Below are 48667 nucleotides of genomic sequence, written 5' to 3' on the forward strand. Positions count from 1 at the left end.
TGATTTTTGGCACGCTGTTGAGTTCTCAAGGAACGGTCGCTTCCTTCGTACTCACCCTCTCGGGCTTTCCTCCGGGCGCTTCCCTTCGGTGTTTCAAACTCTACCAGGGTTTTTCCGTCTCTCTGACCACCGCTCTGCGGACATGCCGAAGCGGATCCAGAGATAGGATCTGACGAGTTTGGGTTCTGCTGAGCGGGGCGCTTTCGCGGCCTCCGTCCCAAGCAGGAGTACGACTGTACACGGAGCCGTGAAGGCGTTGCAAATCCACGGGGTTGGTGGTCTAGACCACTACCTGGTAGCTTCCATACGGAACCGCCACTTCATATGACATACGCTGCTGCCAGAGCCGTCCGGGACAGTCAGTGACGGCCCGTAAGCAGCTCCACTCCTTGGGAGGCTTCCCATGACCACCGTGACGTCCCCGCTCGCTGGACGGGCCATCGGACTGGCCGAAGTTCCGGATCCGGTCTTCTCCGGGGCCATGGTCGGCCCGGGCACCGCCATCGACCCCGTCCGTGAGCCTTCCGAGGCCGTTGCGCCCGTGGACGGAGTCATCGTCTCCCTGCACCCGCACGCCTTCGTCGTGGTGGACGAGAGTGGGCACGGGGTGCTCACCCACCTCGGCATCGACACCGTGCAGCTCAACGGCGAGGGTTTCGAGCTGCTCGTCAACAAGGGCGACACCGTGACGCGCGGCCAGGCCATCGTGCGCTGGAACCCCTCCGCGGTCGAGGCCGCCGGCAAGTCCCCGGTCTGCCCCGTCGTCGCTCTCGAAGCCACGGCCGAGTCCCTCTCCGACCTCCGTGACAGCGGAGACGTGAAGGCCGGCGACAGCCTCTTCGCCTGGAACTGAGGGCAGTGCCGTCAGCGGACGGCGATCAGGACAACCACCGCGGCGGCGGGACCCGCCGCACTATCGGAGACGGGTGAGATGGAGACAACGCTGCGAGGCGTCGGTGTAAGCCACGGCGTGGCCATAGGCGAGGTCCGGCACATGGGTACGGCGGTGCTGGAGCCGCCCGCCAAGCAGATCCCCGCGGAGGAGGCCGAGCGTGAGCAGGGGCGCGCTCGCCAGGCCGTGGACGCCGTGGCCGCCGATCTGATGGCGCGCGGCAATCTGGCCGGGGGCGAGGCCCAGGCCGTGCTCGAGGCGCAGGCCATGATGGCCCAGGACCTCGAGCTGATGGCGGACGTGGACCGGCGGATCGCCGTCGGCAGCACGGCCGAGCGTGCGGTGTACGACGCGTTCGCGGCGTACCGGGAGCTGCTGGCCGGTGCGGGTGAGTACCTCGCCGGTCGGGTGGCCGACCTCGATGACGTGCGCAATCGCATCGTCGCCCGGCTGCTGGGCGTTCCGATGCCGGGTGTCCCGGACAGTGACCAGCCCTATGTGCTCGTGGCGCGGGACCTGGCTCCCGCCGACACCGCGCTGCTGGATCCCTCGCTGGTGCTCGGTTTCGTGACCGAGGAGGGCGGGCCGACCAGTCACAGCGCGATTCTGGCGCGGGCGCTGGGTGTGCCGGCGGTCGTGGCGCTGCCGGGGGCCGGCGAGCTGGCCGAGGGCACGGTGATCGCCGTGGACGGCAGCACCGGTGACATCTTCGTGAATCCGAGCGAGGAGAAGAAGGCGCAGCTGGAGGCCGCGGCCGCCGAGCGCAAGGCCGCGCTGGCCGCCTCGACCGGGCCGGGTGCGACGGCGGACGGTCACAAGGTGCCGCTGCTGGCCAACGTGGGCGGGCCGGCGGATGTACCGGCCGCCGTGGAGGCCGGGGCCGAGGGTGTGGGTCTGTTCCGTACCGAGTTCCTGTTCCTGGACGACAGCAAGAACGCTCCTTCCGAGGCGAAGCAGGTGGAGGCCTACCGGCAGGTGCTGGAGGCGTTCCCCGAGGGTCGTGTGGTCGTGCGGGTGCTCGACGCCGGGGCGGACAAGCCGCTGGACTTCCTCACTCCGGCCGACGAGCCGAACCCGGCGCTGGGCGTGCGGGGTCTGCGGACGCTGCTTGACCATCCCGAGATCCTGGGCACGCAGCTGACCGCGCTGGCGAAGGCCGCCGAGGGGCTGCCGGTCTACCTCGAGGTCATGGCGCCCATGGTGGCGGACCGCGCGGATGCGAAGGCGTTCGCGGACGCCTGCCGTGCCGCGGGGCTGCAGGTGAAGTTCGGCGCGATGGTGGAGATCCCGTCGGCCGCGCTGCGGGCGCGTTCGATCCTGCAGGAGGTGGAGTTCCTGTCGCTGGGGACCAACGACCTCGCGCAGTACACGTTCGCGGCCGACCGGCAGGTGGGCGCGGTGTCCCGGCTTCAGGACCCGTGGCAGCCGGCGCTGCTGGACCTGGTGGCGCTGTCCGCGGAGGCGGCCAAGGCCGAGGGCAAGAGCTGTGGTGTGTGCGGTGAGGCCGCGTCCGACCCGCTGCTGGCCTGTGTGCTGACCGGTCTGGGTGTCACCTCCCTGTCCATGGGTGCGGCGTCGATTCCTTATGTCCGGGCGACGCTGGCGAAGTACACGCTGGCGCAGTGCGAGCGGGCCGCGGCGGCCGCGCGTGCCGCGGACAGCGCCGAGGAGGCGCGCGGCGCGGCTCAGGCGGTGCTGTCCGGCGAGTAGCCGTACCGGTGGCGCGTTGCGTGTGCCGGGTGCAGGGGCGCCCCGCCTTCGGGTGGGGCGCCCCTGGTGTGTTCGTCCCTGGTGCGTTCGCCGAGTGCCGGCCGCGTCCGTGCCTTCGGCTCGTCGTGGGTCAGTGCCGGTGTCGGGGTGTCGTGCTCTCGTCCCCGAGGTCGGGGGGCTCGCTGTAGTCGACGCCGGATTCCGGGGGGATGAGGTCGCCGGATTCGACGTCGGTGCAGTAGGCGTCGAACACTTCGGAGGCGGTGAGGGGTTCGAGGCCGCCGGAGCGCAGTCGCCAGCCGTAGACGCGGTCGGCGGTGTCCGGGGCGCTGGTGCGCAGGACGAGTCCGCCGGGGCTTCGGGTCGCGAGGCCGAGGGCGAGGACGCTGGTGAGTTCCAGGACCTCGGCCTCGTCGAGGCGGAGGCCGCCGTCGCCGTCCTGGTCCCCGTGCAGGACCGCGACGAGGGTGTCCGGTGCCCCGGAGACGCTGCAGACGAGGTGCCGGTCGCCGGACGGTGCGGTGTCGAGGATGCGGACCAGGAGCTCGGAGGCACGGGTGAAGGCCGCCCTGCCGATGTCCTCGCCGCAGGTGGGGCAGGGGCCGAGGCGGGACAGCAGGGTGGTGGCGTACTCCCATGTCGCCTGGCGTACGGCTTCGTCCACGAGGGCGGGTACGAGTGTGGCGAGAGGCCGGCCGTCGTAGGGGATGGTGGGGCCCGTGGCCGCCAGTTCCGCGGTGAAGCGGGTCCGGCTGGTCGGGGTTTCCGGGTCGAGGCCGGCTTGCGCGCAGTAGGCGGCGTAGTCCTCGGGGTCGAACAGGGCGAGGGTGGTGTGGGTGCCCTGGGCGGCGCGGGCTTTGAGGACGGCCTCGACCTGCTTCAGGTAGGTCGCGTGGTCGTCGAAGGTGAAGCTGCGGTAGCGCCGCATGGCGCGGAAGTCGTGTTCGTCGGTGAGCAGGCCGATGGTGCCGGCGATCTCACGGCGCAGGACGCGTCGCATGGTCTGGTGGTCGGTGTGCGCCATGTTTCCCCCATAGTGCGCGGTCGATCAATGCTCACTCACCGTAACCGGCGGCACTGACAACGGGCTTCGCCGGAGGCGGTCGCGGACCAGCCGGTGCTGGAGTGCGCAGGTCGCGGCGATGGTGGCGCCGAAGACGGTCCAGCCGAGGGGACCGATGGCGATGGCGGCGGTGACGGCGAGTGGGCCGAGGCTGCGCTGGCCGGACTGGGCGAGTCCGTGTACGCCGAGGTAGGCGCCCTGTGCGGTGTCCGGTGCGAGGGCGAGAGAGAGTTCCCAGGACACGACGGCGTGCAGCATCTCGGCCAGGGTGAAGAGGGCGGCGGACGCGGTGAGCAGGCAGATCGCCTGGGTGGTGCCGCCGGTGGCGGACAGGGCGAGGGTGATGCCGCCGGCGGCGGAGGCGGCGGACAGCGGGAGGAGCAGGGTGCGGGCTGCCGCGGTGGTGGTGCCGTGGCGGGCGAGCGGCACCTGGAGGGCGACCACCATCAGGTTGTTGAGGACGAGCAGCAGGGGGGCGAGGCCGTGGGGCACTCCTTCGGTGTGCGCGATCCACAGAGGCAGGCCGATCTGGAAGACGGAGTCGTCGAGGAAGAGGACCGCATCGGTCGCCACGTACGCGAGGTAGGTGCGGTCGCGCCAGGGGTTTGCCGGCCGGGCGGTGCGGGGTGTGGTGCCGGAGGCGGCGACGCGGCTGCTGGACGGGGGTTCCACGCAGGTCAGGGTGAGGAGCGCGATCGTCACGAAGGAGAGTGCGTCGCCGGTGAGGAGCCAGCGGTAGGCGGTGGTGGTGCCGAGGGTGAGGGCGGCCGCGGCGGCGAGGCCGCCCAGGGCCCAGCCTGCGTTGGAGGCGGTGCGGTTGACGGCCTGGTAGCGGACGCGGTCGGGGCCGGCGATGCGGGCGGCGTAGAGCTTGGTGAGGATGCTGGAGGCGCGGTCGCCGAGGCTGCCGACCGCCGAGATCGCGAGCAGCGGGAGGTAGTGGTCGGTGGTGAGCAGCCCGAAGGACGCGAGCGCGCGCAGGAGTTGGAGTGGGATCAGGATCCGGGTGAGGGGGAAGCGGTCGGCGATGCGTCCGCCGAGGGGTGCGCCCGCGATGCCGACGGCGCCGGAGACGGCGGCGAGGGTGCCGATCTGGGCGACGGAGAGGCCGGAGACGTAGGTGAAGTACAGGACGGAGACGGATGCCCACAGGCCGCTTCCGATGCGGTCGACGAAGGTGATGAGGAGCATCCGGCGTCCGTCGCGGCCTCCTGGTATGCGCGAGGGCCGGATGGCGGCCTCGGGCTTGGCGTCCACTGTTTCCCCCATGGAGCTGTTCGCTTGTCACGAGTTATGTATTGATACATAATTTTCAACGTGGCAACACAATATGAGATCACTGGTACGACGGCCAAGGGAATTGCCGCATCCGTCGAACGGGGCGTGGTGGACGGAGCGTTGGCACCGGAGGTCCCACTGCCGCCCGTGCGGCGGCTCGCGGACGAGCTGGGGGTGAGTCCGGGCACGGTTGCCACGGCCTACAAGGAGTTGCGGCGGCGGGGCATCGTCGTCACGCGCGGGCGTGGCGGCACGGTGGTCGCGCCGGCTCCCGCGGTCGGGTCGCGGCGGCCGCCCAAGGTGCCCGAGGGGCTGCGCGACCTGGCGGGCGGGCACCCGGATCCGGCGCTGCTGCCCGCCCTGGTGCCGCCCTCGCGCCTTTCCCCGGGCGCCCGCTCCCATCGGTCCACGCCCCGGCTGGCGCGGCTCGAGGACGTGGTGCGCGAGTGGCTGGGCGCGGACGGCGTCCCCGCGGAGCACGTGACGTTCGCGCACGGCGCACTGGACCTGATCGACCGGGTGCTGTCGGTCGAGTTGCGTCCCGGGGACGGCGTGGCGATGGAGGACCCGGGGTATCACCATCTGCTGGATCTGGTCGCGGCGCTGGGGCTGCGTACCGTCCCGGTCGCCGTGGACGACGAGGGAGTGCGCCCGGAGGCCCTGCGCGGGGCGCTCGGGGCCGGGGTACGGGCCGTGGTGTTCAGTCCGCGGGCGCAGAATCCGTACGGCGGGTGTTTCTCCGCCGCCCGTCGGGATGCGCTGGCCGAGGTGCTGCGTGACGCGCCCGATGTGCTGGTGGTGGAGAACGACCACGCCTCCGAGGTGGCCGATGCCCCGCTGCACACGGTGACGGGTGCCGGGCCGGCGCGCTGGGCGCATGTGCGGACCGTGAGCAAGTTCCTGGGGACGGATCTGCGCTGGGCGGCAGCGGCCTGCGACGCGGTCACCCTCGCCCGGCACGACGGTCGGCTGCAGCTCACCTCGGGATGGGTCAGTCACCTGCTGCAGGAGACCGTGCACGGGCTGATGACGGACGAGGGCACGCGCGCGTTGGTGGCACGCGCGCGTGGGACGTACGCGCTGCGGCGCACCGCGCTGGCCGGCGAGCTGGCCGCACGGGGCATCGCCTCGCACGCCGCGAGCGGGATGAACGTGTGGGTGCCCGTGCGCGACGAGTCGGCGGTGGTGAACGGTCTGCGGTCGTACGGCTGGTGGGTCGCGGCCGGGGCGCGGTTCCGCCTGGCTTCCGGGCCGGGGGTGCGGATCACGGCCGCCGGCCTTGAGCCCGCCGACGCCGAGCGGCTGGCCTCGGACTTCGCCGCCGTGCTGGGCGAGTCCGAGGCCACCTATGGCGGGTGACCCCTGGGGGTCAGGCGCGCTTGCGGGCGAGTTCCTCGTAGAAGCCGAGCAGGGAGAGGTTGTCGATGGAGCCGGGGTTGACCGCCTTCTCCAGGGGCGTGCCCTGCAGCAGGCGCTTGACGGGGACCTCGATGCGCTTGCCGGTGAGGGTGTGCGGGACGCCGGGCACTTCGATGATCTCGTCCGGTACGTGGCGCGGCGAGAGCTGTTCGCGGATGGTCTGCTTGATGCGGTTCAGGAGTGTCTCGTCGAGGACGGCGCCCGGCGCGAGGTGCACGAACAGCGGCATCCAGTAGCCGCCGTCGGGCTGTTCGATGCCGATGACGAGGGATTCCCTGATCTCGGGCAGCCGCTCGACGACCTCGTAGATGTCGGCCGAGCCCATGCGTACGCCCTGCCGGTTGAGGGTGGAGTCGGAACGGCCGTGGATGATCACGGTGCCGCGTGAGGTGACGGTGATCCAGTCGCCGTGCCGCCAGACGCCGGGGTAGGTGTCGAAGTAGCTGTCGTGGTAGCGGCTGCCGTCGGGGTCGTTCCAGAAGCGGATCGGCATGGAGGGCATGGGGTTGGTGACGACCAGTTCGCCGACCTCGTCGACGACCGGCTTGCCGCTCGGGTCCCAGGCCTGCAGGTCGGTGCCGAGACCGGGCGCCTGGAGTTCGCCGGTGTGGACCGGGAGGGTCGGTACGCCGCCGGCGAAGCAGGAGCAGACGTCGGTGCCGCCGCTGACGGAGGCGATCCACAGGTCGGCCCCGCTCTCTGCGAACTCGTCGTGCAGCCAGCGGAAGCCGTCGGGCGGCAGCGGCGAGCCAGTGGTGGCGACACACTTCACGGCGGACAGGTCGTGGTCGCGCGCGGGGTGGACGCCGGCCTTGCGGCAGGCCATGACGTAGGCGGCGGAGGTGCCGTAGAGGGTGGCTCCGGTGCGTTCGGCGACCCGCCACTGGGCGCCCGTGTCCGGGTAGCCGGGGCTGCCGTCGTAGAGGACGATCGTGGTGCCCGTGAGCAGGCCGGAGACGAGGAAGTTCCACATCATCCAGCCGGTCGAGGTGTACCAGAAGAAACGATCCCCGGGGCCCAGGTCGCAGTGCAGCCCGAGCTGCTTGAGGTGCTCGACCAGGATGCCGCCCTGGGACTGCACGATGGCCTTGGGCAGGCCGGTGGTGCCGGAGGAGTACAGCACCCACAGCGGGTGGTCGAACGGGACCTGCTCGAAGACGGGCTCGGTGTCCCCCGCCGTCAGCGCCGACCACTCCAGGGCTCCCTCGGGTGCCTGGGTGCCGAGCAGCGGGATGTGGACGACGGCACGCACCGTGGGCAGCTCGCGGCGCAGTTCGGCGACGATCTCGCGGCGGTCGTGCTCCTTGCCGCCGTAGCGGTAGCCGTCGACGGTGAACAGCACGACGGGCTCGACCTGCTGGAAGCGGTCGAGGACGCTGCGGGCGCCGAAGTCGGGCGCGCAGGAGGTCCAGACGGCGCCGACGGCGGCCGTGGCGAGCAGGGCGACGACGGCCTGCGGGATGTTCGGCAGATAGCCGCTGACGCGGTCGCCGGGACGGACCCCGAGAGCGCGCAGTTCGGCGGCGAGGGAGCCGACCTGGCGGCGCAGTTCGGACCAGGTCACCGGGCGCGGTTCGTGGGTCTCGTCGACGTACAGGAGGGCGGGTTCGTCCGCGCGGTCGGCCGCGGCCCGCAGAGCGTGCTCGGCGTAGTTGAGGGTGGCGCCGGGGAACCACTGGGCGCCGGGCATGGCACGGTCGCCGAGCACGCGCGCGTAGGGCGTCGAGAAGCGGACGTCGAACCACTCCGTGACGGCTTTCCAGAAGGTGTCCAGGTGGTCGACGGACCACCGGTGCAGGGCGGGGTAGCCGCCTTCGGCCGGGGCGCCGTGGTGCTCGGCGGCCCATGCCTGGAACTGGGTGATGCGTGCCTGGGCGATCCGCTCGGGGTCGGGCTGCCAGAGCGGCTGGGGGTTCGCGGTCGTCATGGGGCGGCTCCCGGGCTGTGCGCGTCGTGTGCGTCGGTCCGCGCACGGGCTGGGGTGTGCGCGTGACGCGGCTGACAGGGACGATGCCATGTGATCGACTTCTGCACCAGGGTGTGCCCCACATAGTCCGTGTCGTGAAGATGTGGTCCCGGCACGGGTGAACGGCAGTTGAACGACACGCGCGCGTGGGGCGCTCGGTGGCAGGGTGAGCAGCATGGACGGTCGTGACCTGGTGCGTTCGGTGAGTGTGGTCGGTTCGGGGAGGGCGGCTCGGGGGTTGCGTACCGTGCGGGCCGCGTGGCGCAGGAGGCGGATCGACGCGGTCGGTCTGCCGCGGCGGGGGGCCGAGCGGGCGCGGGTCCCGGGGCAGGTGACGAGCGTGGCGCCGGGGCCGGGGGGCGGTGTCATCCGGTTCAGCCGGTCCGAGCTGCGGATCACGGTGGCGGTGAACGGGGCCGTGTTCTGGGGGTGGGACGGGGCCGGTCCGGAGCCGTCGTACGCGCTCGCGGGTGGCCGTCCGGAGCCGGATCCTCGCGCGGTGCTGGAGCCGGACAAGGACGGTGGCTGGCGGGTGGTCGCCGAGCGGGCGACGGTCACGGTCTCGCGGCACGGCGCGGTGGAGGTGTGCACTCCGGGCGGCGTGACCCTGCGCCGGGATCTGCCGCCGCGCTGGTGGGAACCGGTCGGCGGGGGCACCGCGCGCTGGATGCAGCGGTCGGAGGTGGCGGCCGACGCGCGCTTCTTCGGTCTGGGCGGCCGGGCGTCCGGGCCCCGGCTGCGGGACGGCGCGTACCGGCTGTGGAACACCGATCCCGGCCGGGCGTTCGGCCCCGGTGACGATCCGCTGTACGTGACCATGCCGGTGCAGATCGTGGTGGCCGACGCGGGCACGCATCTGGTGTTCCACGACACCACGTGGGACGGCACGGTGGTGCTGCGCGAGGGCGAGGAGGGCGCCGGGTCCGGGCACGACCGGGCCGGGCGCTGCGAGCTGCGGATGGACGGCGGCCCGCTGCGCTGCTGGGTGATGGTGGGCACCCCCGCGCGCGTGCTGCACACCTGGGCCTCGCTGACCGGTGCGCCCGCGCTGCCGCCGGCGTGGGCGCTCGGCCACCAGCACGCGCGGTGGGGATTCGGCAGCGAGCAGGAGGTGCGCCGGATCGTCGCCGGTTACCAGGAGCGCCGGCTGCCGCTGGACGCCGTGCACCTGGACATCGACCACTACGACGACCACCAGGTGTTCACCGTCGACCAGGAGCGGTTCCCGAAGCTGCCGCAGCTCGCCGAGGAGCTGCGCCGGGACGGGATCCGGCTGGTGTCGATCGTCGACCCGGCCGTGAAGGCGGCGCCGGGCAGCGCGGTGTACGACAGCGGTTCGGCCGTGGACGCGTTCGTGCGGGACGCCTCCGGGCGGACGGTGCGCGGTGTGGTGTGGGCCGGGGAGTCGGTCTTCCCGGACTTCACGCACGCGCGCGTGCGCACGTGGTGGGGCGCTCTCTACGAGGAGCGCCTCGGGCAGGGCTTCGCGGGCTTCTGGCACGACATGAACGAGCCGACGTCGTTCAACGCCTTCGGGGAGCTCACCCTGCCGCGGTCGGCCCGGCACGCCCTGGAGGGGCGCGGGGGCGACCACCGGGAGGCGCACAACGTGTACGCGCTCTGCATGGCCCGGGCGGGCTACGAGGGGTTGCGTGAGCTGTCGCCCGGGGAGCGGCCCTTCCTGTTCTCCCGGTCGGGGTGGGCGGGCATGCAGCGCTACGGGGGCACCTGGTCCGGGGACGTGGCGACCGGCTGGCCCGGGCTGCGGGCGTCGCTGTCGCTCGTGCTGGGCCTCGGTCTGTGCGGGGTGCCGTACTCGGGCCCGGACGTGGGCGGTTTCGACGGCAGTCCGTCGCCGGAGCTGTATCTCAGATGGTTCCAGCTCGGCGCGTATCTGCCGCTGTTCCGGACCCACGCGAGTCTGCGGGCGGGGCGCCGGGAGCCCTGGGAGTTCGGTGCCGAGGTGCTGGAGCACGCGCGCGTGGCACTGCTCGAACGGCGGCGGCTGCTGCCGTACTTCATGACGCTGGCCCATCTGGCCCGGCGTACCGGCGCGCCCTATGTGCGGCCGCTGTGGTGGGGAGCGCCGGAGGACCGGGCGCTGCGCGACTGCGAGGACACGTTTCTGCTCGGGGACGCCCTGCTGGTGGCTCCGGTGCTGGCCCCCGGTGCCGACCGGCGGGCGGTGCAGCTGCCGCGGGGCCGCTGGTACGACACCGTGACGGAGCAGGCGTACGAGGGGCCGGGGCAGGTTCTTGTCGACGCGCCGCTGTCACGGATACCGGTGTTCGCGCGTGCCGGCGCGGTCATCCCCGTGCGCGGCGCCGACGGCGGCCTGGGGCTGGAGGTGTGGGCACCGGCGCGTGGCCGCACGGGCGGCGGTCTGGTCGTGCCGGACGCGGGCGCCGCGTGGGAGGAGCCGGAGATCGAACGCTACGTCGCCCGTCGGCAGGGCCCCCGGGTGGTGGTCACCCGGGAGCGGGAGGACGGCTCCGCCGAGCCCCGCTTCCCGGTCCGGGTGCGGGGGCTCGGCTGAGCCTCGCCGCTCAGACGTACCGGCCCTCGAACCAGGCCCGTACGGCCACGGTGTGCAGCGGGAAGGCGAGTTCCTCGGGCCTGCGCAGCAGCCGCCAGCCCTCGGTCTCGTCCGTGGGGTCGGCCGGCGGCAGCCCTTCCACCGGGCGCTCCGGGAGGAGTCCGAACAGCAGCAGGTGACCGTCGGGCGAGCTCATGGCGTCCACGAGCCGCACGTCCCGCGCGGCCGCGTCGATGCCGGTCTCCTCCTTGAGCTCGCGTACGACGGCCTGCTTCCAGTCCTCCCGGTCGTCGATGTAGCCGCCGGGCAGTGCCGTGCCCCCGCGCGCGGGGGCGACGGTCCGGGTGATGACGACCAGGGCCGTGCCCTTGGTGTCGTACACGGGCTGGAGCGCGATGGCCACCGGCAGCGGATTGCGGTAGGCGACGGTCCCGCAGGACGGGCAGGTGCGCGGCCAGCCGGAAACGCCCTCTCCATAGGGCACTCCGCAACTCGAACAGTGCGAGTCCGGTGCGAAGTTGTCAGTTGAGTGCTGAGTTTCGGACACGCGCGGACTGTATCCGATCAGAGGAGGGACATCTTCCGGAGGTTGCTCAGTGGTCGCCGCTGAGCGACTTCGAGGACACGGGGAAGTCGAAATAGGTGTCCGGGTAGGGCTCGGGCTTGTAGGTGTAGTGCCACCACTCCTCGGCGAGGTTCACGAATCCGAGGCTCTCGAGGGTGTTCTTGAGCAGCAGGCGGTTGGCGCGCTGTTCGCCCTGGATGCGCGGGTCGCGCGTGTGCGCGAGGGTGTCGAAGCAGTCGAATCCGGTGCCCATGTCGACGGAGTTGTCGGGGAAACGCTCATCCTTGGGCGCGAAGCATGGCACCAGCGGCTGCCCGGGGTGGTAGGGACGGGTCGGCCGCGCGGGGAGCCTCACGATGGTGAGGTCCATGGTCGAGCCACGGCTGTGGCCGGATTTCTCGGCGATGTAGCCGTCCGCGAACAGCCGGGTCTTGTCGACGTTCGGGTAGAACTCGCCCTTCATCGACTGGTCGTCGAGGTCCTTGGCCCAGCGGACGAAGTGGTTCACGGCCCGCTGCGGCCGGTAGCAGTCGTAGACCTTGAGGGTGTAGCCCTTGCGCAGCAGGGTGAGCTGGGCCTTGTGGAGGGCTTCGGCGGCGGGGCGGGTGAGGATGCACATCGGCTGCTCGTAGCCGTCGATGCGCTCGCCGACGAAGTTGTGCGGGGTGAAGTAGCGCATCTCCTGGAGGATCGTCGGATCCACGGTTCTCAGGGCCACGAAGTCCTTCGGTGCCTTGGGTTCCGTCGTCGCCCCTGCGGTCGCGGGGGCGGCGGTCACGGCCAGCAGGGCGGCGAGAGCGCTGACCAGCCCGCGTACTGCACTGGTGAGTCGTGTCATGTCTCCTGCACTGCCCAATTCCGGATCCCCGTGACACACTTCTGACGTTCCGTCAGATAACTCGACAGGGAGGGCCGATGTCCCCCACGCGCACGCCTGTGGTCGACGGATGGTTCGCCGGCACGGGTGACGAATTCAGACTTCTCGGCACTCGTTGCGCGGCTTGCGCCTCCGTGTTCTTTCCCCGCGAGGACACCCACTGCCGAAATCCCGGGTGTACCGGAGGAGATCTCGAGGAGGTGCCGCTGTCGCGACGGGGGCGCGTCTGGTCGTACACGGACAGCCGGTACCGACCGCCGTCACCCTATGTGAGCAACCAGGAACTTCCGTGGGAGCCGTACGCGTTGATCGCTGTGGAGTTGGAGGCCGAGCGGATCGTGGTGCTGGGACAGGCGGCTCCCGGGGTCACCGTCGCCGATCTGACGGTGGGCATGGAGGTGGAGGTCGTCCCCGGAGTGCTTCACGAGGACGCGGAGACGACCTGGACGACCTGGCACTGGCGGCCGACGGGGGTGAGGGCGTGACGACGGACGTGGCGGTGCTCGGGGCGGGCATGCACCCATGGGGCAAGTGGGGCCGCTCCTTCGTGGAGTACGGCACTGCGGCGGCCCGCGCGGCACTGGCGGACGCCGGCCTGGACTGGCGCGAGGTCGGCTCGGTGGTGGGCGCCGACACCGTGCGGGGCGGGTATCCCGGGTATGTGGCGGGAGCGACCTTCGCCAAGGCGCTGGGCTGGCAGGGAGCCAGGGTCGCCAGCGTGTACGCGGCGTGCGCCTCCGGAGCCCAGGCGATCGCCACGGCGCGGGCACAGATACTCGCCGGGCTCGCGGACGTGGTCCTCGTGGTGGGGGCGGACGCGGCACCCAAGGGGTTCTTCCGGCCCGCGGGCGGCGACCGGCCGGACGATCCGGACTGGCTGCGCTTCCGCGTCCTGGGAGCGACCAATCCGGTGTACTTCGGTCTGTACGCGCGGCGGCGGATGGCGGTGCACGGCGACACACCGGAGGACTTCGCCCTGGTCAAGGTGAAGAACGCCGCCATGGGCGCGCTCAACCCGTACGCCCGCTACCGCAAGCGGGTCACCGCCGAGGAGGTCGCCGCGTCCACGGTCGTGGCCGATCCGCTGCGGCTGCTCGACATCTGCGCCACCTCCGACGGCGGGGCGGCCCTGGTGCTCTCCAGCATGGAGTTCGCGCACCGGCACGGGACGACCCGGCCGGTGCGGATCCGGGCGGTGTCGACGGTGACCCCGCGCTTCCCGAACACGGTGCTGGACCTGCCGGACATCGCCACGGACTCCACCGTGGCGGTGGGCGCCCCCGAGGAGACCTTCCGGGCCTCCATAGCCCGGGCCGCCTACGAGGAGGCCGGTATCGGCCCCGGCGACCTGTCCCTGGCGGAGGTGTACGACCTGTCCACCGCGCTGGAGCTGCAGTGGTACGAGGACCTGGGACTGTGCGGCGAGGGCGAGGGGGCGAAGCTGCTGCGGGAGGGCGCGACGGGCCCGGGCGGCCGCATACCCGTCAACGCCAGTGGCGGCCTCGCCTCGTTCGGGGAGGCGGTGCCGGCCCAGGCGATCGCCCAGGTCTGCGAGCTGACCTGGCAGTTGAGAGGCACGGCCGGCGAGCGGCAGATCGCCGGGGCGCGCGTGGGGATCTCCGCCAACCAGGGGCTCTTCGGGCATGGATCGTCAGTGGTCGCGGTGCGGTGACGACGCCGGAGGAGAGCGGAGTGTGACACCAGAGGCCACAGAGGTTTTCCACGCTGTGTGACCACCCCGGAATCCTGCGTGAACGTCTCATGAACTGCGCCTGGGCGCACGCGGGCAGCGAAATCATGCTCCCGTGCACTCCTGGACGGACACTCTCCGCTTCGCCTTCCAGCCGGTGGTCAACCTGAGGACGGGCGCGGTCACCGCACTGGAGACACTCGCCCGCCCGGAGACCGGTGACATCCTGGCCGAAGCCCGCCGAGACCCCGAACTCGACGGCAGGCTCACGGTGTTGGCTCTCCGCGCCGCGACGCACAAGGAAACCCTGCTGCCGCTGCATCTGAACGTGTTCGCGGCCACCCTCGCCGACCTCGGCGGCCTGGCCCTGCTGCACGACGCCGTGCGCGCGGCCGGGCGCCTGCCCTGGGAGGTGACGCTGGACGTGGTCCCGCCCTACACGCACGTGCCGCAACGGGCCCTGCTGGAGGCCGTGGCCTCGCTGCGCGAACAGGGCTTCCGGATCAGCGCGGACGGCATCGGGGACGGCGACATACCCCTCCGGCTGCTCACCGACCTCTCCCCCGACCTGGTGAAACTCGATGCCTCGCTGCTGTCCCGGCCGGCCGCGGTGCGGGCGATGCGGACCCTGTGCGAGGAGCTGGGCGCGCTGGTCGCGGTGGAGGGCGTGGAGACCGAGCTGCAGTACGCGGCGGCGCTGTCGGCCGGGGCGCAGCTGGGCCAGGGCGAGTTGTTCGCGCCGCCGGCCCGGATCCCCGCCGTGGACGTATACGTTCCGCCCCGCTCCCCCGGCACCGTGGGTGTGCCCCGGTCCGGGCCGTCGGTGCGAGAGTTCGTGCGTCCGGCCGCCGTACTGCCGGTGACCGTCTCGGCGGGGCAGGTGCGGGCGCTGCTGACCGGGTCGCCGGACGTGTCCGGTGTGCTGCTGGTGGACCAGGCCGGCAGGCCCGTGCGCTCGGTGCACCGCTCGCGGTTCCTGCTGTCGATGTCCGGCCGCTACGGGCACGCCCTGTACGCCGACCGGCCGGCGTTCAAGCTGGGGGACGCACCCCGCACGGTCGGCGTCGACGCCACCGCCTGGGAGGTGCTGGACGTCGTCGCGGTCGGCGGCCGGGACCGGACCTCCGACGATGTCGCGGTGGTCGACCGGTACGGCCGCTGCGTGGGGGTCGTACGGCTCGCGGACCTGGTGCGGGCCCTGGCCGAGAGCCGGGTCGAGGAGGCCGCCGGGCTCAATCCGCTGACCCGGCTGCCCGGTTCGGACGCGATCACCGGCGAGGTGGACCGGTGGATCGCCGACGGCCGGACGTTCGCGCTCAGCTGGCTGGACATCGACCACTTCAAGCAGGTCAACGACGGTGCCGGATTCGCCATGGGTGACGAGCTGATCCGGTCGGTGGGGCGAGCACTGCAGCATGCGGTGTCGGGTAACGCGCGCGTGGGGCACATCGGCGGGGACGACTTCCTGGTGCTGGCCGAGGAGGAGGCGCTCGACCCACTGGTCGCGGCGGTGCTCGACGCACCCTGGTCGGCGGGAGACCGGCCGGTCACGCTCTCGCTCGCGACGGTGGTGTGCACGCCGGGAAGCGTGGGCGACCACCGGCAGGCCGCCGCCGAGCTCGCTCCGCTGAAGCAGGCGGCCAAGGCGCTGCGGGGCGCGAGCTGGGTGCTCGGACGGGCCGGGCTGCCCGGCCACGAGGTCCGGCGCGGCACCGGTGCGGCACCGGCGCAGGCCGGATACGCGACCGTCGAGCCGGGACGGTGAACATCCTTCCCGGACCATTCCGTTGGGGTCCGGCGCGGTGACCTGGGCGTCGGGAGGGTCGCCGGCGCCGTGGCCACCGGGCCGCGGGAAGAGTCGCCGTCACCGTCGCCGTCAGCAACCTTGACGCCCCCGGAACGCCGGTGAACACTTCCCGGTGTCAGCCGACATCGCCGTACATTCTCGGCGTTATCAGGCACTGCGCCACGGGTCTGTCCTGCTCCACAACTCGTCCCTCCCCGGCGATACGGCTGCGACGGCACGCTCGTCACGGACGCCGGGCGGGGCGCGGGGCTCCCTGCCTACGGCTGAACACGCCAATGGAACGTTCCTGCACGGAGGGCCGGGGCTGAACGCCCCCACCGGCGCCAAGGGAGCCGCCATGAGCAACGGACACATCTTCGTCGGCGAAGTGATCGGCACCGCGATCCTGATTCTCTTCGGTGCCGGTGTCTGTGCCGCCGTCACGCTCAGATACTCCAAGGCACGGGCCTCGGGCTGGGTCGTCATCGCCTTCGGCTGGGGCTTCGGCGTCCTCGCGGGCGCGTACACGGCCGCTCCGCTGTCCGGTGGCCAGCTGAACCCCGCGGTCACCCTCGGCATCGCCATCGACACCGGCAAGTGGGGCAAGGTCTGGGTGTATCTGCTGGGCCAGCTCGTCGGCGCGATGCTCGGGGCCGTACTGGCCTATCTGGTCTACCTCGCCCAGTTCCAGGCCAACGTCCGCAAGGAGGGCACGACGGAGGGCACGGCCGACGAACCGGTGCCGACGCTCGGCATCTTCTCGACCATCCCGGAGATCCGGAACCCGGTCGCCAACCTCATCACCGAGATCATCGCGACCGTCGCGCTCGTGCTGCCGATCCTCGCCTTCGGACTGACCAAGGGACTCGGCGAGTCCGGTACGACCGTACTGATCGTGTCCCTGCTCGTGGTCGGCATCGGGCTCTCCCTCGGCGGGCCCACCGGCTATGCCATCAACCCGGCCCGCGACCTCGGGCCGCGGATCGTGCACACCTTCCTGCCGATCCCCAACAAGGGCACGTCCGACTGGGGTTACGCCTGGATCCCGGTTGCCGGGCCCCTGATCGGCGGGGCACTCGCCGGCGCCATCTACCACGCGGCCTTCTGATTCCCCGTACGTCACCTCCGACCCCGTACACCGTCACCTTCGACCCCGTACACCCCGTAGGCCTCTGCGCCCCCGTATGCCTGCTCCCGGCCCGTACGCCGCCCTCCCGCCGCACACGCGCCCCTCTGACCAGCGACCCGACCCAGCGACCCAGGGACTGCCATGACGGACACCGCCGACACCTACGTCGCCGCCATCGACCAGGGCACCACGTCCAGCCGCTGCATCGTCTTCGACCACGGCGGCGCCATCGTCGCCGTCGACCAGCGCGAGCACCGCCAGATCTTCCCGAAGCCGGGCTGGGTGGAGCACGACGCGACCGAGATCTGGTCCAAGGTGCAGGCCGTGGTGGCCGGGGCGCTCGCCAAGGCGGGGCTGCGCGCCGACCAGCTGAGCGCGCTCGGCATCACCAACCAGCGGGAGACGACCGTCCTGTGGGACCGCGCCACCGGCAAGCCGGTGCACAACGCGATCGTCTGGCAGGACACCCGTACCGCCGCCCTGTGCAACGAACTGGGCGGCAGGGACGGCCAGGACCGCTTCCGTGAACAGACCGGACTGCCGCTGGCCAGCTACTTCTCCGGGCCCAAGGCGGCCTGGCTGCTGGACCACGTGCCCGGTCTGAGGGAGCGGGCCGAACGCGGCGAGATCGCCTTCGGGACGATCGACTCCTGGCTGATCTGGAACCTCACCGGTGGCACCGAGGGCGGCCGGCACGTCACCGACGTGACGAACGCCGGCCGCACCATGCTGATGAACCTGGAGACGCTCCAGTGGGATCCCGCCATCCTGTCCGCCATGAACGTGCCCGAGGCGGTGCTGCCCGAGATCAGGTCCTCCGCCGAGGTGTACGGCACGGCGGTCGGGCAGCTCGCCGGGGTGCCCGTCGCCTCGGCGCTGGGCGACCAGCAGGCCGCCGTCTTCGGGCAGGCCTGCTACGACGTGGGCACCGCGAAGAACACCTACGGCACCGGCAGCTTCCTGCTGCTGAACACCGGCAACCGGCCGGTGCCGTCCAAGAGCGGGCTGCTGACGACGATGGGCTACAAGATCGGCGGAGAGGCGCCGGTGTACTGCCTCGAGGGGTCCATAGCGATAACGGGCGCGCTGGTCCAGTGGTTCCGCGACCAGCTCGGGATCATCCGCACCGCCGACGAGATCGAGACACTGGCGGCGAGCGTCGAGGACAACGGCGGCGCCTACATCATGCCCGCGTTCTCCGGCCTGTTCGCGCCCTACTGGCGTTCCGACGCGCGCGGTGTCGTCACCGGCCTCACCCGGTACGTCACCAAGGCCCATCTCGCGCGCGCGGTGCTGGAGGCGACGAGCTGGCAGACCCGGGAGGTCGTGGACGCCATGTACCAGGACTCCGGCGTGCGGATCACCACCCTGAAGGTCGACGGCGGCATGACGAAGAACAACCTGCTCATGCAGCACCAGGCGGACGTCCTCGGCGTCCCGGTCATCCGGCCACGCGTGTCGGAGACCACCTGCCTGGGCGCCGCCTACGCGGCCGGCCTGGCGACGGGCGTGTGGAACGACCTGGACGAGCTGAAGTCGCACTGGCAGCGGGACGCGGAGTGGACACCGGCGATGGAGCCGTCGGTGCGCAACCGCGAGTACCGCAACTGGCGCAAGGCCGTGGAGAAGAGCTTCGGCTGGCTGGAGGACGCGGAGGAGGACGGCGCGTAACGGTGCGCGGCACGCGCGTGAGGGCTCCTTCCGTGGCACGCGCGCGTGAGGGCTCTTCACCGGACCACGGCCCGTACCCCGGTCGGCGGGGGTACGGGCCGTGCCCGTGAAGCAGCGAGGGCGCCTGACGGCGTGGGTCAGCCGAGGGCGGCCCGGCGGCGGTCCGTGGCGTACTCCATCGCATGCCGGACGACTCCGATGAGCACCTCCTTGACCGATTCCCGCTCCCGCGCGTCGCAGAGCAGGACGGGTACGCCGTCGTCCAGGTCGAGGGCCTGCCGAACGGACTCGGCCGGGTAACGGGCCGCTTCCTCGAAGCAGTTGACGCCGACGAGGAAGGGGATGCCACGCCGCTCGAAGTAGTCGACGGCGGCGAAGCAGTCCTCGAGGCGCCGTGTGTCGGCGAGGACGACGGCGCCGAGCGCGCCCTCGGACAGCTCGTCCCACATGAACCAGAACCGTTCCTGCCCGGGCGTGCCGAAGAGGTACAGCACCAGGTCCTCGCGCAGGGTGATACGGCCGAAGTCCATGGCCACGGTGGTGGTGTGCTTGCCCTCCACACCGCTGGTGTCGTCGACGGGGCGGCCGACCTCGGTGAGCAGTTCCTCGGTGCGCAGCGGCCTGATCTCGCTGACCGCGCCGACGAGGGTCGTCTTGCCCACGCCGAAGCCGCCGGCCACCAGGATCTTGAGCGTGACGGGCTCGACCGGGGGCTTGCCGCGCTCAGAACGCCCGAGGATCATCGGTCTCTTCTCCTGCTCGGGAGGCTTTCGGATGGGGGTCACAGCGCGCGGAGGCCGTTGATCACGTCGCGCAGAATGCTCTCGTCCGGCAGCTCGGCCGGTGGCACCGGGCGGGTGACATGGACGAGGTCCGCGTGCACCAGGTCGCCGATGAGCACCCGCACCACGCCGATCGGCAGGTCGAGTCCGGCGGCGAGTTCGGCGACCGACTGCGGTTCGCCGCGGCAGAGCCCGACGATCTCCACGTGCTCGGGCGACAGCGCCGGATCCGTTTCGGGGTCGCCCGCGCCGGATTCCGTGACGACCACCGCGATCAGATCGAGCCGGTGCTGGGCCGGACTCGTGGTACGGCCGCGTGTCATGGCGTACGGACGGACGACCGGTCCGGCCTCGTCGTCGAACCAGTGGTTTCTCACCTGACCGTCTGTGCTCATGCCATCCCACTACCCGCCTGTGGGCAGATCGGTGCGCGGGGCGGCGCCCAGATGTGCGCCGACCCGCTTGACCAGGAGCGTCATCTCATAGGCGACCTGTCCGACGTCGGAGTCGGCGTCGGACAGAACGGCGAGGCAGCTGCCGTCCCCGGCGGCGGTGATGAACAGGAAGGCGTCGTCCAGCTCGACCACCGTCTGCCGGACGCCGCCCGCGTCGAAGTGGCGGCCCACGCCCTTGGCGAGGCTGTGGAAGCCGGATGCGACGGCGGCCAGATGCTCGCTGTCCTCCCGGGTCAGGTCCTTGGACGCCCCCGTCGGGAGCCCGTCGCCGGACAGGACGACGGCCTTGCGGATACTGGCGACGCGGTCCACCAGGTCGTCCAGCAGCCAGTTCAGCTGCCCCTTGTCGGTCGCCGTGTGGCCGGTCGCCTTCGGTGCGGTCATCGACCGTCCCCCTTAGTCGTTCCTTGTGCTGTGCCGTCGTGGTCTGCGTCGCCGCCGGCGTTCTCCTCCCGGCCGCGCTGCCAGCCTCGCTGCAGCGAGGCCATCCGGCTGCGGACCTCATCGGCGTCGCGGTCGGCGGTCCCCGCCGCGCGCTCGGCGCGCCGTACGGTGTCCTGCTTGAGCTGGGGGGCCAGGCTGGCCTGACGTATGCGCCGGGGCAGAGGCCCGGTGGCCGGCCCGTCACCCGACGCGCCGGGCGGCTGTGTGGCCGTGGGTCCGCCGGTGCCTCCGGTGTCTCCCGTGTCTCCGGGGCGGGGCTCCACGCCGGGGCGCTCGACCGGGCCGGTGCCGGACCCGCCTGTGGTGTCCGGGCCGTCGCCGGCGAGGGGCGCGGGCGGCCGGGTGCGCCGGGGCAGGGCGGGGACGTCCGGCGTCGTGCCGGTGCCGCCGGCGGGGGCCGGGTCGCGTTGCTGGAAGGGGTCGGTGAGTTCTGCGGGCGCCCCGCCACGTTCCTGGGCTCGGTCGGTGCGCTCGGCAGCGGCCGCGTCGCGTTGCTCGGCTCGGTCGGTGGGTTCGGCAGATCGGCGGGAGCCGGCAGTGCGGCGCCGGGAGGGGAGCGGGGCCAGTCCGCCCGCGTCGGGACGGCCGGAGGCGGCGGGGGGCTGCTGGTCCGGTTCGTCGCGGCGGGGGCGCTGGTCGGTGACGGGCCTGCCGTGCGAGCTGACCAGTTTGGGGGTCTGCCGGCGCGGCAGAGGTATGGGCCCGCGGTCGTCCGCCTCGTCGCGTGACGCGCGGTCGGCGGACGGGGGCGGCCCCTGGTCTTCGGTGCGGGTGCGGGAGCGGCGGGGCCGGAACAGTCCGCCGCGCTCGCTGTCCTCGCCCCCCAATACGCCGGGGAAGTCGTCGATGGCGTCGAGATCCACCGGCGCCTCCAGCTCGACCGGGCCGTCCAGCAGCGAGGTCGGCAGGCCGGGCAGCTGCGCGGGCGCCGGGGACCGGCCGATGCCCCGGCCCGCCTGCCCGACCTCCTTCGCCGGGCGGTTCCGGTCGAGGCGGAAGCCGAGGCCGTTGGTGTCCGGTACGTCGTCGCTGAGCAGCGCGTCGGGGATGAAGACGACGGCGGTGGTGCCGCCGTAGGGCGACGGCTGGAGCGAGACCCGGACGTTCTGGCGCTGGGCGAGGCGGCTGACCACGAACAGGCCGAGCCGGTCGGTGTCGGACAGTTCGAACTCGGGTGTCTCGGCGAGGCGCAGGTTGGCGTCCAGCAGCGCCTCGGCCGTCATGCCCAGACCCCGGTCGTGGATCTCCAGTGTGAAGCCGTTGGCCACCCGCTCGCCGAGCACCTGGACGGCGGTGTGCGGGGGCGAGAAGACCGTGGCATTCTCCAGGAGTTCGGCCGCGAGGTGGGTGAGGTCGGCGACCGCCGGGCCGGTGACGGCGACTCGGGGCAGCCGCCGTACCTCGATGCGTTCGTAGTCCTCGACCTCGGCGACGGCGGCGCGTACGACGTCCATCAGCTGCACCGGGCGGCGCCACTGCCGCGACGGTGCGGCGCCGGAGAGGATCACCAGGCCCTCGGCGTGCCGGCGCATACGGGTGGTGAGGTGGTCCAGCCGGAAGAGGTCGGCGAGTTCGTCGGTGTCCTCGGTCCGCCGTTCCATGGTGTCGAGCAGCGTGAGCTGTTTGTGCAGCAGCACCTGGCTGCGGCGGGCGAGGTTGACGAAGACCTCGGAGACGCCGGAGCGCAGTTCGGCCTGTTTGACGGCGGCCTCGACGGCGGCCCGCTGGAGGGTGTTGAGGGCCTGGCCGACCTCGCCCATCTCGTTCTTGTCGTAGTCGAGGCGCGGCACCTCGGTCTCGACGTCGATGTGCTCCCCCGCGGACAGGCGGCGCATCACGCTGGGCAGCCGGACACCGGACGCCTCGTGCGCCTCCAGCCGCAGCTGGCGCAGGTCGCGGATGAGGCCGCGGCCGATCCGGACCGACAGGAAGACGGAGAACACGAGCGCGACCAGGCCGAGCAGGCCCGCGACGGCCGCCTGCAGGATGACGCCCATGGCCACCGGGTGGGTACGGCTCTGGAGGCGGTCGCCGACCTGGTCGTCGAGGGTGCCGAGTTCGTTCAGGACGCCGGCGGCCGCGGAGTCCCAGCTCTGCGCCGTGACGCCGCGGGGCGTGCCGGAGTCCGTGTCGACGACGGTCTGTTCGGCCGTGCGCAGCGGGGCGGTGGTGGCGTCCTTCCAGAAGCGTTCGTAGCGTTCGCGGTCGGCGGCCGGCAGCAGGGGCAGGCTGACGTCGTACAGGACCCTGCGCTGGGCGGCGAGGTCGGAGATGTCATGGGTCTCGGCGCGGGTGAGCCGGCCGACGACGAGGGAGGAGCCGAGCAGGGCGTCCTCGCGGGAGAGCAGTTCACGGGCGCGGCTGACATTGACCAGCGCGCGCTCCTGCGCGTCCAGCTCGACGTCGTCGATGCCTTCGAGGGTGGCGAACAGCGTGAAGCACGGGCCGACCAGGCGGTTGTAGAGGTCGAAGGCCTGAGCGCGGGTGACCGTGCGCTGCTCGACGTCACGGCGCAGGGAGCCGAGGCCGTCGAAGGCGTCGAGGACGGTGGTGAGGCGTGCGCTGTCGTCCGCGTCGATGTTGTCGGCGACGTCGTGGTCGCCGGCGTTCTTGCGGATCGTGGCGATCGCCCGGTCGGTGGCGGCGCGGGTGCGCTGCAGCGCGGAGAGGCTGTCGGCGGCTCTCGGGTCGGCGAGGTAGACGAGGGTCTGGCGGCGCTCCTGCTGCAGTTCGCGGACGGTGTCCTCGGCGGGATAGCCGATGTCCTGCCTGACGTCCGACACCTGGAACAGCCGGGCGACCTCGCGCCCGGTGAGTACCGTTGCGAAGCCCCAGATGGCGGTCAGGGACACCAGCGGCACGAGAAGCAGCGCCACGATCTTCCGGCGGATCGACTTCCCGCGAAAGCGCATGGCCTCCCCCAGCTCGACCCCCGGCCGGCCGGGGGTACACATGTCCGTCAACAAACGGCGCGAGCCTACTACCGCCTCACAGTTAACTCGAAGACATGTCCGGAGGGCGAACTTCCGCTCCGGCGGCGAGAGATGCCGAGTTGTCCGGGCATTGCGGGAGATTGCCACCGCGATCCGGCGGCCGCGCCCGGCCGGACGGTGCCGCCGCGACCGGGCGGTTGGCTGGAATTTTTCCCCGGCCGGGAATCATCGGCCGGTCTCGTTCGTCCTTCTCCACGGGAAATGGGGGCGGAATGGGCCACAGGTGCCGCATCCCGCACCCCGGCGGCGTAAAACAGCGCAAGCCGGGCAGCCACTGGGGAGTCGGGGTCTTGTGACACCGGGGCGAGCGGTCTGTCGGCGTTGGGGAGGTACGCGATGATGGGCACGGCGGAGTGGCGCGATGCGCCCGAGGAGAGCGTGGCGGTGCGCTCGGCGGCGCGGCGGGACACGGAGGCACCGGATCGCGACATTCGGGCGCGTGGCCGCGCCCGGGAGTCCGCCGGCGAACGGCAGCAGTACTACAGGCCGTTGTGGGTCGAGGAGCCCGCCCGACGGCACCCGCTGCCGGATCCGGTGCGTACGGCGGCGGTGCGGGCCCTCCTGATCATCGCGGTGACGCTGATCCAGGCGATGGTGGCGTTCCTGTGCACGCTGGCCGGGTCCTGGCTGGCCTTCCCGATGGTGATCAGCAGCGTGGCGAGCACGGTGGTGGCCACCTGGGCCGTGGTCGACGTGTGGGTGACCCGCCAGGTGTGGAACCAGCGGTACGGCGTGGTCTCCGAGCCGAGCAGCACGGCCCGGGCACTCCGGCGTGAGCGGCGCGCCCGCCGGCGCGAGGAGCGCGCGGCCCTGCGCGAGCAGGACCGCATACGCCGCCGGGGTGGTACCGGGCAGCTGTCCCACCCCTGAGTTCCCACGGCTCGCCGCTACGGCGTGTTCGGCACCGGCTTCCTGAACATCCGCGTCGCCGTGATCTCGCTGTGCACCGCCTCTCCGGCCTGGGGCTGCTGGGGCAGCCCGGGCCGAAGGTGCTCCTCGACGCTGATGTACTTCAGGCCCGCCCTGAGGTCGGCGTCGTTGCGCAGGCGGATGACCAGCGGGAACTCGGCCAGAGCGGTCGTGTCGAACAGACCGGTGGTGTAGAGCAGCTGCACGCCGAGCGCGTCGGACACGGCCCGCTGCAGCTCCAGCAGGTACGTGGCGTTGGCACGGCCGATCGGGTTGTCCAGGAACAGCGTGCCGGCGTGCCGGTGCTTGTCCCGGCCCCGGTCGTTCGAGCGGAGGGCGGCCATCGTGCAGTACAGGGCGATCGCGGCGGTGAGCAGCTGGCCGCCGGAGAAGACATCGCCCATCTGGCCCACGGGGACGCGCTCGGCGCGCAGCACGGCGTCGGGCTTGAGGATCTCGACGGCCACGCCCTTCGGCTGCAGCGCTGCTGCGACTCCGCGCAGCAGCAGCGACATGCCGTCCCGGCGCAGATCGGAGTTCTTCTTCACGGCCGCTCGTGTGGCGTCGTCGATGACTTCGCCGAGCCGTTCGGTGAGGGTGGCCTGGTCGGGCTCCTCGAAACGGATGCGCAGGAACTCCTGGCCGGACCACTCGCCGAGCCCCTCGGGCAGCCGGGACAGCCGCTGGGCCGACCTCAGCGTGGCGAGAGCCGACTCCACCAGGCCCCTGAGGCGGTCCACGATCGAGTCGCGGTTGCGCTCGAGCTGGGCCAGCTCGTCGGTCAGGACGCGCAGTCGGGGCGCGAACGCGTCCGCCCACTTCTGCGCGTGCTCCGGCAGCGCGGATGCGGGCAGTTCGCGGATCTGCTGCCGGGCGGGGGTGCGGACCTGCTCGTAGCGCGTGGAGTTGGCGTGCCGGACGAGGACATCGCTCGCCTCGCGCACGGCCGCTTCGGCGGCGGACAGATCGGCGGCACAGCCGCGCAGCGAGCGGCGGGCCTCGGCGGCGGAGTGCCGGGCCTCCTCCAGGCTGCCGGGGTACGGCTCCGGCTCCTCCTGCTCCTCCTCGGGGACATGCTCGCGCAGCAGGTCACGGAGCATCGCGGCGATCTCGTCGAAGCCGCCGGCCGCGTCCTCGGCGGCCCGGTGGGTCTCCAGCAGCTCCGCGTGTGCCTCGCGAGCCTCGGCCAGCGCCTCGGCGCGGGCGGCGAGCTCGCCCGTCGCGGTGCGCAGCAGGGCCTGGGCGTGCTCGGCGTCGCGCGGGACGAGCTCCTCGGGCAGCTCGGTGTGCGCCTCGCCGTCCTCGGGGGCGTGCCGTTCGGCCTCGCCGCGCAGCCGGCCGAGCTGCTCGCTCGCGCTGGACATGCGTGTCTCCAGGAGTTGCACGAGCTCCTCGGCACGGGCGGCGGCGGCCTGCCGGGAGGGCCCGTCGGAGCCGTCGGGCGACTGCAGCAGCTGCTCGGCTCGGGTGCGGACCTTGTTGCTGAGCCGGTCGAGTTCGGCGCGGGCGGCGCTCTCGTCGCTCTCCGCGCGGGCCTGCTCGGCACGCAGGTCGGCGCCGACGCCGACCTTCTCGTACACCTGGGAGGCGGCCCGGTAGGCCTCGCGCAGGGCGGGCAGGGACGCCTTGGGGGCGTCCGCGTCCTCGACCGGTACGTCGTCGGGGGCGCCGGCGATCTCGGAGCGCTCGGCGCGCAGGGCTCGTGCGGTGCGGCGGGCGTCGTCGGCGGCGCGCTGGGCGGCGCGGCGGTCCTCGTCGGCGGCGCGGGCGCGCTCCAGGCAGGCCTGGGCCCGGGCCTCGGACTCGGCGGCCTCGTCGGCGAGTTCGCGCAATTTCACCTGCCATCCGGCGCGTTCGCGCAGCCGGTAGGCGAGCCCGGCGAGGGCGTCGGCGGCGCGGCGGGCCTTCTGCGCGGCCTCCTGCCGTTCGTCGCGGACGTGTACGGCCTCGGCGGCGGCTTCGTCGGCCTCCGCGCGCAGGGTGCGGGCCTCGGCCAGCTCGGCCTCGGCCTCCTCGGCGAAGGCGCCGGCGTCCTGGGCGGCCCGGGCCAGTTCGGTGAGGCGTCCGGCCGGGCAGCCGGTGCGCCAGGAGGCGAGCCGGGCGGCCAGTTCGCGGTCCTTGCCGAGGCGGGCGGCGAGCGTGCGGATCTCCTCGTCGCGCTCGGTCGCCCGCGCGCGCAGTGCCTGTCGTTCCTCGTCGGCGGCGTGCTCGTCGTGCATCGCCGGGTTCGGCGGCACGAGGAAGACGTCCCCGGAGGCGGCGCTGTCGGCGGGGGGCGGCGCGAGCAGAGCGGCGGCCGTGCCCACGGCGACGGCGGAGCGGGGCAGCAGGGCGGCGTCGCCGAGCACCTCGCGGGCACGCGCGTGCGTGTCGGGGTCGGTGATGATCACGCCGTCGACCAGTTCCGGACGGGCGGCGAGCACGCGCGCGTGGTCGGCGGGGTCGACGGCCTGGGCGAGATAGCGCCAGCCGGGCAGTGCCGGGATGCCGTGCTCGCCGAGGAACTCCACCGTGGCCAGGACGTCCGGACCCGGCGGCAGGAGTCCGCCGTCACCGAGCGCACCCAGGATCCGGGAGTCGTCGGCGGCGGCGGTGCGCAGCTCGAACAGGTGCCGTTCGGCGGTCGAGACGGCGTCGTCGAGGAGTTCGCGCAACTCGTCGGCGAAGCGGTCGAGTTCCTCGGGGGCGAACGGGCCGCCCTCGGCGGGGACGGCGGAGTCGGCCGTGGATCCCCCGCGTGTGTCGTCGTCCGCCTCCGTCCTCTGGGCGGGCACCCGCGCCCGGCCCTGCGCTCCCGGCAGGCTGAGCAGTTCGGCCAGCCGCTCCTCGGCGGCCAGGGACTCGGCAAGGCGCCGCTCGGCCTCGTAGGAGCGCCCGGCCGCCGTCGCGGCGTCCGCCGCGCGGGCGGCGGTCAGTTCGGCGCGGGACTCGGCGGCGGCCGCCTCGCGCGCGTGCTCGGTGGCCTTGCGGGCGGCCTCGCGGGCCGCGTCCCAGGCGGCGACGGCACTCTTCTCGGCATCGCTGGCGGCGAGCGCGGCCCGCGCCGGGTCGGCGTCCGGGGCGCTGTCGTCGAGCCAGCCCGCGCGGACGGCCTCGGCGGTCTCCTGCTCGACCTCGGCGAGACGCTGGCGCAGATGCCCGGTCTCGCTGCGGGCGCGCTGGGCCTCGGTCGCGGCGGTGGTGGAGTCGCGGTGGGCGGCGTCGCCCACCTCCTGCAGGGCGGCGGAGCGCTCCTCCTCCTCGTTGGCGAGGGCCTCGGCGCTCTCGGCGGCAGCGTGCAGGGCCCGTACGAGGTCCACGGCGGCCTTGGCGCGCGCGGCGAGCGCGGGCGCGGCGTCCCGCTCGGCCTCCTGGATGGCGGCGGACACGCGCGCGACGCGGTCGGCGGCGGCGCGGTGGCGCAGCACGGCCTCCGCGGCCTGCCAGGCGGAGTGCAGGGTCCGGGCGTCGGCGAGTTCGCGTTTCTGCGCGGCGGCGGACTTCTCGGCGGCGGCGAGCGCGAGGGAGGCGTGCCGGTAGGCGAGTTCGGCGGCGATCAGGGCGCTGCGCTCGCGTGCGCCCTCGGAGTGGGTGACGGCGTAGGCGGCGGCCGTGACCCGCTGGGCGAGGTCGGCGGCCCGCACCCGCTCCTGCACGGCCCGCGCGGACAGCCGCCGGGCGAGGCCACGGGTACGGCGCTCGGCGCCGGCGTGGATGTCACGCGCGCGTGAGCGGGCCTCGGCGGCCTCGACGATCCGACCGAGCAGGTCGACGGACCCGGCGGTGAAGTCCCGTTCGGCGATCAGCTCGGCGCGCCGGCCGAGCTTGTTGCCGAAGCCGCCGACGAGGTCGGCGAGGCCGTCGGTGTCGCGGGTGTCGGTGACGGCGCGCAGCAGCAGGTCGGTGAAGTCGGAGTCCTTCTTGACCGCGAAGAGACCGGCCGCCTCGCCCTCGTCGGCGTTCATCTCCCGCTGGTAGCGGAAGAGTTCGGGGTCGAGGCCGAGGTCGCCGAGGTGCTCGATCCAGCGGTCGTGGATCTCCTCCCAGTGCACCTCCAGGTGCGGGTAGGCCTTGCCGGCCTCGGTCAGGGCGTCGCGGAAGCCCTTCATGGTGCGGCGCCGGCCCTGGGCGCCCGAGGTGCCCTCGGCGGGCGGCCGTACGGCGGTGGACTCGGCGACGGGCAGGTTGTCCAGGCTCAGGCCGGGGCCGGGCCGGAAGGAGTACCAGGCCTCGGCGAACTTGCGCGGGTCGTTGGACACCTGCCGGCCGCGCCACTCGCTCACCTTGCCGACGACGACGCACTCGCCGGTCTGCACATGCTGCCACTCCAGCGCCACGTGCCCGCAGTCGTCGGCGAGCAGGAACTTGCGCAGCACGCCGGAGCTGGCGCCGCCCAGGGTGTTGCGGTGGCCCGGGAGCATGACCGAGAAGATCAGCTTGAGCAGGACGGACTTGCCGCCGCCGTTCTCCAGGAAGAGCACGCCGGCGGGCGCCGGCCGGCGCGGCGGGCCGGACGGCTCCTCCTCGAAGAACTCCGCCTGTGTGGGCGCCGGGTCGGGCACGGGCTCGCCGACACCCCGCAGGTCAAGCACGGTGTCGGCGTAGCGCGCACCGGCGGGACCGATGGAGTAGAGGCGGACCCGGGACAGCTCGTACATGGCGGACTCTCGTAAGTCTGGTGAAAAGTGCGGTGGTTCAGGGATCTGCGGGAGCTCGGCGGCCCTCAGGAGTGGAACGGCAGCCCGGCATCGGCCACCAGTTCCAGGTCCTCGGTGTCCTCGGCGGGCAGCAGGCTGGCCGTGCCGTCGGTCACCGGTACGACGCCCAGCTCGAGGAGTTCGGCCATGGCGGCGCTGCCGGCCATGTCGCGGACCTGGAGCTGGTAGCGGGCCGTGGTGCGGTACGTGCCGCCGCCGTCGTCGCCGGTGCGCTGCAGGAAACCCGAGTCGGTGAGGAAGGTGAGGGCCTTGGCGACGATGCCGGTCGTGGAGGCGGCCGGGCGGCGGGCGTCCTTGGTGGCGCCGGTGGCGCTGCGTCTGGCCCAGATCCGCCAGGCGGCCTCGAGGCCGGGCGCGTCGGTCGCGGGGTCGGTGTTCTCGCCCAGTTCCTCGGCCCGCTCCTCCAGGCGCCGGCAGGCCTGCCGTACGAAGGCGTCGACGCCGTTGACGGTGACGCGGCCGATGTAGGTGTCGTCGGCCAGGTCCTCCGGGCGCGGGAACGCCAGTGCGGCGACGGCGAGATGGGCGAGGCCGTGCAGGAAGCGGTCGCCGGAGTCGGCGGCGGTGCGACGCGCGTAGTCGCCCATGCGGACGGCGAACACCGAGTCCTCGGCGGCCGTCACGGCCATGCCCGCGCGCGGGGACACCTCCAGCACCACGAGCCCCAGTCCGGCGGCGACGGCGTCGGCGAGCCGCGCGAACGCCGGGTCCTCGCGGTACCGCCGCAGCAGTTCCGTGTACTCCTGGTCCCGCGCGGGCTGCAGCTTGGGCTGCAGCCCGAACGCGACGAGCCGCGCCGCGTCGGCGGCGTCGGCGGGGGTGACGGCGGCGGGCGCCGACGGTGCCGACGACTCCGCCTCACTCCACTCGACGTGCTCGCTCACGGTTGGGGCTCCTTGTCGCGCTGTCGTTGACTCATGCTGCTTCCGTCCGGTCCGCCGCCATCCCGGCCGCGTCCAGCAGGGCGGTCCCCACGATCAGGTCCGCCCCGCCGAACTCGGGATCGTCCAGCTCCGTCCCGTCGTCCACGGCGAACAGCAGCTTCTCCTCACCCTGCCGGTACGCGGTACCGACAGCCGGACTGGCCGCGTGGACCGCCAACAGGGCCACCAGATAGGCCAGATCGGGGTCACCGGTGCGCCGGGCCTCGGCCACCAGCCCCGACAGCCTGCGCGGCGCGTCGGCCGGCAGGTCCAGCAGCTCCATCGCGGCGGCCAGCTGTTCCTCGCTGAACCGGCTGTCGTCCGGTGTGGCGATCAGGTCGGGCTCGGGCATCTCCGCGCCCAGGTGCTCCCGCTCGACGGGCGGCGTCAGCAGTATCTCGACGAGGTCCGTCACCCGGACGGACACCGGCGTGCGCAATCCCGTGCCGTTGGCGAAGAACGCGTCCGTGACCCGGATCGCCTGCTCCAGGGGCAGGGGCAGGACGGGGGCGAGGAGATGGCCGTACAGGTCAGTCCCGGACGTCGTCGCGGGCGTGGCGAAGGCCTGCCGGTCCTGCTCGGCGCGGAACAGCGGGCCGGCCTCCAGCAGCCGCGACTGGAGCTGGGTGTGCCGCCGGATGCAGTCCTTGACGATGTCGACCAGCTCGGCCGCACGGCGCTTGTGCTCGGGCTCCTCGGTCTCGTCGCGGGCCCTGCGGATGTTGGTGAGGATCGCGTTCTCGTGGCGGTAGCGGTCGGCCACATGGTCGAGGGCCTCGGCGATCATGTCGGGCACGGCGTTGAGCCAGTCGACCGCGCGGACATTGCGCCGGGTGGCCTCCAGGGCTCGGCGCAGGGTCTCCGAGTACTGCACCGTGCGGTAGCGGGCCTGCTCGGCGGCGAGCTGGGCGTCCGCGAGCCGGCCGCGATTGATCAGCACCTCCAGCTTGACCTCGGCGGCGATCTGGGCGCTGGTGACATCGGTGTCCAGGGCGCCGACCAGGACGTTGACCGCCTCGTCCGTCGTGCGCAGGTACACCGTGCCGCCGGGGCCGGGGACCTCCTCGATCAGCTTGAAGTCGTAGTCCCGGCGCACGTACGTGCCGTCCGGCGCGAAGGTGCCGTACACGGCGCGGAAGCCGCGGTCGACGCTGCCGACGTTGATCAGGTTCTCCAGGACCCAGCGGGCCACGCGCTCGTGCTCGGCGGTCGGCCGGTGCGGCGCCTGGGCGGCGATGCGCGGGACGAGCCGGGCCACGATCTGCTCGTGGTCGGCGCCGGTGTCGAAGTCCATGTTGAGCGTGACCAGGTCGATGGCGGCGAGGGCCACCTCGGCCATGCCGTACACCGAGTACTCACCGGCCAGGTTGGCCTTGCGCGCGTCGAGGTCGTGCAGCGGCGCGGTGCAGGCGAGCGCGCGCAGCCGACGCGCCAGCCCCTCGTCGGCGGCCGGACCCGGAGCAGGGCGCGGCCCCGCGCTGAGCTGGGGCGGAACGCTGTCCGTCGATGCAGGCGAAGTCACGGTGCACAGAGTAGGTCCTAGGTCTGACATCGACCCAAACGGCGCGGAGCGGCTCCGCCGGGGGCGGGGTGCCGCGGGTCACGGGGCGACCCGGCGCCGGTACACCTCCACCATCCGCTCCAGTGAATCCGCGAGGTACGTCTCCAGCAGTCGCTCGGCCTCGCGCTTGTCGCCTGCCTGCAGCGCCTGCAGGATGCGGCGGTTGCGGGCGAGGTAGGGCTCGTGCAGCCGGCGCGGGTCGTCGACCACGTGGAAGGCGAGCCGGAGCTCGGCGAAGACGCTGCGCATGAGTTCGTCGGTGCGTTCGCTGCCCGCGAGGGCGACCAGTTCCCGGTGGAAGTGGATGTTGGCGGTGCCCAGCGCCTTCCAGTCGTTCTCCGCCGTCGCCCGCTCTCCTTCGGCGACGGCCGCGGCCACCCCCTCCAGCGGGTACGGCGGCTCGCCGAGCCCGCGCACGACGGCGCACTCGACCAGGGAGCGCATGCGGTAGATGTCCTCGACGTCCTCGACGGTCAGGACCCGCACGAACACCCCGCGGTTGAGCTCGTGGACCAGCAGGCGTTCGTGCGTGAGCAGCCGGAACGCCTCGCGCAATGTGTTGCGGGAGACCCCGAGCGCCCCGCCGATGCCGTCCTCCGACAGCCGGGTGCCGGGCGGGAAGAACCCGTCGGCGATACGGCTCCGGAGGATGTCCGAGACCCGCTCCGCCGTGCTGGTACGCCCCAGGAGCGCACGGTCGTCGGCCAGTGCCGTCAGCTGCTCTGCCATGCCGGGAATTCAATCGCACGGACCGGGACGAAACAACATGGGTATTGAAGGATCGTTGAACGATCCTCTACGGTGCTTCGGGACGGCACTGCTCACGTCCCCGAGGAGCCGGCATGACGCAGACACCGCGTACCGAGGACCTCCCCGTCACCGCGGTCGACCAGCGCGCGCACGCGTGGAGTCCGGAAACCGCCCGGGGCCGCTTCCGGGACGGGCTCGCCGGCCCCACGGCCGGGGTCGCGGCGGGCCACACACAGGCCAACCTGATCTCGGTGCCGGCCGACTGGGCGTACGACATGCTCCTGTTCTGCCAGCGCAATCCCAAGCCGTGCCCGGTGCTGGACGTCACGGACGCCGGCTCCACGTCGACCGTCCTCGCCGAGGGCGCCGACCTGCGCACGGATCTGCCCCGATACCGGGTGTGGCGGGACGGGGAGCTGGTCGAGGAGCCCACCGACGTGCACGTGTACTGGCGGGACGACCTGGTGTCGTTCCTGCTCGGCTGCAGCTTCACCTTCGAGTGGGCGCTGGCCCGGGCGGGCGTGCCGATCCGGCATGTCGAGCAGGGCCGCAACGTGCCCATGTACATCACCACGCGCGCGTGCCGTCCGGCCGGCCGGCTGAGCGGGCCGATGGTGGTGTCCATGCGGCCGGTGCCGGCGGAGCACATCCGCGCCGCGATCCGGGAGAGCAGCCTGTTGCCGGCCGTGCACGGCGGTCCGGTGCACTGCGGGGATCCCGCGGCGCTCGGTATCGAGGATCTGGCTCGCCCCGACTTCGGCGACCCGGTCGCCCCCGCGCCCGGTGACATCCCGGTGTTCTGGGCCTGCGGAGTGACCCCGCAGGCGGCGGTGATGGCCTCCCGTCCCCCGTTCGCCATCACCCACGCCCCGGGCCAGATGTTCCTGACCGACACCCGCGACGAGCAGTACCGGCTGGTCGGCATCGTCTGATGCCCGGCCGGTCGGCGGCGTCGGATGCCCGGCCGGTCGGCGGCGTCGGATGCCCGGCTTGTCGGCGGCGTCCGGCGCCACGGGGCCGGCCCTCACGGAGGCAAGGGGCACCCGTGCGGGAGGAATCGGATGCGAGGCCTGGACCTCAGCACTAACCAGGCCTCCTCGGACAGGCATCCGGTCACCTTCCCGGCCGCCCCACCGACCCGCCGGGCAACTACCCGGTCACCACGGTGGTCCGCGCCGCCTGCGCCCCCGCGGCCGGACAGGCCGAACCCGGCGCCGCGGCCTCGCCGACCGGATCCGCCGCCGCGACCGGGCGGACCGTACCCGCCGTCACGGTCTCGCCGACCGGATTCCCCGCCGTGGCCGCACGCACCGTACCCGCTCCCCTCGCATCGCCGACCGCATTCCCTGCCGAGGCCGCACGCACCGTACCCGCCCCCAGGGCCTCGCCCACCGGATCCGCCGCCCTGGCCGCACGCACCGTACGCGCCGCCATGGCTTCACGGACCGGGCCCGCCGCCCCGGCTTCACGGGACAGGCCCGCCGGCTCCGCTTCACGGGACGTGCCCGCCCGCGCGGGACCAGGGGTTCGCGCCGGATCCGTGCCCGCAGGACGTCGCTGAGCCTCGGCGTCCTGGTCGGTGCGCTCCGTCAGAGCGGCCAAAGCCGCGGACACCGCTGCCGAGGCGCTCAGGTCGAGGCGGGCGCTGGTGCCCCGGGCCCGGTGGTGGAGTTCGTCGGCGGCCAGGTGCAGCAGCTGGGGCAGCAGGTCCTTGCAGCGCCGGGCCACCCAGGCGGTGCCGGCCGTGGCCAGCCACAGCAGGCTCGCCGCGCGCGTGGGCGCGGGGAACTCCGGTTCGGGGAACGGCGGTTGTCCCGTCGCACGGCCCGCCTCGGCGAGCAGGGCGTGGAAGCAGACCGCGAGCTGCCGGTGCCCGCGCTCGCCCGGGTGCAGCCGGTCGGCGCTCCACAGGGTCCGGTCGGTGATCCAGGCGCCGTCCACGGCGTCCAGGTGGACGGCCCCGTACCGCTCGGACAGCGCGTGGACGACCGTGTTGACGGCCCGTTGCCTGCGGGCCAGAGGACGGGCCAGGGCGCTCGGCAGGCCCAGCATCGCGCCGGGGTCGGGCAGGCAGGCGGTGAGGAGGGTGGCGCCCTCGCGGGTGAAGGCGGCGTAGACCTCGTCGAGGCGGGCGGCCACCGCCTGGATGTCGAAGGTGCGACGCAGCGTGTCGTTGACCCCGATCACCACCGACACCAGGTCGGGACGGAGTGCGAGGGCGGCCGGAGTCTGCCGCTCCAGCACGTCGCGGGTCTGCGCGCCGCTGACCGCGAGATTGGTGAACTCCACGGCGTCGGACGTCTCGGCGAGGGAGGGCGCCAGCAGCGCCGCCCAGCCCCGCCAGCCGTCCCCCGCGGGGTCGCCCACGCCCTGGGTGAGCGAGTCCCCGAGGGCGACGAAGCGGACGGCAGTCATGCCACGCCCTCCTGCACGGTGCGGCGGACGCCGGCCGGGCGGAGCACCTTCGCGTCGTGGGCCGCGAGGAACGCCTCCACGGCCGTACCCCAGCCGAAGCACTCCGCACGCGCGCGTGCCGCGTCCCGCCGAGCGCGCTCGCCGCGGTCCAGGAGCAGCTCCACGGCGTCCGCGAACGCCTCGCCGCGGTCGGCTGCGGTCGCCCCGGCGGAACCGATGACCTCGGGCAGCGCGGAGGACGCGCTCGCCACGACGGGCGTGCCGCACGCCATGGCCTCCAGCGCGGCGAGCCCGAAGGTCTCGGCGGGCCCGGGCGCGAGGGCGATGTCCGCGGTGGCCTGGAGGGCGCCGAGCGCGGTCCGGTCGGAGACGTGCCCGAGGAAGGTCACGGGCAGCCCCTGCTCCCGCGCGCGCTCCTCGAGGCGGGCCCTGAGCGGCCCGTCCCCGGCCACCACGAGCACCGCCCGGCGCCCGCGTCGTATGAGCGCGTCCAGGGCGTCCAGGGCGGTGCCGGGGCGCTTCTCGACGGACAGCCGGGAGCACATCACGAGCAGCGCCTCGTCCCCGCGCGCGTGCCGGGTGCGCAGACCCGGGTCGCGCAGGGCGGGGTGGCGTTCCATCAGGTCGACGCCCAGGGGGGCGCGTACGACGTTGCGCGCGCCGATGCGCACGAACTCGCGCTCGGCGAACTCCGTGGTGCACACCACCCGTGAATAGACGTGCGCGGTACGGGTGTTGAGGGCGTCGGCGGCGCGCCGGGAGAGGTGCTCGGGCAGGCCCCAGGTGCGCAGCACCCCGTCGGCGGTCTCGTGGGAGACCATGACGGCGGGCACGCGCGCGCGGCGGGCCCAGCGGCCGGTCCAGCGCAGGGTGGTCCGGTCGGAGACCTCCAGTCGGTCCGGGGCCAGCTCCTCCAGGAGGGCGGCCACGCGGCGCTTGTCGGTGAGGACGCGGTAGCCGCCGGTGCCGGGCAGCAGCGGGCCGGGGAGGGTGATGACCCGGCCCTGTTCGGTGTCGCGGTCGGTGTGCCGTTCGCCGGGCACGACGAGGACGGGTTCGTGCCCCGCCGCCCTGAAGCCCTTGCCCAGCTCCCGCAGGGCGGTGCGCAGGCCGCCGGAGGCCGGGGCGACGAAGTTGGCGAGCCGGACGATGCGCAGGGACTGGCCGGTCATGCCGCCACCGCCGTCTTCCGTGCCGCGAGCACGTCGTCGTAGTGGGCGATCAGCTGGTCACCGACGGCGGCCCAGGTGCGGCCCTCGACCATCGCGCGCGCGGCGGCGCCGAACGCGGTCCGCCGCGCCGGGGCGGCGGCCAGTTCACGGACGGCTTCCCGTACGGCGTCGGCGTCGCGCGGCGGGACCAGGTATCCGGTGCGGCCGTGGGCGACCAGGTCGAGCGGGCCGCCGGCGGCGGGGGCGACGACCGGAACACCGCTGGCCATGGCCTCCTGGACGGTCTGGCAGAAGGTCTCGAAGGGGCCGGTGTGCGCGAACACGTCCAGCGAGGCGAAGATCCGCGCGAGCTCGCCTCCGGTGCGCCGGCCGAGGAAGACGGCGCCGGGCAGGGCCTCGGTGAGGTGGGCGTGGCTGGGCCCGTCGCCGACGACCACGACCTTGACGCCGTCCAGGCCGCAGGCGCCGGCGAGGAGTTCGACGTGCTTCTCGGGGGCGAGTCTGCCGACGTAGCCGACGATCAGCTCGCCGTTCGGGGCGAGTTCGCGGCGCAGCGCCTCGTCCCGCAGATCTGGCCGGAAACGTACGGTGTCCACGCCACGCGGCCACAGCCGGACCCGGGGCACGCCATGCGACTCCAGGTCGCCGAGGGCGGCGCTGGAGGGGGCGAGGGTGCGGTCGGCGGCGGCGTGCACGGAGCGGATCCGCCGCCAGGCGGCCGCCTCGCCGGCGCCCATGTAGGTACGGGCGTAGCCGGCCAGGTCGGTCTGGTAGACGGCGACGGCGGGGATGCCGAGCTTGGCGGCGGCGGCCATGCCGCGCACGCCGATGACGAAGGGGCTGGCGAGATGTACGACGTCAGGCCGGTGTTCCACGAGCGCCGCGGCCAGCCGCCGGCTGGGCAGGGCGACGCGGACCTGGGGGTAGCCGGGGAGCGGGAGGGAGGGGATCCGGACGACCGGGCACGGGGAGTCCGTGTCCCGTCCGCTGCCCGGAGCGGGGGCGGGGGCGACGACGAGCGGATGGTGACCGCGATCTACGAGGTGCCGGGCGGTCTGGAGCGCGCAGTGGGCCACGCCGTTCACATCGGGGGGAAAGGATTCGGTCACGATGACGACACGCATACGGGTGTTGTCGCCGCGCCGGACGTGGCCGCGTCGACTTCGATCTTTCCGCCCGGGGAACGTCCCATGAGCGTTGGGCTGCACACCCGAGCAGGTCAGACGGCCGTCATGACTGCCTGACCTGCGGGACACCCGGTGTTCACACGGCCGGCGGTGGTCCGCCCCCGTGTGTGCGTGCCGGAGGGGGTCAGCCCAGGGCGGCGTCGGGTCCGAAGCGGCTGCGCACCGCCGTCTGTACCTCCGCCTCCTCGGCCGGATCGGCGGCCAGGCGGCGCAGGCGCTCCACGACCCGGGTGTCGCCGGTCTCGGCGTGCCGGGCGGCGAGCTCGCGGGTGGTCTCCTCGCAGTCCCACAGGCATTCGACGGCGAAGCCGGTGGCGAAGGAGGGGTCGGTGGCGGCCAGGGCGCGGGCGGCCCGGCCGCGGAGATGGGAGGAGGCCGTCTCGCGGTAGATGTGACGCAGCACGGGGGCGGCGCAGGCGATGCCCAGGCGTCCGGTGCCGTCGACGAGGGTCCACAGCGTCGGTGCGTCGGGACCCTCGCCTCGTACGGCCTCGCGGAGGGCGCCGAGGACGAGGTCGCGGTCCTGCGCACCGCCGCGGCAGGCGAGCATGCGTCCGGCGGCGGCGCCGAGCGCGTCGGGGCGCTGGGCCCAGCGGCGGGCGCGGTCGACGGCGGCGACGCTGCGCATCCGTTCGAAGGCGTCGACGGCGGCCTCCACGACGACGGTCGTACCGTCGGCGACGGCGGCCTCGATCAGTTCGAGGGCGTCGGGGTCGTTGCTGTCGGCGAGATAGCGCAGCGCGGTGCAGCGGGCGCCGTCGATGCCGGCGCGGGCGGCCTGGACGATCTCCGGCCGGTCCTCGGGGCCGGCCACGGCGACCAGACAGCGGGCGGCCGGGACATGGAGGGCGGCGCCGCGGTCCATGCCCTGCTGGGCCCATTCGAAGACGGCGCGCACGCTCCAGTCCGGCCGGGGGCCGGTGGGCCGCAGCTGGCGCTGCCAGCGGTCGAAACAGCCGGTCTCCTGGGCGGCACGCACGCGCGTGGCGATCGATTCGCGCGGATCCTCGGCCCACAGCCGCCAGGGCCTGGGCTCGAAGGCGTCGCGTACGGCGGCGGCCAGCTCGGCCTCGCCCTCCGGGTCGGTGCCGAAGCGGGCCAGGACAGGCGCGGCGAGGGCGCGCAGGCCCGCGTCGTCGTCCCTGAGGGCCAGCTCGTCCAGGGCCCAGGCCCAGTTGGAGCCGTGGGCGGCGTACCTGCGCAGCAGTTCGAGCGCGTCCAGCCGGCCGTAGGAGGCGAGGTGACCGAGGACGGCCAGGGCGAGGCCGGTGCGGGACTCGTCGGTGTCGAGGACGTCCTCGGACTCGAAGAGGTGCGCCTCGATCGCGTCCAGCTCGCCGTTCAGGTCGAGGAAGAGGCGGGCGTAGTACAGGGAGCGGTTCTCCACCTGCCAGTCGTGGCGGGGATCGCGCAGCACACAGTGGTTCAGGGCCGCAAGCGCTTCCGCGCGGGGGGCGGTGAGCGCGTGCAGCGTGCCGTCGCCGCGGCCCCGCTGGAGCAGGCCGAGCAGCGTACCGCTGGGCGCTATGACCGGATCGAACATGGGAAACAGCCTCACATCAAGCGTCGACGCAACCGGGAAACACGCACTACCTGGCCGCGTGACACAACGTCGGAGCGCCCGCCGTCTCTTGCTTGCTGAAGACCATCTCTCTCTGCCTCTCGTCGGTGGCCCATGCGGACCGCATCACGGCCCGCGCGGTGCGGCAACACCTGCCCAGCCATCGCGTCCGTGAATCACGTCGTCATGATGACCCGGCCGTTTGTGCTGCCGCGACCGTATTTCCGGCGGCCCTTTACCGCCTCCCCCGTTTTCTGTGTCGTACCTGGTCAGGACATGCGCGTCAGTGCGCGCCGAACAATTCCAGGAGTTCCGTCTTGCCGAACATCCGGGCGGTGTCGAGGGCCGACGGGGTCCCCGCGGCCGGGTCGGCTCCGCCCTCGAGGAGCGCCTTGATCACTTCGGTCTCGCCCTTGAAGACGGCGCCCGCGAGCGGGGTCTGGCCCCGGTCGTTGATCTGGTCCGCCGCCCCGCCCCTGGCGAGCAGGGCGCGCACCGCGTCGGCGTGGCCGTGGTAGGCGGCCAGCATCACCAGGGAGTCGCCGCGGTCGTTGGTGAGGTTGGCCGGAACGCCGGCGTCGATGTACGCCACCAGCGCCTCGGTCTGCCCCTGCCGGGCCAGATCGAAGATCTTGGTCGCCAGCTCCACGACCTCGGGGTCGGGGGCTTCACTCATCGGGCGGACCGCCTCTCCTGCGAACTTCGGGGACTTCAGGGAGCGTACGGCAGCGAGAGCGGAACACGGCCGTACGAGTGAATCGCCAGCGTACTGGCTCGCGCGGCACATGACCCGTTGTGCCCGAGGTAAAGATCACCGACAGCCCCCGCCGGAGACAACCGCCCAGCTCAGCCGGGCCGGACAGGACCGTTCTGCCAACTGGGTGAAATCAACCGAATTTCACTCAGTTGCACCTTTAATCGTATGGATACATCCTGTGATCCTGGAAGAACTCATGGTGACTGTCCCCCCTCGACACCAGGAGGCCTCAAATGATCCTCTCCATGTCCGGCGTCTTCATCCTCGGCGTCATCGTCTTCCTGTTCTTCCGCAAGGACGGGCTCAAGGGCTCGCACGCCACGGTCACGGCCCTGTTCGGCTTCTACCTCGCCAACACGGGCATCGCCCCGAGCATCAAGGCCGGCGGCGAGAGCCTGGCGAGCCTCCTGGGCGGCATCAAGTTCTGACCCCGCCCGTCCCGCCCGCACGAACCCCCAGGAGACAGCAGTGGCCCGGCGCCCTCTCCCCCGCATTCTGAGCAAGGACAGCGCCCAGATCGCCCGGACGCAGCTCGCCCGGAGCCGGGAGCTGGCCCGGACGGCGGCCGACAGCGCCACCGACGTCCTCCATCCGCTGATCACCGTCACGCGCGGGCTGCGCCTGCTGGCCTCGGCCGCTCGGCGCAAATGGGCGGACACGCCCCAGGACAGGCGTGGGCCGCTGCTGTTCCTCGTGGCCTGCGTGATCCTGGCCGTGGCACTGGCGCCGTACGGGCCGCTGCTCGCCGTCATCACCGTGATGGCGGCGGCAGCCTGGCAGGGCCGCGACCGCACCCCACCTGCCCCCGAGGGACCCGACGAGGCCCAGACCGCACGGCTGCAGGCCCTCTACCAGGCGCTGGTGCCGTACTTCTCCAGCCCCGAGGACCCGGCGCCGCTGTACGCGCACGGCGGGGAGTGGGAGAAGGCCTTCCCCGCCCACGAGTTCGACGACGCCGGGCGCGTCGGCCATCTCGTGATCCGCTACCCCGCGTACTTCCCGGACGGCGAGCCCGGGGCCCGAACGCGGATCGAGCAGCTGCTCACCGCGAAGGCCGGGCGGGGCCGCGAGTACCGCTTCGCCTGGGACGAGGAGGGCAACCAGCTCACCGTCGCCGTCCTGCCCCCGCTGCCCGCCGACATCCCGGCCCAGCACTTCGTCACCGCGCCCGGCGAGACCGTCCTGGGCTTCACCGACCCCAGCGAGGTGCAGCGCACGCTCCCCCTCTCCTACGGAGAGGAGGAGATCGACGTGCCGCCGGTCGTCTGGCGCACCGGCATCCGCTCCACCGAACCGCATCTGCTGGCCATCGGCCACCCCGGCAGCGGCGTCTCGACACTGCTGCGCTCCATCGCCCTGCAGGCCCTCCGGCACGGCGACGTCCTGATCGCCGACGGCGGCGGCACCGGCGAGTACGCGTGCCTGACCGGCCGGGACGGTGTGCTGGCCGTGGAGTGCGCGCTGCCCGGCGCGCTGGCGAGCCTGGAGTGGGCCGCGCAGGAGACCGAGCGGCGGCTCATCGCCATCAACCTGGCCCGGCAGGCGGGCGATCCGCCACCGGCCGACGCCCGGCGCCCGCTGTGGATCATGCTGGACCGCCCCTGCGTCTTCACCCACCTCGCCGCGGCCGAGGGCCGCACGGACCCGCAGGCGCTGCTCCAGGTGCCGCTGCGGCACGGCCGCGCGGCGAACGTGACCGTTGTGGTGGCCGAGCAGTTCGACAGCGCGGAGGCCCTGAGCGAAGCGGTACGGCAGCACACACGCGCGCGTGTCGTACTCGGGCCCGCTGCGCCCCGGCAGGTGGAGGCGGTACTGGGGGCTCCACCGCACACCACACCGCTGGGACATGTGCCCCCGGGACGGGGTTACGCGCGGCTGGGGGTGGGGCCGGTGCATCGGCTCCAGGTGCCGCGTACGCCGGATCCGTACGACGACGCGACCAGTGACGCCGATCGGCAGGCGGTGCTGGAGCTGCTGCCGGCGCGGGCCACTGCCGTGGGGGCTCGGCCGGCAGAGGCTCCGGAGCCGACGGAGCCCCCGAAGCAGACGGAGCCGGCGGAGCCGACCGATCTGACAAAGCCGGCCGTGCCTGCGGAGGCAGCCGGGTAGCGCCGTGGGGGTTCGGGCCGCCCCCCGGGTGCGGGTCCGCCGAGGGCACGCGCGCACTTCCCCGCGCCCCTTGCTTGCGGGGCGCTTCGTTCTACGCCACGAACGTGCGCGGCGCCTCGCCACCCCCCGTGGCCCCCGTCTCCACCAGTCGCACCGCCGCGGCCAGCCGGACCGCCGCCTCGTCCGCCACCGCTCCCCCGACGGTGAACGGCAGCCGCAGATAGCCCTCGAACGCGCCGTCCACGCCGAAGCGGGGGCCGGAGGGGACGCGGACCCCCGTCCGCTCGCCCGCTTCGGCGAGGCGGGAGCCGGACAGGCCGCCGGCGCGGACCCAGAGGGTCAGACCCCCCTGGGGCAGGTGGAACTCCCACGCCGGCAGCTCGCGCCGGATCGCCGCCACCAGCGCGTCCCGGTTCTCGCGAGCCTGGGCCCGGCGCAGCTCCACCGCCTGTGCCCAGCCTCCCGTGCTGAACAGCCAGTTGACGGCGAGCTGTTCCAGCACCGGCGTACCGAGATCGGCGTACGCCCGCGCGGCGACCAGGCTGCGGATGACGTCCGGAGCCGCCCGCACCCAGCCGATCCGCATGCCCGCCCAGAACGCCTTGCTCGCCGACCCGACCGTGATGACGGTCGAGCCGGCCGGGTCGAAGGCGCAGACCCGGCGCGGCATCCCGCCGTCCGCGAGCTCCTCGTCCAGCCACAGCTCGGTCATCGTCTCGTCGGCGACGAGCACCGTGCCGGCCGAACGCGCCGCGTCCACCAGCCGGCGCCGCTGGTCCTCGTCGGCGAGCGCGCCGGTGGGGTTGTGGAAGTCGGCGACGACGTACGCCAGGCGGGGCGCGGCCTCGCGCAGGACCTGACGCCAGCGGTCCATGTCCCAGCCGGACAGGCCCTCGGCCATCGAGACCGGCACCAGGCGGGCGCCGGCCTCCCGCATCAGCTGCAGGATGTTGGCGTAGGACGGCGACTCGACGGCGATCCGCTCGCCGCGGCCGGCGAAGAGATGACAGATCGCGTCGATGGCGCCCATCGCGCCGGTCGTCACCATGATCTGCTCGGGCATGGTGGGGATCCCGCACGCCGTGTAGCGCTCGGCGATCATCGAGCGCAGCGCGGGCAGGCCGGCCGGGTAGTCGCCGTGCGTGTGGGCGTACGGCGGCAGTTCCTCCAGGGCGCCCTGCACGGCCCGGGTCAGCCATGGCTCGGGAGCCGGGAGCGAGGCGCAGCCGAGGTCGATCATCGAACCCAGGGCCTCGGGCGGCAGGGGTTCGAGGCCACGGGCGGGCAGCGGGTTGCCGGCCGGTACGGCGGTCCAGCTGCCGGCGCCGCGCCGGGACTCCAGGAAGCCCTCGGTGCGCAGCGCCTCGTAGGCGGCCGCCACGGTCGTACGGCTGACGGACAGGGCGAGGGCGAGTTCACGCTCGGCGGGGAGGCGGGCGGCCACCGGTACGCGGCCCTCGAGCACCAGCAGGCGGATGCCGTCGGCGAGGGCGCGGTAGGCGGGCGGGCGGCGGGTGCCGGGACCGGCCGGGCGCTCCTGCTGGGACTTGAGGAGCCGGGCGAGCTGCGCGGCCCCCATCGCTGAGGTCCACTGCGCCATGACGATCAGTCCACCTTCCCCGAATTGGCCATGGATGACGATCCTTCCCAAGCCACAGAGTGACATGCGTCAGGCCACCGCCACCACCCAGGGGGGTATTTCGTGTCCACTCGGCGCCGTCTCGGACGGCGGTTGATCCAGCTGTACGCCGGGCTCGCGCTCTACGGCGCGAGTTCCGCCCTGCTCGTCGAGGCGGGCCTGGGCCTGGAGCCCTGGAACGTGCTGCACCAGGGCCTCGCCGCACTCACCGGGCTGACCATCGGCGTGGTGTCGATCATCGTGGGGGCCGCGGTGCTGCTGCTGTGGATCCCGCTGCGCCAGCGGCCCGGGCTGGGCACCGTCTCGAACGTCTTCGTCATCGGTCTCGCCATGGACGGCACGCTCGCGCTCGTCCCGGACGCCCACTCCCTCGCCGTACGCGTCCCGCTCCTGCTCGCGGGGGTCGTGCTGAACGGCGCGGCGACGGGCCTCTACATCGCGGCACGCTTCGGTCCGGGGCCCCGCGACGGGCTGATGACCGGGCTGCACCGGCGCACCGGCCGCTCGGTCCGGCTGATGCGGACCGGGATCGAGGTCGCGGTGGTGGTCACCGGGTTCCTGCTGGGCGGCACCATCGGCGTCGGCACCGTGCTGTACGCGGCGTCCATCGGACCGCTGGCCCAGTTCTTCCTGCGGGTGTTCGCCGTCCCGGCGGCATCGACCGGCAGCACGGTCGTTGCCGCGGCGACACCGGAAGGGGTGATACTGCGTCCGTGACCCTCACGACACCGCCCAAGCGCCATCCGTACCTCGACCACCCGGGGCCCATACCCTTCGCCCACCGGGGCGGGGCCGCCGACGGGCTGGAGAACACCGTGGCGCAGTTCCGGCGCGCGGTCGAGATGGGCTACCGCTACATCGAGACCGACGTGCACTCCACGGCCGACGGCGTGCTCGTCGCCTTCCACGACTCGACGCTGGACCGGGTCACCGACGGTGCGGGCCGCATCGCGGACCTGCCGTGGCAGGACGTACGGCACGCGCGCGTGGCCGGCCGCGAACCGGTGCCGCTGTTCGAGGAGTTGCTGGAGACCTTCCCCGAGGTCCGCTGGAACGTCGACATCAAGGCGGAGCCCGCCCTGCGCCCCCTGCTGGAGCTGATCGAGCGCACCGGCGCCTGGGACCGGGTCTGCGTGGGCTCGTTCTCCGAGGCGCGCGTGCTGCGCGCCCAGCGGCTGGCCGGGCCGAAGCTGGCCACCTCGTTCGGCACCCGCGGGGTGGTGAGCCTGCGGTTGCGCTCCTGGGGACTGCCGGCGGCCGTGCGCCGGTCCGCCGTCGCCGCGCAGGTGCCCGAGGCCCAGTCGGGGGTCCCGGTGGTCGATCATCGCTTCGTCCGCGCCGCCCACGCGCTCGGGCTGCAGGTGCACGTGTGGACGATCAACGAACCGGAGCGGATGCACCGGCTCCTGGACCTGGGAGTCGATGGCATCATGACCGATCACATCGACACGTTGCGCAAGGTCATGGAGGAACGCGGCGTCTGGGTCTGAGCACCCGGCCGCCCGGCCCGAGCCTTCGCACTGGGGCAGTTGAGCGGAAAAGCGAGGGCACGGGTGAGCACGGACACCGTGCGGACGGACGCGGCGGACGACGCCGCAGGCCTCCGGCGCGAGCAGCGCGGCTGGTACTTCTACGACTGGGCCTGCTCGGTCTATTCGACGAGCGTGGTGACGGTCTTTCTCGGGCCGTACCTCACCGCGGTCGCCAAGCGGGCCGCGGACGCCGACGGCTATGTGCATCCGCTGGGCGTACCGGTCCGGGCGGGCTCCTTCTTCGCCTACACGGTGTCCCTGTCGGTGATCCTCGCCGTCGTGGTCATGCCGATCGTGGGCAGTGCGGCCGACCGAACCGGCCGCAAGAAGCCGCTGCTCGCGGCGGCGGCGTACACCGGGGCCGCCGCGACCACGGGCATGTTCTTCCTGGACGGCGACCGGTATCTGCTCGGCGGGGCGCTGCTGGTGGTGGCCAACGCGGCGCAGTCCGTCGGGATGATGCTCTACAACTCCTACCTGCCGCAGATCGCCCCGCCCGAGGAGCGCGACGCGGTCTCCTCCCGGGGCTGGGCCTTCGGCTACGCGGCGGGTTCCACGGTCCTCGTCGCCAACCTGGTCCTGTACTCGGCGCACGACTCCTTCGGTCTGACCGAGACGGCCGCGGTCCGCGTCTGCCTGGCCTCGGCCGGCCTGTGGTGGGGTGCCTTCACACTCATACCCCTGCGCAGGCTGCGTGACCGGCACGCGCGCGTGGAGCGCGCCTCGGCACCCGGCCTCAGCCAGCTGGCCGCGACGGTCCGGGACATGCGCCGGCACCCGCTGACGCTCGCGTTCCTGCTGGCGTACCTCATCTACAACGACGGCATCCAGACGGTGATCACCCAGGCCTCCGTCTACGGCTCGCAGGAACTGGGACTCTCCCAGTCGACGCTCATCGCGGCCGTGCTGCTGGTGCAGGTGCTGGCCGTGGCCGGGGCGCTGGCGATGGGGCGGCTGGCGCGGACCTACGGCGCCCAGCGGACGATCCTCGGCTCGCTGGTGGCATGGACGGTGACCCTGGCCGCCGGTTACTTCCTGCCCGCGAAGGCGCCGGTGTTCTTCTTCGTGCTGGCCGCCGGGATCGGCCTCGTCCTCGGCGGCAGCCAGGCGCTGTCCCGGTCGCTGTTCTCCCATCTCGTGCCGCCCGGCAAGGAGGCCGAGTACTTCTCGGCCTACGAGTTGAGCGACCGCGGGATGAGCTGGCTCGGGCCGCTGCTGTTCGGCGTGACCTACCAGCTGACCGGAAGCTACCGGTCCGCGATCATCTCGCTGGTGGCCTTCTTCGCCATCGGGTTCGTGCTGCTGGCGCGCGTCCCGGTGCGGCGGGCGATCAGCGAGGCGGGCAACCCCGTTCCGCAGAAGATTTAGCACCGATTTAGCACTCGGCGCGAAAGGGCGGTAGTGTACGCCTTTGGCCTGCCAGGCGTACCGTTACTGCGCGTCAAAGATGCCGAAACGCTGGGTGACATCTGCTATCAGATGTGACAAACCGGGCGCCGGTGGGTAGAACAAGGGGCGGCTACGACGGCGACGCATGACCCGGAACGGGACACGGAACGGGAATCTTTACCGCCGACCGGACGTTGACCGGATGACGACGACAGCGACACCTGTCCTGTGGGCGACAAGCCCGGGAGGCACGATTCATGAGTGAGCGAGCTCTTCGCGGTACGCGCCTCGTGGTGACCAGCTACGAGACGGACCGCGGTATCGACCTGGCCCCGCGCCAGGCCGTGGAGTACGCATGTGAGAAGGGGCACCGCTTCGAGATGCCCTTCTCCGTCGAGGCGGAGATCCCGCCGGAGTGGGAGTGCAAGGTCTGCGGAGCCCAGGCACTCCTCGTCGACGGCGACGGCCCTGAGGAAAAGAAGGCCAAGCCCGCGCGTACCCACTGGGACATGCTGATGGAGCGGCGCACCCGTGAGGAACTCGAAGAGGTCCTCGAGGAGCGTCTGGCGGTTCTGCGCTCAGGGGCGATGAACATCGCGGTTCACCCTCGGGACAGCCGCAAGTCGGCCTAGTCCCTGCGGCTGGACGGAGACACAGCGCACACGAAACCGCGGGCGCCGTACACGATGCACGTACGGCGCCCGCGGTTTCGCATGTCCGGGGGCGTGCTCAGCGGGACAGCGGCGGACGCTGCTGCTCGCCCGGCTCGGGCCGGTCCTCACGGATGACCTCGCCCTGCACCACCCTGCCGTCGGGACGGTGGATGCGGGCCTGCTGGAAGGCGTCGCCGAGGCTGCCCGGGGCCGCCGTGCGCAGCCTCTTGTCCAGGGCGTTCTCCGCATAGCGGCTCACGGCCTGCTGCACCGGCGGGAGCAGCAGGAGCAGGCCCGCCACGTCGGAGAGCAGACCCGGGATGATCAGCAGCAGGCCGCCGAGCATCATCAGGCCGTTGCCACCGCCGCGCTCCGGTGAACCGCCCCGCTGCAGCGCCTCGTTCAGGCTCTGGAAGGCACGGCGGCCGGCCCGCTTGATGACCACGGAACCGGCCACGAGGCCCGCGACGAGCAGCAGGAACACGGCGAACCCCCCGGCCGCTCCCGCGACCAGGGTCAGCAGCCAGATCTCCAGCACCAGCCAGGCCGCGACCCCCAGCGGCAGATACCTGCGCAGCCGGGAGCGCCGGGGCCGGGTGGTGTACGGAGAGGTCGGAGCGCCAGTCGTCATGCCCCCAGTGTGCCTGGCGGCTGCTCAGAGCGGGATAAGGGGGTCTTCACCCGGGGCCGACCGGGACCACTTGGCCCGCCGGCGACTACTTGGCCCGCCGGCGACTACTTGGCCCGCCGGTGACTACTTGGCCCGCCGGTGACTACTTGGCCCGCTTGTTCCTGCCGGTGAGCTTGGCGACCCGCTCCCCCGCGCCCCAGGCGGTGACCCGCCACAGCGCCTCGATGAGGATGTCCTTGCTCATCTTGGAGTCGCCGAGTTCGCGCTCGACGAAGGTGATCGGAACCTCGACCACGTGGTAGCCGGCCTTGACCGCGCGGCGTGCCAGGTCGACCTGGAAGCAGTAACCCTGCGAGGCGACCTCGTCCAGGCCCAGCCCCTCCAGCGTCTCGCGGCGGAACGCGCGGTAGCCGCCGGTGATGTCGCGCAGCGGCAGGCCGAGGGCGAGCCGGGAGTAGAGGCTGCCGCCACGGGAGATGAACTCACGCGACTTGGGCCAGTTCACCACGCGGCCGCCGGGCACCCAGCGGGAGCCGAGCACCAGGTCGGCGCTCTTGAGGGCGGTGAGCAGCCTGGGCAGCTCCTCGGGCTGGTGGGAGCCGTCGGCGTCCATCTCGATCAGCACGCCGTAGCCGTGCTCCAGACCCCAGCGGAAGCCCGCGAGGTAGGCGGCGCCCAGGCCTTCCTTGCCCTTGCGGTGCATCACCTGGACGTTCTCGTCCTCGGCGGCCAGCTCGTCGGCGAGCTTGCCGGTGCCATCGGGGCTGTTGTCGTCCGCGATCAGCACGTGCGCCTCGGGGACGGCCTTGCGTACCCGGCCGACGATCGTCTTGATGTTCTCCGCCTCGTTGTAGGTCGGAATGATCACCAAGGCCGTGCCGAGCGGACCGAACTGCCTCCCCTGAGCCGTGGCCAGGGTCCCGTCGCCGTCGTTCACTGCTGCCCCTTCTTGGTCGTACGCAGGCGTCCACCATAGTGGCCACCGCCTGGTAAGACATGCCGGCTGCGTCCTTTGGTGGTGTCGATTCCACAAGAGTGGGGTAAGAATGTGTTTTTGGCACCTCCACGGCACGCCGGGGCCGCTCGCCCACCACGGCGGATGGGGGCCCGGCGCCCTTCGGGCCGACCTGGGACCCGCTGGCTGCGGATCGACCGAAAGCCGTTGTCTACTGAGCGCACGGGCCCCACCCGGGTCACACCTTGCCGGGCCGGAACGTTCCCTCGGCGGCGCGGGCGCTGAGCCTGGCTCCCAGCGACGGTGCCCCGGTGCGGCACACCGTCCCTGACCCAGCGGCGCTGAGACGAGTTGCGGGAACGCTCCCCGGTCAGGCGTCCGGTGGTGGACTCGGCCGAACCTACCGGCCCCCGGCCGTCGACTGTCAACAGCCCCCTGGCCTGCGACGACGCCCCGAACCGTGCGGTCTTCGGGGAGGATGCGCAGGTCGGGCGGTGGGGGGGGGGGCGGCCGGCGGCGGCCCCCCCCCCCCCCCGGACACAAACCCCCCCGCCCACAGACCCCACCCCAC

The 48667-nt window shown here is 72.8% G+C and carries 37 protein-coding genes and 1 pseudogene; 17 read left to right on the forward strand and 21 right to left on the reverse strand.

Going from position 1 to position 48667, the window contains the following annotated elements:
- The first annotated feature begins 403 nt into the window (after window positions 1-403).
- Together ACWDEN_RS41960 and ptsP are read left to right on the forward strand one after the other, a co-directional pair.
- Window positions 404-853 (forward strand): PTS sugar transporter subunit IIA, encoded by a 450-nt coding sequence (locus tag ACWDEN_RS41960; protein WP_055705222.1) that lies wholly within the window; start codon window positions 404-406, stop codon window positions 851-853.
- A gap of 78 nt (window positions 854-931) precedes the next feature.
- The gene (gene ptsP, locus ACWDEN_RS41965; protein WP_450863204.1) at window positions 932-2602 is read left to right on the forward strand and encodes a phosphoenolpyruvate--protein phosphotransferase; all 1671 of its coding nucleotides are present in this window, start codon (window positions 932-934) and stop codon (window positions 2600-2602) included.
- Window positions 2603-2732: 130 nt separating this feature from the next.
- Here ptsP and ACWDEN_RS41970 read toward each other — a convergent pair whose 3' ends face one another.
- Window positions 2733-3626, reverse strand: a complete 894-nt coding sequence (locus ACWDEN_RS41970; RefSeq protein WP_450863205.1) for a hypothetical protein — start codon at window positions 3624-3626, stop codon at window positions 2733-2735.
- Window positions 3627-3650: 24 nt separating this feature from the next.
- On the reverse strand, window positions 3651-4934 hold the full coding sequence (locus ACWDEN_RS41975) for an MFS transporter (RefSeq protein WP_351619853.1): 1284 nt from the start codon (window positions 4932-4934) through the stop codon (window positions 3651-3653).
- A 48-nt stretch (window positions 4935-4982) separates the two neighbouring features.
- Between ACWDEN_RS41975 and ACWDEN_RS41980 the strand changes: the two genes are divergently transcribed.
- Window positions 4983-6302, forward strand: coding sequence for an aminotransferase class I/II-fold pyridoxal phosphate-dependent enzyme (locus tag ACWDEN_RS41980; protein ID WP_450863207.1), 1320 nt, complete (start codon window positions 4983-4985; stop codon window positions 6300-6302).
- Between the two features lie 10 nt (window positions 6303-6312).
- On the opposite strand, the gene ACWDEN_RS41985 is transcribed toward ACWDEN_RS41980, so the two are convergent.
- Window positions 6313-8289, reverse strand: a complete 1977-nt coding sequence (locus ACWDEN_RS41985) for an acetoacetate--CoA ligase (protein ID WP_450863209.1) — start codon at window positions 8287-8289, stop codon at window positions 6313-6315.
- A gap of 214 nt (window positions 8290-8503) precedes the next feature.
- Here ACWDEN_RS41985 and ACWDEN_RS41990 point away from each other — a divergent pair, with 214 nt between their 5' ends.
- On the forward strand, window positions 8504-10864 hold the full coding sequence (locus ACWDEN_RS41990) for a glycoside hydrolase family 31 protein (RefSeq protein ID WP_450863211.1): 2361 nt from the start codon (window positions 8504-8506) through the stop codon (window positions 10862-10864).
- Window positions 10865-10874: 10 nt separating this feature from the next.
- Here ACWDEN_RS41990 and ACWDEN_RS41995 read toward each other — a convergent pair whose 3' ends face one another.
- Complete coding sequence (locus ACWDEN_RS41995) at window positions 10875-11411, reverse strand: NUDIX domain-containing protein (protein ID WP_351619863.1); 537 nt, start codon at window positions 11409-11411, stop codon at window positions 10875-10877.
- Window positions 11412-11457: 46 nt separating this feature from the next.
- The gene (locus ACWDEN_RS42000) at window positions 11458-12267 is read right to left on the reverse strand and encodes a M15 family metallopeptidase (RefSeq protein WP_351619865.1); all 810 of its coding nucleotides are present in this window, start codon (window positions 12265-12267) and stop codon (window positions 11458-11460) included.
- Between the two features lie 98 nt (window positions 12268-12365).
- Between ACWDEN_RS42000 and ACWDEN_RS42005 the strand changes: the two genes are divergently transcribed.
- From ACWDEN_RS42005 to glpK, 5 genes are all read left to right on the forward strand, one after another.
- On the forward strand, window positions 12366-12791 hold the full coding sequence (locus ACWDEN_RS42005) for a Zn-ribbon domain-containing OB-fold protein (RefSeq protein ID WP_351619894.1): 426 nt from the start codon (window positions 12366-12368) through the stop codon (window positions 12789-12791).
- On the forward strand, window positions 12788-13978 hold the full coding sequence (locus ACWDEN_RS42010) for a lipid-transfer protein (protein ID WP_351619868.1): 1191 nt from the start codon (window positions 12788-12790) through the stop codon (window positions 13976-13978). The genes ACWDEN_RS42005 and ACWDEN_RS42010 overlap by 4 nt, the downstream gene beginning before the upstream one ends.
- Window positions 13979-14111: 133 nt before the next feature.
- Window positions 14112-15761 carry a GGDEF domain-containing protein gene (locus ACWDEN_RS42015; protein WP_351619870.1) on the forward strand — a complete coding sequence of 550 codons (1650 nt, stop codon included), beginning with the start codon at window positions 14112-14114 and terminating at the stop codon, window positions 15759-15761.
- Between the two features lie 379 nt (window positions 15762-16140).
- The gene (locus ACWDEN_RS42020) at window positions 16141-16890 is read left to right on the forward strand and encodes an MIP/aquaporin family protein (protein WP_351619872.1); all 750 of its coding nucleotides are present in this window, start codon (window positions 16141-16143) and stop codon (window positions 16888-16890) included.
- Window positions 16891-17052: 162 nt separating this feature from the next.
- Window positions 17053-18582 (forward strand): glycerol kinase GlpK, encoded by a 1530-nt coding sequence (glpK, locus tag ACWDEN_RS42025; RefSeq protein ID WP_450863214.1) that lies wholly within the window; start codon window positions 17053-17055, stop codon window positions 18580-18582.
- 137 nt (window positions 18583-18719) lie between these two features.
- Here the strand turns inward: glpK and ACWDEN_RS42030 are convergent, their stop codons facing one another.
- Genes ACWDEN_RS42030 through ACWDEN_RS42045 form a run of 4 tightly spaced genes read right to left on the reverse strand, consistent with a single transcriptional unit; the run spans window position 18720 to window position 23175 of the window.
- Entirely contained in the window at window positions 18720-19325 is a 606-nt protein-coding gene (locus tag ACWDEN_RS42030; protein ID WP_351619878.1) for a GTP-binding protein, read from the reverse strand.
- Window positions 19326-19363: 38 nt separating this feature from the next.
- A complete protein-coding gene (locus ACWDEN_RS42035) occupies window positions 19364-19759 on the reverse strand; it encodes a DUF742 domain-containing protein (RefSeq protein WP_351619881.1) in 396 nt (131 codons plus the stop codon).
- A 9-nt stretch (window positions 19760-19768) separates the two neighbouring features.
- Window positions 19769-20203, reverse strand: a complete 435-nt coding sequence (locus ACWDEN_RS42040; protein ID WP_351619884.1) for a roadblock/LC7 domain-containing protein — start codon at window positions 20201-20203, stop codon at window positions 19769-19771.
- Complete coding sequence (locus ACWDEN_RS42045) at window positions 20200-23175, reverse strand: sensor histidine kinase (RefSeq protein ID WP_351619891.1); 2976 nt, start codon at window positions 23173-23175, stop codon at window positions 20200-20202. Before ACWDEN_RS42045 ends, ACWDEN_RS42040 begins: the two co-directional genes overlap by 4 nt.
- Before the next feature lie 420 nt (window positions 23176-23595).
- Here ACWDEN_RS42045 and ACWDEN_RS42050 point away from each other — a divergent pair, with 420 nt between their 5' ends.
- Entirely contained in the window at window positions 23596-24126 is a 531-nt protein-coding gene (locus ACWDEN_RS42050; protein WP_351619897.1) for a hypothetical protein, read from the forward strand.
- Between the two features lie 17 nt (window positions 24127-24143).
- Here the strand turns inward: ACWDEN_RS42050 and ACWDEN_RS42055 are convergent, their stop codons facing one another.
- The 4 genes from ACWDEN_RS42055 to ACWDEN_RS42070 all read right to left on the reverse strand — a co-directional run bounded on the left by ACWDEN_RS42055 (window position 24144) and on the right by ACWDEN_RS42070 (window position 32075).
- Entirely contained in the window at window positions 24144-28802 is a 4659-nt protein-coding gene (locus ACWDEN_RS42055; protein WP_450863216.1) for a hypothetical protein, read from the reverse strand.
- Window positions 28803-28867: 65 nt separating this feature from the next.
- Window positions 28868-29746, reverse strand: coding sequence for a hypothetical protein (locus ACWDEN_RS42060; RefSeq protein ID WP_351609147.1), 879 nt, complete (start codon window positions 29744-29746; stop codon window positions 28868-28870).
- Between the two features lie 31 nt (window positions 29747-29777).
- Window positions 29778-31307: a hypothetical protein gene (locus ACWDEN_RS42065; protein WP_351609150.1), complete on the reverse strand. Its 1530-nt coding sequence runs from the start codon at window positions 31305-31307 to the stop codon at window positions 29778-29780.
- Between the two features lie 78 nt (window positions 31308-31385).
- A complete protein-coding gene (locus ACWDEN_RS42070) occupies window positions 31386-32075 on the reverse strand; it encodes a GntR family transcriptional regulator (protein WP_351609152.1) in 690 nt (229 codons plus the stop codon).
- Between the two features lie 113 nt (window positions 32076-32188).
- Between ACWDEN_RS42070 and ACWDEN_RS42075 the strand changes: the two genes are divergently transcribed.
- Entirely contained in the window at window positions 32189-33028 is an 840-nt protein-coding gene (locus ACWDEN_RS42075) for a putative hydro-lyase (RefSeq protein WP_351609154.1), read from the forward strand.
- 640 nt (window positions 33029-33668) lie between these two features.
- Here ACWDEN_RS42075 and ACWDEN_RS42080 read toward each other — a convergent pair.
- The 5 genes and pseudogenes from ACWDEN_RS42080 to ACWDEN_RS42100 all read right to left on the reverse strand — a co-directional run.
- Window positions 33669-34511, reverse strand: a pseudogene (locus tag ACWDEN_RS42080) (SGNH/GDSL hydrolase family protein); the annotation flags it as partial.
- Window positions 34508-35683, reverse strand: coding sequence for a glycosyltransferase (locus tag ACWDEN_RS42085; protein ID WP_351609156.1), 1176 nt, complete (start codon window positions 35681-35683; stop codon window positions 34508-34510). The pseudogene ACWDEN_RS42080 and the gene ACWDEN_RS42085, both read right to left, overlap by 4 nt.
- On the reverse strand, window positions 35680-36807 hold the full coding sequence (locus ACWDEN_RS42090) for a glycosyltransferase family 4 protein (RefSeq protein ID WP_351609159.1): 1128 nt from the start codon (window positions 36805-36807) through the stop codon (window positions 35680-35682). Before ACWDEN_RS42090 ends, ACWDEN_RS42085 begins: the two co-directional genes overlap by 4 nt.
- 187 nt (window positions 36808-36994) lie before the next feature.
- Window positions 36995-38413 (reverse strand): HEAT repeat domain-containing protein, encoded by a 1419-nt coding sequence (locus ACWDEN_RS42095; protein WP_351609161.1) that lies wholly within the window; start codon window positions 38411-38413, stop codon window positions 36995-36997.
- A gap of 301 nt (window positions 38414-38714) precedes the next feature.
- Window positions 38715-39107, reverse strand: coding sequence for an ankyrin repeat domain-containing protein (locus ACWDEN_RS42100; RefSeq protein ID WP_351609164.1), 393 nt, complete (start codon window positions 39105-39107; stop codon window positions 38715-38717).
- Window positions 39108-39421: 314 nt separating this feature from the next.
- On the opposite strand from ACWDEN_RS42100, the gene ACWDEN_RS42105 reads away from it, so the two are divergent.
- Both ACWDEN_RS42105 and ACWDEN_RS42110 read left to right on the forward strand, forming a co-directional pair.
- Window positions 39422-39616: a hypothetical protein gene (locus ACWDEN_RS42105; RefSeq protein WP_228619019.1), complete on the forward strand. Its 195-nt coding sequence runs from the start codon at window positions 39422-39424 to the stop codon at window positions 39614-39616.
- Between the two features lie 40 nt (window positions 39617-39656).
- Window positions 39657-41297 carry a hypothetical protein gene (locus ACWDEN_RS42110; protein ID WP_450863220.1) on the forward strand — a complete coding sequence of 547 codons (1641 nt, stop codon included), beginning with the start codon at window positions 39657-39659 and terminating at the stop codon, window positions 41295-41297.
- A gap of 91 nt (window positions 41298-41388) precedes the next feature.
- On the opposite strand, the gene ACWDEN_RS42115 is transcribed toward ACWDEN_RS42110, so the two are convergent.
- A complete protein-coding gene (locus ACWDEN_RS42115) occupies window positions 41389-42897 on the reverse strand; it encodes an SCO1417 family MocR-like transcription factor (protein ID WP_450863222.1) in 1509 nt (502 codons plus the stop codon).
- A gap of 102 nt (window positions 42898-42999) precedes the next feature.
- Between ACWDEN_RS42115 and yczE the strand changes: the two genes are divergently transcribed.
- The 4 genes from yczE (at window position 43000) to ACWDEN_RS42135 (ending at window position 46489) form a co-directional block, all read left to right on the forward strand.
- Window positions 43000-43653, forward strand: coding sequence for a membrane protein YczE (gene yczE / locus ACWDEN_RS42120; protein WP_351609172.1), 654 nt, complete (start codon window positions 43000-43002; stop codon window positions 43651-43653).
- Window positions 43650-44426, forward strand: coding sequence for a glycerophosphodiester phosphodiesterase (locus tag ACWDEN_RS42125; protein WP_351609175.1), 777 nt, complete (start codon window positions 43650-43652; stop codon window positions 44424-44426). Before yczE ends, ACWDEN_RS42125 begins: the two co-directional genes overlap by 4 nt.
- Before the next feature lie 63 nt (window positions 44427-44489).
- Window positions 44490-45836 carry an MFS transporter gene (locus ACWDEN_RS42130; RefSeq protein ID WP_351609177.1) on the forward strand — a complete coding sequence of 449 codons (1347 nt, stop codon included), beginning with the start codon at window positions 44490-44492 and terminating at the stop codon, window positions 45834-45836.
- A gap of 278 nt (window positions 45837-46114) precedes the next feature.
- Window positions 46115-46489, forward strand: a complete 375-nt coding sequence (locus ACWDEN_RS42135; RefSeq protein ID WP_003977404.1) for an RNA polymerase-binding protein RbpA — start codon at window positions 46115-46117, stop codon at window positions 46487-46489.
- 97 nt (window positions 46490-46586) lie between these two features.
- Here ACWDEN_RS42135 and fxsA read toward each other — a convergent pair whose 3' ends face one another.
- Window positions 46587-47141: an FxsA family membrane protein gene (fxsA, locus tag ACWDEN_RS42140; protein WP_351609180.1), complete on the reverse strand. Its 555-nt coding sequence runs from the start codon at window positions 47139-47141 to the stop codon at window positions 46587-46589.
- Between the two features lie 142 nt (window positions 47142-47283).
- On the reverse strand, window positions 47284-48078 hold the full coding sequence (locus tag ACWDEN_RS42145; protein ID WP_351609182.1) for a polyprenol monophosphomannose synthase: 795 nt from the start codon (window positions 48076-48078) through the stop codon (window positions 47284-47286).
- Window positions 48079-48667 lie beyond the last annotated feature (589 nt).

The organism is Streptomyces sp. NPDC001153, from assembly GCF_053598315.1.

Coding starts and splice junctions, on each gene's coding strand:
- ACWDEN_RS41970 (WP_450863205.1), bottom strand. CDS start 3,626: ATGGCGCACACCGACCACCAGACCATGCGACGCGTCCTGCGCCGTGAG.
- ACWDEN_RS42045 (WP_351619891.1), bottom strand. CDS start 23,175: ATGCGCTTTCGCGGGAAGTCGATCCGCCGGAAGATCGTGGCGCTGCTT.
- ACWDEN_RS42085 (WP_351609156.1), bottom strand. CDS start 35,683: ATGACCGGCCAGTCCCTGCGCATCGTCCGGCTCGCCAACTTCGTCGCC.
- ACWDEN_RS42055 (WP_450863216.1), bottom strand. CDS start 28,802: ATGTACGAGCTGTCCCGGGTCCGCCTCTACTCCATCGGTCCCGCCGGT.
- ACWDEN_RS42105 (WP_228619019.1), top strand. CDS start 39,422: ATGATCCTCTCCATGTCCGGCGTCTTCATCCTCGGCGTCATCGTCTTC.
- ACWDEN_RS42040 (WP_351619884.1), bottom strand. CDS start 20,203: ATGACCGCACCGAAGGCGACCGGCCACACGGCGACCGACAAGGGGCAG.
- ACWDEN_RS42100 (WP_351609164.1), bottom strand. CDS start 39,107: ATGAGTGAAGCCCCCGACCCCGAGGTCGTGGAGCTGGCGACCAAGATC.
- fxsA (WP_351609180.1), bottom strand. CDS start 47,141: ATGACGACTGGCGCTCCGACCTCTCCGTACACCACCCGGCCCCGGCGC.
- ACWDEN_RS42135 (WP_003977404.1), top strand. CDS start 46,115: ATGAGTGAGCGAGCTCTTCGCGGTACGCGCCTCGTGGTGACCAGCTAC.
- ACWDEN_RS41985 (WP_450863209.1), bottom strand. CDS start 8,289: ATGACGACCGCGAACCCCCAGCCGCTCTGGCAGCCCGACCCCGAGCGG.
- ptsP (WP_450863204.1), top strand. CDS start 932: ATGGAGACAACGCTGCGAGGCGTCGGTGTAAGCCACGGCGTGGCCATA.
- ACWDEN_RS42075 (WP_351609154.1), top strand. CDS start 32,189: ATGACGCAGACACCGCGTACCGAGGACCTCCCCGTCACCGCGGTCGAC.
- ACWDEN_RS42095 (WP_351609161.1), bottom strand. CDS start 38,413: ATGTTCGATCCGGTCATAGCGCCCAGCGGTACGCTGCTCGGCCTGCTC.
- ACWDEN_RS42000 (WP_351619865.1), bottom strand. CDS start 12,267: ATGACACGACTCACCAGTGCAGTACGCGGGCTGGTCAGCGCTCTCGCC.
- ACWDEN_RS42070 (WP_351609152.1), bottom strand. CDS start 32,075: ATGGCAGAGCAGCTGACGGCACTGGCCGACGACCGTGCGCTCCTGGGG.
- ACWDEN_RS42090 (WP_351609159.1), bottom strand. CDS start 36,807: ATGCGTGTCGTCATCGTGACCGAATCCTTTCCCCCCGATGTGAACGGC.
- ACWDEN_RS42020 (WP_351619872.1), top strand. CDS start 16,141: ATGAGCAACGGACACATCTTCGTCGGCGAAGTGATCGGCACCGCGATC.
- ACWDEN_RS42115 (WP_450863222.1), bottom strand. CDS start 42,897: ATGGCGCAGTGGACCTCAGCGATGGGGGCCGCGCAGCTCGCCCGGCTC.
- ACWDEN_RS42030 (WP_351619878.1), bottom strand. CDS start 19,325: ATGATCCTCGGGCGTTCTGAGCGCGGCAAGCCCCCGGTCGAGCCCGTC.
- ACWDEN_RS41975 (WP_351619853.1), bottom strand. CDS start 4,934: ATGGGGGAAACAGTGGACGCCAAGCCCGAGGCCGCCATCCGGCCCTCG.
- ACWDEN_RS42035 (WP_351619881.1), bottom strand. CDS start 19,759: ATGAGCACAGACGGTCAGGTGAGAAACCACTGGTTCGACGACGAGGCC.
- ACWDEN_RS41960 (WP_055705222.1), top strand. CDS start 404: ATGACCACCGTGACGTCCCCGCTCGCTGGACGGGCCATCGGACTGGCC.
- ACWDEN_RS42050 (WP_351619897.1), top strand. CDS start 23,596: ATGGGCACGGCGGAGTGGCGCGATGCGCCCGAGGAGAGCGTGGCGGTG.
- ACWDEN_RS41990 (WP_450863211.1), top strand. CDS start 8,504: ATGGACGGTCGTGACCTGGTGCGTTCGGTGAGTGTGGTCGGTTCGGGG.
- glpK (WP_450863214.1), top strand. CDS start 17,053: ATGACGGACACCGCCGACACCTACGTCGCCGCCATCGACCAGGGCACC.